The sequence below is a fragment of the Vulcanibacillus modesticaldus genome (assembly GCF_001730235.1).
In the GTDB taxonomy this organism is placed as follows: Bacteria; Bacillota; Bacilli; order Tepidibacillales; family Tepidibacillaceae; genus Vulcanibacillus; species Vulcanibacillus modesticaldus.
Map to the genome: position 1 here is coordinate 1 of NZ_MIJF01000035.1, position 57,671 is coordinate 57,671.

Sequence of the window (57,671 nt, forward strand, 5' to 3'; positions counted from 1 at the left end):
TTTTCTTCAAGTCCCTTCATTCCTTCGTTTTCATAATGATGAACCCATCGACGAACCATAGAATGATCAATACCCAACTTTTTAGCCACAGTTTTGTATCCCATTCCTTCATTCTTATACATATCCACTGCTTTCTTTTTGAATGCTACATCATATGTGTTTCGAATTTTACCCATAGAAAAATCCCCTCCATAATAGACAGACTAATGGTTTTTCTTTTTTCTGTCTACTATAAGGGGATCATATCATTATTTTAAATATTTTCAAAACGGGAAACGTAGAGTACATTATCCTTGATATCAATAACAACTACTCTTGTCCCCGTTATAATCTCTTCATTATCATAACTTGCAGCTATTTGATTGGTATTTCCAGCACCTACCTTGACTAAGATTTCTCCATAACCATCCTTTGGAATCGTTATAATTACCTCTCCCACTTTTCCAATTAAATCATTGATAGAAAACATGGATGAGTTTTCTGCATTTGACATTGGCTTAACATAACCAAAAAATACTATTACTGAAATAAATACAGAGATAATTACCGACAAGAAGAGAATAGGAATGCCTTCCAAGTCTGTATACTCAGTTAATAGAATACCTGCGGCCCCAAAGGAAGTCAGCCCACCAACGATAACCATTGGCTGAAGAAAGCCAACACCATCAATTGAAATTGCACTAATGACACCATCTAAAATACCGTTAAGGATGTCGCCAAAAATCAACACCAAAATCGTGAAAATAACCCCGAAAATCAAACTTCCCCAATATAGTTCAATCATCTTAATCACTCCAAAACAGCTAACTTACATCGTTTCGAGAAATCTAAATTTCGCTGCACATTTTTATATATATTTCCACAATTCGACAATAATTCCTGCAAAAATCATGTATTTATTTTCAATTTTATAAATTTTCAATCATCAGTGCTTCCAAGAGATATTAAATAACCTGAGTCCGTATGAATATAGGCACGCCAAAAACAAAAAATCCGTGTTTGGTTGTGATAACCAATCACGGATCTAGTATTAATATAAGTTTATAATAAATGAGACATGAAGATTGTCGCCATCCCAAAATAAACAGATAGTGAGAAAATATCATTTAAAGTCGTAATTAACGGACCTGATGCAATAGCAGGGTCAATTTTTAAACGATAAAGAAGTAAAGGGATTATCGTTCCGGCCAATGTTCCAATAATTAATGTAGCGAATAAGGAACTACCAACGACTAATCCTAACATCGGGTTACCCTGCCAAAAATAAGCAATAGCTGCAATTAAACTTCCATTTATTACACCGATAATTAATCCTACACCTAATTCACGAAGAACAAGGTTGAAGATAGTTTTACGATCAATATCATGTGAAGCCAATCCTCTAACTACTACAGCTAATGATTGAGTACCGGTATTACCTGACATTCCAGAAATCATCGGCATAAAATAGGTTAATGCAATTACTTTATTAAGAGTACTTTCAAAATTACTTATTATACTTCCTGATATTAGGCCTATAAACAACAAAAAGATTAACCAAGGTAATCGTCTGAATGCAGCAACGTGGGATTTTGTATTAAAATCTATATCTTTACCTGATGCAGATAGCTTTTCTATATCTTCATTTGCTTCTTCAACTACAACATCAATAAGATCATCAACTGTAATAATACCAGCCATTTTATTTTCTTTATCCACCACAGGTATAGCTATAAAATCATATTTACGGATAGTTTTAGCAACTTCTTCTTGGTCCATATCTACAGGTACTGATATAACCCGAGAAAACATAATATCTTCAATTTTATCATCCATATCAGCCAATAATAAGTCCCTGTAAGAAACAACACCAACTAACTTTTTATTCTCATCGAGAACATATAAATAATAAAGGGATTCAGCATATTCAGCAAATAGCTTAAATTTATCAACAGCTTCACGTACGGTATAGTAAATACGAATCCAAACGTAACGATTAGTCATTATTCCCCCAGCAGTGTCTGGTGGGAATCTCATTAAATTTTTTACCGTTTCTGATTCTTCTGTTTTCATTGCTGTCAGATATTCTTGTATTTTATCAACAGACAACTCATTTAACAGGTCAGCTAAATCGTCATTATCCATTAAATCCATTACAGTTGAAGACTTTTCAATTCCTAACTTATGTAAAACATCATGTTGCAATTTAATATCCAACTCTTGAATTAATTCGGCAATTTGTCTTGGATTTAAAAACAATAAAAATTTATATCGATGTTTACTAGGCAGATTCTTATATAGCTTAGCAATATCATAAGGTTGCAATTCCTCGATTATATTTTGAAATTCCTCTTTTTTTAGTTCTTTCAAGTACTTAATAATGAGCAATAATATTTGATCTTCTGTCATTTGTTGTACCATGACTCTCACCTGCCTCCATGCCTACATTACTGATTCCGATTTTACTTCTTCAAATACTAAATCTCTATATCTTATCAACCTTTGAATTGCCTATTTGAATTTTGGAAATCACTCATCAGTGAAGCGAACAGAGATTTTTTCATAATTATTAGGTTTGATAATTGGAACACGAACCTCTAACAGACCTTTATAATATTTTGCATGTATTCTTTTATTATCAACAATAAAAGGTAAAGCTACTTTTTTGGAAAAACGCCCTACTTTACGTTCAAATTTGATAATTTCTTTATCAGAAAGCATATAATTCCTTCTAATCTCACCTGTAATAACCAATGTAGACCCTAATAATTTAATGTCCACATCTTCGGCATTATTTAAGCCAGGTATTTCAAAAATTAAAATGACCTCATGTTTTCTTTGGATCATATCCATAGGGATTGTACGAGCATTCGTTTCCTGGTTAATAGTCTCACTACTGGTCAATATTTTTGGGCTTTGCTTAAAAATGTTATTAAAGAAATGTTCATCAAAAGTATTTTCTCCAAAAAATGACTCTAAAAAATCCTTATTTTTCTCTAAAATCTCCTTTAAATTTTTAATATCATATGGATAAAATTCCATTCAATTCTCTCCTCTAAACAGGCTAATGATATCTACATCATTAATTTATGCATAAATAGAAGGAGAGGTACTAGAAAATTGATTTGATTACCATCCGTAAAGCTATAATTCCAATAATTATTAAAATAATTTTTCCCACAATCGTGAAAGAAAGTATATTATACACAGAGATTCCTTCAATCAAAAGAGCGGGTATTTTCCCAATCGAACTTGACACCGCAAAATTCAATAGCGATACTTTGCCGATCGCTCCCGCCATTGTTACTACACCAGAAGGAATAAAAGGCATTAATCTTAAAGAAATAATCGATACAAAGGCTTCTTTACCTTCAAGCTCTATAATCTTTTTGATTTTCGGATAATCATTTAAAATCTTTACAGAGATATTCCTAAATCCTTTACGATATAAAACAAAAGCAATAATTGCACCCAACGCTTCACCTAAAAAGGATATTAATACTCCTTCCCAAAACCCAAAAAAAACAAGATTAGCCCCTGTAATGAATACTGACGGAATGACACCTAGGATAGCAATAATTACATTAATTAAGAGGCTAATTATAACTGCAAATTCCTTATAATTTTCAAATAAACTAATGATCTCTAACTCCATATCCTCTCGTATCACAACTCCATATATTTTTTAGGACATATTGAAAATCAATATGTTATTTTGCACCTATTGAAACATTTTAGCATATTCTACGGCTAATTTCGAACCAACTTGTGCATTATTTTTCACCAATTCAATATTTGCACTCAAACTTTTACCCTCTGTAATTTGTTTTAACTTATCCAATAAAAATGGAGTGACTGCCTTTCCAGTTATTCCATTCTCCTTTGCTTCCATAAGGGCTGCTTCAATAGATCCATTAATAAACTCATCATTTAAAGCGTATTGTCTAGGAATTGGATTGGCGATAACGATACCACCTTGTAAATCCATTTTCCATTTAAATTCCATTATCTTAGCCATTTCTTCTAGTGAATCTACTCGATAATCAACATCAAACCCACTACTTCTGGTGTAAAATGCTGGGAATTTATCGGTTTGATAGCCTAACACGAGCACACCATGTGTTTCTAAATATTCTAAAGTAAGTCCAATATCTAAAATAGATTTTGCACCTGCACAAACAACAGCCACATTTGTTCGTGCTAATTCCATAAGATCAGCAGAAATATCCATTGTTTCTGTAGCTCCACGATGAACTCCACCTATACCACCGGTTACAAAAATTCTAATTCCTACCATATTAGCTATTAACATTGTTCCTGCAACAGTTGTTGCCCCATATAATTTTTTGGCAAGGATAATAGGAAGGTCCCTCCTACTTGTTTTAATAACATGTTTTTGGGAAGCTAGATCTCTTATTTCCTTTTCAGTTAAACCTACTTTAATGACACCATTCATGATCGCAATGGTTGCTGGAACAGCACCGTTATCCCTGATTATTTTCTCAACTTCTAAAGCTGTTTTTACATTTTCTGGATATGGCATCCCATGGGTAATAATCGTTGATTCTAAAGCTACTACTGGTTTTTTAGCTTCTAAAGCATCTTTCACCTCTTGACTAAGTTCTATGTAATCCTTAAAAAAATGTACATCCATTAACATTAAAATAGCTCCTTCCTCGTATTTTCTAATAAATCTTCTGTTAAATCACTTGCTACCGTTTGTACTCTACTTAAAGTTATAGCAGCCATGGCTGAACCATAATTACAGGCTTCAAAAATATCATTATACTTTTTCAAGCCATATATTAACCCAGCCAAAAAAGCATCTCCTGCACCTGTAGTATCCTTTACTTGCACATTTGGACTAGAAAGTAATTGTTGTTTATTAGGCGTGGCAACATAAACACCTTTTGCTCCTAGTGTAATAACCACTTCTTCTACACCATGTACGAAAAAAAATTCTGCAACTTTAATTAAATCACTTTCTTTCTCTATCTCAATCCCCGATAAAAATTCAGCCTCCTCTTTATTTGGAGTGATTAATCTAATCCCTTTTAATAGGTCCTTCAATTTGGCAGACTTTTTCACAGATACTGGGTCAACAATGATCGGAAGTTTTTTCTCGTTTAGCCCCTCTATTATCAAATTTAGAGATTTTTTAGGCAGATTGGTATCGACAAAAACCATCTTGTGATGAATTAATTTTGGTATTATATCCTGAACAATCTCTTGGTCAAATCGCTCCATAATTTGCATATCTGCAATAGAGCCAATTTGTTCTTTCTTTTCATTAAGGATGGAAAGATATAATCCTGTTTTTTCATCAAAAAATTGTGCCACATGTTGAATATTGACACCAGCCTGGCCAGTAACATCAAGGAGCCATCTACCTTCTTCATCATTGCCAACTACCGTAAATAAAGTGGTCAAAACATTTAACCTTGCAAGATTTTCAGCTACATTTCTAGCAACTCCTCCAGCAGTTTTATGTACAACCCCTGGGTTGCTACTTTGATACTTAAAACCACCTTCAGCAATACCTTTTATATCTACATTTGCTCCTCCAACAACTGCTATACCTTCAAGATTTTCATCTAAAATGTAACCTCTACGTAAAATCCCCTTTTTAATTAACCTAGCTAAATGCCCGGCAACTGACGATCTAGTGATGCCGAGTTGCTTAGCAATTTCTTCTTGTTCTAAAAAGGGATTCTTTTTTATTAACTCAATAACTTCCTTCTCCTTACTCGTTAATTGATTCATCAGCCTCAACCTAACTTTTGTTTTATTATAAAACATTTGTTTTATAATAACATAATTAATCTATGGTTTCCATATCCAAATTGATTATTATAGGAAAAATGCTAACTGTCTTTGATTAGGTATTGTATTTTGTTTAAATAGGGATACCGCTAACTTTTCGAAAATTTTGTACGCTATGCAAATTTTAACCTAAAAAAGCCAGTTTCCTATACGTTAAGGAAACCGACTCTTTTAGAGTGCCTGTTCAAATAAAGATTTATACCTTTTTCTGTCGCTTTTAAATACCTTTTCAAGAGCATTTTTATACTTTTTATATTCTTCTGAGGATACTATTTTATCTTTACTCGTTTCAGTTAAAACTAAGCTTGAGTTAGGACCTGATACTAAAAGTGAACCGTCTGGTTGAGCATAAGCTGCCATGATATAATACTTACCAACTTGAAATAATTCATCATCTTCATACAAAATAATTGATTTTTTATCTTTACTTATTCCTCCTGCTTTTAGAATATCAAATTCCTTATATTTCTTTAATTCACCTTTCATATTATCAATTATCGTAATAGAATATTTAGTATAAGGATCGCTAACTTCTTTGGTTCCATTTTTTGTTTCAATAGTTACTTTATTTTTGTATAAAGCGTGACCAAAATCATGTGTGGTAAATTCTGGCTCAATAATCATGGGAAATTTGGTTCAAATGTTGACAGTACTTCAATTACAAATTTGTAATAGTTGCGAAACTACTTTTTCTAATTTATTCTTATCAGAAAGTTTTTTCAACCACCTTTTTGGTATTGATTGGTAACCATAAAACGTCCCCGCCAAACCACCCGCGATCGCACCAGTCGTATCTGCATCTCCACCAATATTTACTATTTCAATCAAAATTTCTTCAAAATTATCATAAGAGAGAAAAGCAACAATAGCTGCTATCAGAGAATCCACTACATAGCCTGTTGGTTTCACTTGAGATAAGCTCATCTCCAATGCAGAATTAAGTAAAGAGTAAAGTTTTTCGCCTTCATTACCACTAAATAATTGTTCTGAATTTTGAAGAGCTTTAACGAATGACTCCTTCTTATCTTTAGCATTAATTAAATAAGAGGCGTATCTATTATAAAAAATGCAGGAGAGTTCAGCTTTTATATCGTAATGAGTCATCATAGATACTTGCCCAGATATTGTTGACATTTTTTTTAAATCATTTGAATATACAAAGCTGATTGGGAGTGTTCTCATTAAACTCCCATTCCCAGCTGTTCTACCATTTAACTCTTCCCTAGTCTTCATCGCCGCTTTTTCCCAATTATTATATTTAAGATAATTGGAAATGGTAAGTTTAATCGTGTTACCTATACTCTTGGGTTCGGATCTAAACCATTCAACAAATTTTAATCCAATTTCATGAATAGGATTAGTTGGATTAGCAATAATCCCTTCAGCAACAGCGATAGTCATGGCTGTATCATCAGTAGTTTCACCAACATTAAGGGATAACCAACCGCCTCCTATAATTTCTGAATGACGCCCATACTTATCTTTAATCTCTTCTTTCTTCATAAATTCTACAGTGGCACCTAGGGCATCTCCTACAGCTACACCAAAAATTCCACCTCTTATTTTGTCCTCCACCATTTTGTTATGATGACTCATGATATCTCCCCTTGTAATTCTGACGTTTATTTCTGATTCATCATCTTTCCTAGTAATTTATCAAACGTGTTGGGAAACATATGATATAATTTGACTCCAACCCTTGAGAAAAATGGAATTGTTTTATCAGATTTTTTACTGATAATAACATCTAATACCTCATTGGCAACTTGCTCTGGAGTAAGCATGAGCCACTTAATATTCTTAACATAACTACCTGAAGGATCGGCGATATCAAAGAATGGGGTATCGATTGGCCCAGGATTAACTGAAGAAACAAATATTTTAGTGTCAACCAACTCATGCCGTAAACTATTTGCAAAACCAATCATCGCAAATTTAGTTGCTGAATAACCAGCAGATTTTGCTGTTGCTAACTTACCTGCTACTGAAGCGATATTGATAATGTGGCCACTATTTCGCTTTAACATTGAAGGTAATACGGCTTTAGTACATCTAACCATCCCCATATAATTAGTATCCATCATCTCTTCGTAATCTTTAAGTGAAGCGTCAATAAAATAATCAAATACTCCAAAACCAGCATTATTTATTAAAATATCAATCTTTCCATACTTGGATAATACATCATCCATCGTTTGAAAAACCTGTTCAGTTGATGTCACATCCATTTGATATATTTCATGTTTTCCCTCAATCTGTGAAGAAACTTTTTTTAACTTTTCTAATGATCGTGCCATTAATAGTGTGGTAGCCCCTTTTTGTGCTAGTAATTTAGCTATTTCCGCTCCTACTCCACTTGAAGCTCCTGTAATTACAACTACTTTATCCTTTAACATAATTATCCACTCCATTTCATGATTTTATTTGATTATCTTATATATACTGTTACTTTTACGTTTATGCAATAGTTAATTTATTCTGTCAACCATTGATATTTTGAAAATTAATATTTCGCATTTATATTAATTTTCTTATAATTATTAAATATAAAGGGAGGGGTGTTTAAAAATTGAAAAATTCATCTTTTAGAACAGGAATGATTGCTGGTATTCCGATAGCAATTGGATATATACCAATAGCAATAACTTTTGGATTACTAACGAAAACAGTTGAATTACCTAATTATCTGGGGATTGTAATGTCTCTATTGATTTTTGCGGGAGCAAGTCAATTTGTTGGGGTGAACTTAATTGCAATAGGGGCTACATATTGGGAAATCGTTTTAACTACTTTTATCCTAAATTTTCGGCATTTTTTGTTGTCTGCTTCAATCTCCCAACGAATTGAAAGAAATACGTCAAAAAATATTTTGGCAATATTGTCTTTTGGAATTACCGACGAAACTTCCATGGTTGCTTCACTGCGTGAGGAAAATGAAATTTCCCCAAACTTTCTTTTTGGATTAAATTTAACTGCTTTTACCAGTTGGAATATCGGAACGTTGGCTGGGATATTTTTAGGAGCAGGATTACCGGATTCAATTCAGTCAAGTATGGGCATAGCACTTTACTCTATGTTTATCGGCTTACTAATACCTTCTATAAAAAAATCAAATCCCATATTGATTATTTCTTTATTAGCTGCAGTCATAAACTCTATTTTATTTTATACTCCTATGCCTTTTGGTATCTCTACCGGGTGGAGAATAATTATTTCTACAATTTTGGCTTCAATAATTGGTACAGTAATTTTTCCTACGGAGGGTCAACAAAAATGAATTCTTTAATTCTTCTAGTACTTGGAATGGCGATTGTTACATATATTCCCAGAATGGTTCCGATGGTTATATTTCAAAATATCGTATTACCTCCATATTTAAAGCGTTTTTTAGAATTTGTTCCCTATTCAGTCTTAGGTGCACTTATTTTTCCCAGTATACTAAGTTCAACAGACAACATGGGTTCAGCAATATTTGGGGGGATTATTTCGATTATCCTAGCCTTATTTAATACAAATATTATCTTCGTTGTACTAGGTGGTATCTCAGGTGTTTATCTTTGGAATTTATTCATATAAATCAAATAGGGAAATGGGATCCAAAAGATTTTCATAAATTAATAAATTGCTTTTTGGAGAAAATAACTACTGCCTTAAATCAAAAGGAGTAACCTGATCATGTTAAAATTGAAATCAATATTCAAAGCAAAAAAATACCTATCCACAGTTCTTTTAGTTTCAATCTTAACATTTATTCCTAACTGGTTTGTTTATGCTGATGATAATGTATCCTATAACAAAAATGATCATTTTTTTCCCGAAAAGTATGAGGGTGTCTACCTTGAAATAAACAAAACAAGTAACACCTTAAAAGTGTATCTAAACGGTTATGTAGTTTATACATTTAGAATTGCAACTGGCAAAAACGAAGAACTTACACCTGAAGGGTTATTTAGGATTATTACAAAAGTTAAAAATCCCTGGTATTTACCGAAGAATATCCCAGGTGGTGATAAAAAAAATCCACTTGGTACCAGATGGTTAGGATTAAATGTCCCTGGTACAGGTGGATATAAATTTGGCATCCATGGCACAAATAACCCCTATTCCATTGGTCACCATGTAAGCCAAGGTTGTATTAGAATGCATAATAAAGATGTAGAATGGTTATATCGCCATATTCCTTTGCAAACTCCGGTATTAATTACTAAATAATTAATCATTTAATATTAAGCATATTCGAATTTAACCCTAGATCCATTCCCCTTTGAATCAGGAGGAATTACGATAAATCTTCGATTGATACGGATTTGTAATTCCGGTACGTGGGAAATGATACCTATTAACATATGATCAGCGTGTAACTTTTCTAAAGTCATCATCACGGTATCCAATAAGTCTGAATCTAAGCTACCAAATCCTTCATCAAGGAAAAAGAATTCCAACTGTTGACCACCCTTTAATTGGATTTGGGATGATAAAGCCAATGCTAGAGATAAGGATGTTAAAAAGGTTTCTCCGCCAGATAAAGTTTGTACTGGTCTAGATAATCCTCCATTCAACTCGTCAATCAGGCTAAAGCCACCATCCATATCTACTCTAAGACTATAACGATTTCTAGTTAATGATTTCAATTTTTCTGAGGCGATTATCGTGATATTGTGAAGATACTCTTGGGCGATAAAATCAACAAAGGCATTTCCCCGTAATACTTGGTTTAATTCAGAAGCTATATCTAGCTCCTTCTGGATACTTTGACGTTTTTCATCCATTTGTTTCCATTCTTTATATTCTTTTTCTAATTGTTTGTATTGGAAAGTTAATTCTGAAAGTTTTTGTTTTCTATTTTCCAATTCATTTTCCAATTCGTTTTTCTTCTTTTGGAGTTCCTTCCACTCTTCTTCCGTAAGCTTTCCGTTATTTATTTGTTCTAGGTATTGTCTCCTGGTTTCCGATAACAATTTCTTTCTATCATAAAAATCCGTTATCTGTTCATTTATTAAATTAAGTTCCTCACTTGATAATAAGTATTCCTCAATTTGCTCAATCCCTTGCCATTGCTCTAACTCGATAAAATTCTTAAGCTGTTCTAGACTTTTCTCAAATTGAGTATTTAAATTATCTAATATCGCTTGTTCAGAACTTAATTTCTTTTCCAATTGGATCAGCTGGTCATTTTTGCCCTTAAAATCATGTTCACTTTGATTAAGCTCCTTAGAAAGAACTTTTTCTTCCGTTTTTATTCTCTCAATTAATTCTTTAGCTGGAGTACCTGCTGTTAATCTATTACATTTATCATTTAGTTCAGTTAGATAATCCGAGTCCCGCTTTATATCTGCTTCTATTTGGAGCATTTGTCTTTTAGTCTCTTGTAATTGATCAACTAACTTCTTTGCTTTTTCCTCGAATGCTTTATTGTTATTTTCTAACTCATTCAGGTGCTTTTGTAAGTTTTCCCGTTCCTGGTCAAATTCGAATATCTCTTTTCTTCGAACCTCGATCGTATCAAGTTCCCAGTCTCCTCTGGTTGAAAACCACTTTTGATTGACCTGTTCCTCCAGTTTTTTAGTTGCTGATAACGATTGTTCTATTTCTTCTCTTCTCTCTTGCAATAATTTAATTTCATTTAAGGATATCTGGTATTTTTGATTTCTTTTTGTTAATTCGTCTTTCATGGTTTTGAGTTGCTCTTGTAATTTTTGATTCTGGTTATTCCAATTTTCCAACTCTTCTTTTAACTGAAGATGTTGCTCTTTGTCCTGTTCTATTTTCTGAGAAAACTGTTCCAAATCAAGTTCCTGATAATCTTCTGGTAAGGTCGCTAACTGTTCTTTAATATCAGCTTCATTATTTGATATTTCATCAGCCAACTTTGCTAATTGATCATTTAACTTGTCAAGATCACTTTCAATAAGTTTGAGCTCGATTCTAACTGTTTCTAAAGTAGTTCCTTCAGTACTGATTTCCTTGTTTAATAACTCGATCTCTCCATCAACATCTTGATTTATCTCAAGCTTACTTGGTGAAGGATGATGAGTTGAACCACAAACTAAGCAGGGTTTACCTTCTTCAAGTTGTGTTGCCAATTGACTAACTAAATATTTTCGCTTGATATCCTCTAATTCTAATAGCCTATTCTTTTTCTTTTCGATTAAGGATTCAATGGATTTCTCCTTTTTCTTATGTTCTTCCAATTTATTTTTGAACTCTGTTATCGCAGCGATCGTTTGATCATTGTCTTCATATAACTTATTCAATGATACTTGTTGTTTTGTTAAATTACTTATTGATATCTCAAGCTGAATTAATAACTTTTCCCTTTCATACCACTTTTCATCTGATATCGGTTGTTTCTTTTGCAAATCATTTAATTCATTTTCTAGAATCAAACATTTCTTTTCACTTTCTTTTACATTCTTGAAAAGGTCATCAGAAGAATCTTGAGTTTCTCTTATCTTTTCTTTGAGCTTATCGAGTTCGGTCAATTTTTTCTCTTTCTCTTTTAAGACATTCAATAATTCTTGACGAATCTCCCAGGCCTGATCGAGATTCCTTCTTTCTTCAGTAGATACGTAGATTTCTTCAAGTCTATCTTTAGTCTTTACGATATCTTCATTATTTTCTACGATTTTCTGTTGAAAATCGTTATATTCAAGTTCTATTTCTTTCATCTTTTCGACTAGACTATTTTTGGCGTTAATAGACGAAGATATAGTGTTTTCTAAAGTTTTAATTTCCTCTTCCCATTCAACCGCCTCTTGTAATTTCACCTTTTTTTCCGTTAAGATTGGAATTTGTTCTTCATAATGCTTTTTAAGATCCTCATATTCCCTCTTTTTTTTCGATACTTCTTGTTGTAGATTCTCTACAGTTGAACTTAGCTCTATCACTGAATTTTTAGTAGTTTCTCGTTGTTGTTTGATACTTTTATATTGATTTAATGTTGGCTCAATAAACATGGCTTTTTCAGCATTACTTTGTTTTTCAGTTAATTGAATGATATTTTCTTCTTGATTAAGTAATTCTTGTAGTTGTTCTTCTACATCCAATAATTTCTGCTGTATCTCCCAGATTCGGGCCTTATTATTATACTCTTCTAAGAACTGTACCAATTCCCGTTCTATTTCTTCTTTTTTGTCGGTAGCCTCATTCAATGATTTTTTCAAGTTATCAAGATTTTCCCTTGTAGCATCTGCCAATACACTTTGTTTAGCTTCCACTTCATCTCTTTTTCTCTTTAATTCGTTTTCTTTTGCAAGTGCCTTGTCCTTCAAACGCTTTCCGTATTGGTCCAATTGGAAAAGTCGTTCTAACATCGGTCTTCGTTCACTAGGTTTTAGTGTTAGAAATTCTGCAAATTTTCCTTGGGGTAAAACAACTGCCCTAGTAAAATCATCTACGGTTAAGCCAAGAATAGCTTCAACTTCCTTTGTCACATCTTTTTCTTTATCTGCCAATACAATTTCCTTATTATCTTCTAATTTAATCAATCTTGCTAAAGTAGATCTGACTCTTTGTTCTTTGTTTTTAGAATATACTCTCTCAACGTGATATCTTTGGGTATTGTGTCCTGAATTTAATTCGAATACAAATTTAACTTGAATCTTATCTTCTTGTTGATTCAATATTCCAATTCGACTTGCGTCACTCCGTTCAACACGCCCATATAAAGCTAATGTTATGGCATCAAGGATGGTGGATTTACCACTTCCAGTAGGACCAAATATTCCAAAAACCCCGGCATTATCAACTAATGTAAAATCAATGGTTTGTTTTTGTCTGAAACTATGCAATCCTGCAATAGATAAGGAAATGGGTCTCATTAATCTTCCACCTCCACTTCGTCTTCACTATTAAATATTTCATTAAATAGCTCTAGCACCTCTTTACGTGGTTTTGCTCCTGTTTTATGTTCATAAAATTTTTCAAATAATTCGATAGGATGTTTCGAACTGATCTCTATCAACTCCATTGATTTCTCTAACTCTGGAGTGATTACTCGAATATTGACCAATCCTTCATGCATTTTTCTAATTCGACCTATTTCTTCGATAGAAAGTGGATTAGGAAGGTGTAATTCTAAGTCAATCCAAGCAGGATTCTTAGCTTCATTCTCAATCCATTTTTCTAGCTCTTCGATTCCATTTTTGATCTTTTTTTGAATTAATGGTTTGCCACTTTGTAAAAGTATTTCCTTTGTTTGCACAGTTTCATTTGGATTAATCTCAATAATAGTTACTGATTTTTTATGATTAGCCTCTGAAAAACTATAAGCTAACGGCGAACCCGCATATCTAGTCAGTGATCTCGTACCTTTAACATCTTGTGCTCGATGGAGATGTCCTAAAGCTACATAATGATAAAAATCTGGAATATGTTCAGGTACAACTGTATATGCCCCACCTACTTGAATTTCGATTTCCGATTCAGAAGTTATTCCTCCTTGAACAAATAAATGACTGATTGCTAGATTAATGGTTTCCGGTTTAAATAAAGATTGCTGTTTTTCAAACCATTTTTTAATGTATATTGAATAAGCACTACGAATCTCTTTAATATCTAAACTATTACTAAATAATTGACCTAGTCTTGATTCTGATGGGTAAGGCAAAACAGAGATTAGTGTTGATTGTTTAGCCTTTGGCAAAGCTAATTCTAACCAACCACTCCCTGCATTTATGGTATAAACTTTATTATCTAGCTGATATATACTAGGATATATTTGATCTGAAGGTAACCCAATTAAATATATTCCTTGCTTATCCGCTAAAGGGTTTGCTGCCCGAATTCTCTCAGGTTGATCATGATTACCCGAAATTACGACAACGCCACGTTCACCATTATTATTTAAGCGGTGTAATGTCTCATAGAATAGATTTTCTGCCCAAGCTGGTGGGTTAACTGTTTGATAAATATCTCCTGCTATTAAAACTAAATCTATATTTTCTTCATCAGCAATATGACATATTTCATCCATTACCTTGATTTGTTCATCTTTGCGATCTCGACCCTCTAATGACTTACCAAGGTGCCAATCTGAAGTATGTAACAACCTCATATAGACACTCCCTTTATGATTTATGTCTCTATTGTATATGGAAAAGTTGTAAATGTTAACTAAAAGAAAAAAGTCACCTAAGCAATATTACTTAGATGACCATTTTTTTATCCGTTTCACTCCTAAAAGCCGCGCTTTTACAAAATACAATGCTTTTTTAAAGTTTATTGGTATTATTACCATTTTTAAATCTATACTTCCCTCTTAAAAACTGTAGAATTAGTTGGACACCGACCCTTGAAGTCATATTTCTAAAATCTTGCATGGGATCAATACAAACCAGATCAAAACCTTTTACCTTTTTCTCTTGTGCCAGTAATTCCACAGCATCAAATAACGTAAATGTATCCATACCACCTGGTCCAATCGCAACTGCACCAGGAGCAAAGGCTTGATCTAATACATCAATATCTAAGGATACATAAATTGCTTCGGTTCCATTTGAAGCTATTTTAATAGCTTCTTCAATGATTTCTTTAATTGGTCGGGTTCTTACCTCTTTCATTGGATAGACGGTAATCCCTAAGCCTTCAGCCTCTTCTCGATAATGTTCTGCATTGGCATAATTTCTAATCCCAATTTGCACTAAGTTCTTAGGATTTATTGTCCCACTTTCAATCAACGTTCTAAATGGTGTACCATTAGTTGGTCCGCCATCTTCTAAATTACGGATATCATGGTGGGCATCAAATTGAATGATCCCAATCTCACCACCAATTTTCTTTTTAAAGGCTTTAACAGATGGGGCCGTAACCGAATGGTCTCCGCCAATAATTATTGGTTGCATCTTAGGCTGATGTTCATAAAGTAGTGATAGACTATCCTCAATTCGTTGATGGGAACCAATAATATCTGTTGGGTGCATTTGAACATCCCCAATATCTTTCACTTCTAGATCATTTAAGTTAATCCGCTCATCCTCTACATAGGTAGAATAATTTGCAAACAGTTCCCGTATCATTTTTGGTGCTAAAAAAGCACCTGAATGGCTGATGGATGATTTTGACAAAGGCAAGCCGATCAAGCCAATTTTAACCCCTTCCTTTCCATCCCATGGTTTAATCCAGTCTACTATTTTAGTATCATAACGATCTTTAAAGTTTGCTTTGCCGGCAGGAAACAAGAAAAAATTGCTTTTATACAATTAATTCCCCTCCCTTCACTAAAATTTGTCCTTTTTTAATTACCGTGTCTACATGGTTAATGCCATAATGGTAGGGAATATATTCGTAATTATCGGCGTTCCAAATGACTAAATCAGCTTGCCAACCTTCGTCAAGTTGCCCTACTTTTTCCCCTAAACCTATTGCATAGGCAGAATTTACCGTTACCGCATTCCAAATTTCTTCCGGTAACATATCTAAATAAAGGGCAGCCAGTGTTATGATAAATTGTAGAGATTCCGTTGGACTACTTCCGGGATTAAAATCGGTTGATAGAGCAATTGGTAGATTATTTTCGATCATGTAACGTGCTCTAGCATATTTTTTGGAACGTAAATAAAAGCTGGTTCCAGGAAGTAATACAGCTATCGTTCCTGCTTGAGCCAATTGTTTAATACCCTCATCACTAGCACCAACCAAGTGATCTGCCGATAATGCTCCTAACTCCGCTGCTAACTCTGAGCCACCGATTGGATGGATTTCATCTGCATGGATTTTTAGTTGAAATCCGTTATCTTTAGCTTTTTGTAAATAATTCCTCGATTGTTCTACACTAAATACTCCTTCTTCACAGAAAATATCACAATAATCTGCTAGCTCTTCTTTTTTAATAATTTTAAATAAATCTACCATCTTTTCTAAAAAGACTTCAGGTTTATTCTTATAATCCTCTGGTAGAGCGTGTGCCCCAAGGAAAGTAGACCGAATATCCATTGGATGTTCTTTAGCCAATTCCTTAACGATCCGTAATTGTTTTAATTCTGCATCAGCTGAAAGACCGTAACCACTTTTGGCTTCAATTGTTGTTGTGCCATATTTCAACATGGTATTCAAATGTTGAACTGCTTTTTTCTTTAATCGTTTCTTTGACCATTCCCTTGTTTTTTGAACAGTATTTAGGATTCCTCCTCCAAGCCCTAATATTTCTAAATAGGATAAACCTTGGATTTTTAGTTTTAATTCATGTTCTCGCGAACCTCCAAAAACCAAATGAGTATGTGGATCAACTAGTCCCGGAGTCACCAATTTACCACCTACATCTATAACCTTTTTGATCTTTAACTCCTTAGTCTTTGGGAGGAGATCTGCTTCCTTTCCTAGTGTAATAATTTTGCCTTGATGGATTAAAATTGCAGCTTCTTCAATCAGAGCAATCTCTTGCATTTCTTTCCCTTTTCTTGGTCCTTTCGCCCCGCGCATCGTAAGTAATTGAGCAATATTTTTTATTAACAAATCAACTTCTTGAAATTGACTAATGTCTACCACCCAGGCCACCTCTATTCTATGCCTAACATTGGAACTTTAATATGTTTTTCTTTAGCAACATCAATCGCCTCTTCATAACCGGCATCAGCATGGCGGATAACACCCATTCCTGGGTCAGATGTTAAAACACGCTTAATTTTTTCTGCAGCTAGGTCAGTTCCATCAGCAACTACCACCATTCCTGCATGAAGTGAATAACCGATTCCTACTCCTCCACCATGGTGAACAGACACCCAACTTGCACCAGAAGCAGTATTGATTAAGGCATTCAGTATTGCCCAGTCCCCAATCGCATCACTACCATCTTTCATAGCTTCAGTTTCACGGTTAGGTGATGCAACGGATCCACTATCTAAGTGATCTCTTCCAATAACGATCGGTGCTTTTAGCTCACCTTTTCTTACTAAATCATTCATTGCAAGTCCCATTTTTACCCGATCGCCATAACCAAGCCAACAAATTCTTGAAGGTAGTCCTTGAAATGCAACCCTTTCTTGCGCCATAGTTATCCAACGCTTTAATGGTTCGTTGTCGGGGAATAATTCAAGAATTAAACGATCAGTACGGTAAATATCCTCTGGATCACCAGACAACGCTGCCCAGCGAAAAGGACCTTTACCTTCACAGAATAGCGGTCTGATGAATGCTGGAACAAATCCTGGGAAATCAAAGGCATTCTTTAAACCTTGATCATAGGCAACTTGACGAATATTGTTTCCATAATCAAATACAACTGCACCAGCTTTTTGGAAATCAAGCATTGCTTGAACGTGTTTAACCATACTTTCTTTGGAACGACGAAGATATTCATCCGGATTATTATTTCTTAATTCTTCAGCTTCCTTTAAAGTCAATCCTGCAGGTATATAGCCATTTAGCGGATCGTGTGCTGAGGTTTGATCAGTTACATAATTGGGTTTAATACCCCGTCTAACTAATTCAGGGAAAACTTCAGCCGCATTACCCAACAAGCCAATTGATAATGGAACTTGTTTTTCCACTGCTTCTTGAGCCCATTCCAACGCTTGATCAATCGAATCTGTTTTACGATCACAATACTTAGTTTGAATCCTGCGATTAATTCTTTTCTCGTCTATCTCTACTGCAATAACTACTCCTTCATTCATTGTAACAGCTAATGGTTGAGCACCACCCATACCGCCTAAACCGGCCGTTAATACTAATTTTCCTTTTAGGGAATCTAAACCTTGCTGTTTAGCTGCTGCCGCGAATGTTTCATAGGTTCCTTGTAAAATCCCCTGAGTTCCAATATATATCCAACTTCCTGCAGTCATTTGTCCATACATGGTTAGCCCCTTTTTCTCCAACTCTCTAAAATAATCCCAGTTAGCCCATGCTGGAACTATTACCGAGTTGGATAAAAGTACCCTTGGAGCCATCTCGTGAGTTTTGAAAACACCTACCGGTTTCCCAGATTGGATAAGTAAGGTTTCGTCATTCTCTAACTTTTTCAATTGCTCGACAATTTGATCAAAAGCCTCCCAGTTTCTCGCTGCCTTTCCACTACCACCATAAACAACAAGTTCCTCTGGTTTTTCTGCAACTTCTGGATCAAGATTATTCATTAACATTCTTAAAGCAGCTTCTTGTTGCCATCCCTTGCACTCAAGTTCTGTTCCTCTTTTAGCTCTAATTACTCTTTTCATTTTCTTCACTCCTTATAATTTTTCTTTTTTCATTTTTATTGATAATTTTTCAATATCAGTAGATATTACCCTGTCCTCATCTAATGTTGATACTTCTTCCCGTATCCATTTGTACAGTTTAGAAGATTCTGAAGAAAGTTTGTCTACTCCTACCTTTTCTACTGCTAATGCTGCACATAAACCTTCAATCGCTACCACCCGACGAGAATTTTGAACTATTTGATTAGCGTGCCTCGCTGCGATAGTTCCCATGCTTACATGATCTTCTTGGTTAGCTGATGATGGAATTGAATCAACACTAGCAGGATGTGCCAACACTTTATTTTCAGATACTAGTGAAGCTGCCACATATTGGGCAATCATCATCCCAGACTGTAAACCTGGATTTGGACTCAAAAACGCCGGTAAACCACTTAGAGATGAATTAACCAGTCTTTCTATTCTACGCTCTGACATATTAGCCAGTTCTGACATTGCTATACCTAAGAAGTCCATAGCAAAGGCTACGGGCTGTCCGTGGAAATTTCCTCCAGACAATATATCGCCAGTTTCTGGGAAAATCAACGGGTTGTCTGTTGCTGCATTTATTTCAATCTCTAAAACACCCCTTACATAATCTAAGACCTGCTGTATTGCTCCATGAACCTGCGGAATACAACGTATTGTATAGGCATCTTGTACCCTGATCTCTCCTTGTTTCGTAATTAACTGACTACCTTTCAGTTGTTCCCTAAATTTCTTTGCTACCTCAATTTGACCTTGATATGGCCTTGTTTCATGAATTTGCTCATCAAAGGCATCGATTACTCCTCTTAGACCTTCCATAGTCAAACCCGCAAATCTATTCGCTTGATCAATAGTTTTAATCGCTTCAAGATAGGTCAGTACTGCCACAGCCGTCATTGCTTGGGTTCCGTTTATCAATGCCAAACCTTCTTTAGCAGATAACCTTATCGGCTTTAAACCCCTTTTTGCCAGTGCTTCTTTACCACTTAACCTTTCACCATCAACAATTGCTTCTCCTTCCCCAATCAGAACTAATGCCAAATGAGATAATGGAGCTAAATCTCCACTAGCACCAAGTGAACCTTGCTCAGGTATAATTGGATAAATTTGATGATTTAAGAGATTTATTAATTGTTCTAAAGTCTCTTTTCGCACCCCAGAATAGCCCTTTGCAAGTGCGTTAGCTCTAAGTAAAATCATCGCCCGACTAATTTCTTCTGAAAACGGTGCTCCAACTGCTGACGCATGACTACGAATTAAGTAATACTGTAACTGTTCTAGTGCCCCATTATCGATGCTAACGTCACTTAACTTGCCGAAACCAGTATTTACACCATAAATAATTTTTCCTTCTCTAATCGAATCTTCAATTAGTTTTCTGGATTTACTCACCTTTTCCCACGCCGATTCAGATATTTGTACCATTTCCTTACCTAAAACTACTTGTTCAATTTGATCAATTGTTAAACTATTCCCATTTAAAATTACTGTCATCAATCGTTCACCTCTGTTTAAGCTATATTTTTGATAATTTAAGCCTAACTAACGATAAAAAAAAGAAGGCATGTTCAACTTAAGACAATACCAAAGTTGTCTTAAATGTGTTTGCCTTCTAATAACTAATAACTAATGGCTTATGTAGTTTTATAAATGATTAATTCCGAGCCCAATAGCTTCATGCTCCAGTCCTTTAACTGGGGCACCTATCGTGCCATAAAGGGCTACTGCAATCCACTCACCTTCATCTTGGTTAGCATAGGGATAGCCTCTTAATATAGAAAATCTTAATCCGACTGTCCTCTGAACACTTCTCAATTCAACTTGTCCCCTAGTAATCCCATGGAGGGCATCAATGATCGCATGATAAAGTGCATGTTCTTCACGATAAAATTTTTCACTGATAATTCCATTTTTCTTAGCGGCGGTTTCAATGGCTGAAACTACCTTTTGTACTTCCATTGAACCAACTTTTCCAATGGCAATTTTGTAATTGTAAGTCTTTAGTCTGTCATTTAACAATGATATGACCTTTTGATCATTGCCATATAACACTAAAAGCAGTGCATTTTTTCCGATTTCATTTTTTTCAACCTTACAGAATTCCATGTATACTTCCCCTCATTAGTAAGCTAAAATCAAAAAGGGAGTAGCTACAGGTTAAATTGTCCTGTAACTCCCCCCTTTTAAATTTAATGTTGTTATTTACTTAAGACTAAAAACTAATAGCTAATAACTACTTTAATTATATAAGAAGCGAATCTAAATGTCTATATTTTAAAAATATTATGCATTTTTTAAAGAAAAAAGCTCATTATTCTTCGATATATGCAAAAGCAATTGTATTAATACCAGCGTAAGTACCAATAGTGGATCCTATTTTCAAGTAAATTCGTTCCTTAAAGTGAGACAAATCGATTTGTTCGATATCTGCTTCTAAAAGAGCCCGATCTTCATAATTATGAACGATAAACAAGATACTTTTATCAATTAAATTTTTCTTATCATGTAACAGTTCTTTAATTTTTCTAATTCCTTTTTTCCTTCCCCTAAAGCTTTCCAGTGATTTGATAAGTCCATCTTTAACTGTCACAAGAGGCTTTATATTTAATATCTCACCAATGGTGGCCTTTGTTGTAGATATTCTACCACCCTTTTTCAAATTCTCCAGAGTATCCAATAATGCTAAAAAATTAGTTTTAAGCCTGAAAGTCTCCAGCTGCTCAACAACTTCTTCTAACGAATATCCTTTTTCAAGCAAATAATTAGCCTTCATTAACTGCAAAATTATTGGAGCAGAAACATTTTGGGAATCTACAAGGAAGACATTTTTTTGCTCTTCCTCAGAAAGCATATTTTTAGCTATTAAAGCACTTTGATAAGTACCACTTAATTTAGAGGATAAACCTATAAATAATACTTGATTTCCTTTTTCAAGCTCTTCATTAAAAACATCCAAAAATTGTTGGGGAGAAGGTTGGCTCGTTTTAGGAAGATTTTTGGCCTTTCCCATCTCTTGGTAAAATTTTTGTTTGGTAATATCAACTCCATCTAAATACTCTTTCCCGTCAATTATTATATGTAAAGAAACGACTCTTACTGGATAGTTAAAAAAAGTTGATAAAAAAGATTCATAGTCGCTTCCGCTATCCAGTACAAAAGTAATATTCTTCATAATTTCGCCTCCTAATTGAAGATACCAATTAAATGATATCTAATTATACTAGTTAATATTATGACCTAGTATTAATTTTTAGTATACACTTTTTTAAACATCTTGTCATTAAAAAATATGAGCCTCCAATATTATCTCATTGATATTTTTCTGAATTTTATGTACATTTCCATCTTCTTCAATGGTATGATATACCCAAGAGAAAGGAGTGATTGAATGAATAAAAAGGCAGTCTTTGGCTGGACGATGTATGACTTCGCAAATTCAGCATTTGCAACTACTATAATGGCAGCAATTTTGCCGATATTTTTTTCCGATGTGGCAGCAGGTAATTTAAGTAAATCTACGGCAACGGCTTATTGGGGATATATACAAGCTTTAGCAATGTTAATTGTAGCTATCCTCGCACCAGTCTTAGGAGCAATCGCCGATTACTCTCGTTCAAAAAAGAAATTCTTAACTTTCTTTGTTATATTAGGAGCCATTTCGACTAGTTTATTATATTTTGCTAAAAATGGTGACTATTTATTAGTATCTATTCTCTTTATATTGGGAACGATCGGATTTTCAGGTGGAAACGTTTTTTATGATGCTTTTTTGCCAGAAATAGTTCCCAAAAAAGATATGGATTACATATCAGCAAAAGGGTATGCCTTTGGTTACATTGGTGGTGGAATTTTATTATTAATTAACCTAATGATGATCCTAAAACCGGAACTATTTCATATTCCTAGTCCATTGAAGGCTACTCAAATCTCGTTTTTAACTGTGGGAATATGGTGGATAATTTTTACTATACCATTATTAATCTATGTTCACGAAAAAAAAGAGACAGCTATTGAAAAAAATTCAGTTGCTTCCTATGTTTCGATTGGTATCAATCGGGTGACTACTACCTTTAAAGAAATTACAAAATATCGAGAGTTATTAAAGTTTTTAATCGCCTTTTGGTTATATAATGATGGTATAAGTACCATAATTAAGATGGCTACAATTTACGGTAGAGAAATAGGAATTGGAAAAACTGCCCTTATTGCTGCCTTATTAATCACTCAATTCATCGGAATACCTTTTGCATTTATCTTTGGTAAATTAGCAGGTAAAATCGGATCTAAAACAGCATTATACATTACCCTTTGGACTTATGTTGCAATTGTAATGCTTGGATATTTTATGCAAACAGCCACTCATTTTTACATCTTGGCTATCATAGTTGGTTTCGTTCAAGGTGGTTCCCAAGCTATAAGTCGTTCAATTTATGGTAATATGATCCCCATTAACAAAACGGCAGAATTTTATGGTTTCTACGGAATTTCCAGTAAATTTGCTGCGATTTTTGGTCCTTTTTTATTCGGATTAGTGGGATCGCTAACCGGTTCTAGTCGCTTTGGTATTTTTTCCTTGGTTTTATTTTTCTTAATTGGAATCTGGTTATTAACTAAAGTTAACATTGAAAAGGGTCAACTCGAAGCTAATACAGTTGCCTAATAAGAATTAACTTAAGTAGTTAAATACAGTTTTAAAGAGGATACCAGATCAGTCATGGTATCCTCTTTTGATCAAACGATAATATCAAAATATTGATATTTTAATTTTTCTTCACAACTTTCCCCTGTGTCATAAGAAATATTACCAATTAATCCTTGAATAAATTCAAGACTCTTAAACCCTCTTAGATAGTCTTCAATTGCTAGAAAAATGATTCTTCCTTCTTCTTCAGCTTTTTCTAACAATTCATAAAAGCTTTCCCTACTGGTAGCATTTTCATTTGCCGGATGCAACCACAGCTCTTTATTTTGGTTTAGAAAATCTTTATTGGGAATATCTCTCTTGTAGGTATAAGGGGAGACCAATTCACCAAAAATTTTTTGCTTCAATCCGCTTGGATCAAACAAGATTTTTAATGCTGTTATCATATCTTTATAGGAACGATTAATTTTCCGTTCAAAATTAGGTAAATCAATATGATGAACTTTATTTATTAAAAATGCAATCATTGATTGAATAGATGAATCAAGGTTTTTACTAGCATAAATCTCTTTATATACAGGAGTTTTCCATGTTTCTATGTCATAAAAATCTTTTGCTAAGATAGAGTCAATAATGATTTCAAGTTCTTGGTGTTTATGTCCCCCTTCACCAGACTTATAAATTATATAAGGATGTGTATTACGATCCAGTAAATGATGGCTTATAAAACCTAGTACATAATATTTTAGGATTGGTAAATCAGAATGCCTTTTTATATAACTAATCATTTGTATTAAAAACTCACCACAATTTTCTTTGTGAATCTTACTACCGAGGTACTCTAAGGACTTTTTCTTTTTCCATGGCCAAAAATTATGGTAAAAAAACAGGTCAGGACCTTGGGCTCCTAAGTTATAAATTCTTCTAGCCTGTGAAATGTCTATCTTAGCTTTTTCTGCAACCCGTTCTGCAAAAATATTATGAGTCCAAACATTGGGCATCCTTTTTTCTCCCTTCAAAGATAATCAAACCATTCATCCACTGTTCTTATTATATCAAATATATATTTATCTGATTGACAATAATATTAACCCTGCTTATAATTGACTTTGTTAATAGTTAACTAGGTTAATTAATTTTAAAGAGGTGAATATATAGTGACAATTTTCGCTAAACAGAAAAATTACCAAACAACAAATCAAATAACGGGTAGCAGAAAAAAAATTGCTCTTATTGCAGTAATGTTATCAATGTTTTTTTCAGCATTAGATCAAACAATCGTCTCAACAGCTATGCCAACAGTAATTGGTGAATTGCAGGGGCTTGATATATATGCATGGGTATTCACAGCATATATGATGACTTCAGCAATCGGTATTCCTATTTATGGAAAACTTTCAGATATATACGGACGGAAACCTTTCTATGTATTTGGTTTAACGGTATTTATGCTTGGTTCAGTATTATCCGGTATTTCTCAAAGTATGATTCAGCTAGTCTTAGCTAGAGGATTGCAAGGACTTGGTGGCGGGGCTATGATGAGTATGCCACGAGCAACAATTGGCGATATTTTTAATCCAAAAGAACGTGGCAAATGGATGGGACTGATTATGTCAGTATTTGGTATCGCCAGCATAATTGGGCCCTATTTGGGAGGCTGGATTACAGATCATTTAAGTTGGAGATGGATTTTCTTTATTAATCTTCCTATTGGTATGATTGCATTAGCAGCTATGTTCTACGCACTACCCAATGTTCGTACTGAAACAAAACATAAAATCGACTGGATTGGTAGTATTTTGTTAATTTTAACTCTAGTTCCAATCTTACTTGGATTCACTTATGCGGGTACAAAATATCCATGGACATCAGTCCAAATTATTAGTTTATTCACTATTGGCACGATCTTTCTAGTAGCTTTTGTGTTATACGAAAGACAGATTAAAGAACCTATACTAAATCCCGCGTTATTTAAAAATAATATTTTCACTTTATCTATACTTATGGGCTTACTTGTTAATATGAGCCTGTTTGGAAGCACCCTATTTTTACCATTATTCGCACAAGGAGTAATAGGTTTATCAGCTGAATATTCCGGAATGGTTCTCACACCAATGATGTTAAGCTTTATTGTTGGAAGTACAATTGGAGGTTATTTAATTAGTAAGACTGGAAAATATAAAGTTCAGGGTATTATAGGTTCTCTTATTATGCTAGTTGGTGTTTTTTCACTTAGTAGGATGAACATCAATACTACTTGGGAAACTGTTGTAATAAATATGATAATTATTGGAATCGGTGTTGGTTCTATCATGCCTTTAGTCAATGTTGTTATCCAAAATGCTTTTCCTTACAAGATGCTTGGTGTAGTTAACTCGACTCAACAATTTGTTTCGTCATTAGGAGGCATTATCATTACTCCTATTTATGGTACAATATTAGCAAAAACTTTTAATTCAGAATTACCTAAACATCTATCTTCTCAACTGTCTACAGCATTAAGTAGATTGCCAGAAAGCATTCAAAATGTTGTTGCTAATCCTAATTCCTTAATCACAGCACAGGCACAAAATATGTTAAGGTCAATGTTCTTAAAATTTGGTGACAACGGATTAGCTCTTTATGAGCAATTTATTAAAGGAATAAAATTATCTTTAGCTGCTGGTATTTCTAAATTATTTGCTGTTGGTATTATTTTTGCTATACTTTCAATGATAACAGCATTTTTCCTAAAAGAAATCCCTTTAAAGAAAGATGAATTTTATCAAGACGACGAACATGTCGAGGGTTTAGAAGTAGTCGAATCTTAAATGAAAGGTTTTAAAATAGGAGCTGAATACATTGAACGATAAAAATGAAATGCTTGTATCTCTTGCTCACCAAATAAAACAATTCAAAAAAAAATTAGCCATCAGCTTAACTGATAACTTATATGGTGATATTACCTTTGCCCAATTAATGTTACTAAATCAAATTGATCGAGGGGTTGTTACTGTAAGTGAGCTGTCTAAAAATCTTATAATATCACCTCCTGCTGCATCAAAACTTGTTGATCAATTATTCAAATTAAATTTAGTTACCCGTGTTAGGTCAGAAAACGACAGAAGAATTGTTAAAATCCAATTAACAGAAAAAGGCATTGAAATTTTAGAAAAGAATAAACAGATCAAGGAGAAAATCTTTCAAGAAGTTCTTTCACCATTAACACAAGAAGAAATTCAGCAATTTATCAATCTATTGAAAAAAATTAATAAAGATGATTAATCTATAGCCGCACTAATACAAAATACCACTTCCGAATGATCAAGAGAGTTTCCTAAACTATTTAAAGAAGCTATTGAGTTAGATCAATAGCTTCTTTTGTATATATTAGACTCCCTAAAATTAGTAAACCTATCGTAATTATAAAAACTGATACCTGAAACAACCAATAAGCCTAACATGATCAATACCAACGGATTCATTCCTATAAAGTCAAATAGCCAACTTCCTATCAAAAATCCTAACATCCTTCCGCCAGCAGCAGAACTAGAAATTACCCCTTGATAAAAGCCTTTTTTCTCTTTCGGTGCTAAATCTGCCGCTGCTGCAGGAACTGCAGGCCATAACAACATTTCTCCAATGGTCATAACTGCCATCGATATCGCAAATCCTAAATAGATGGTGTTGTTAAGTAGAATAGAAAAGCCCACAATGAAGATAGTAACTCCCACTAATATTTGCTGTTTTGTCGTCTTTAACAAGTTCTTTGTTACAAGGGCAATCAATGGTTGTCCAAGTACGATAAGAGCACCATTAATCGTCCACAATAATGTGTATTTAGAATAAGGAATTCCTAAGCTATTTATATAAACTGAAAAACTTGTCGTCCATTGAGAATAAGGCATCCAGGATAAAATAAAAGCAAAGGATAAGATCATTAGAGCGAAAAAACTGCTTCCCTTCTGGTTTGTCAGATCAGAGTTTTCTATAACAACGTTACTCTTCTTAATAGAGTTTGCTTCTGATAGCTCCCAAATCTCCTTATTAAATCCAAAAAGAATCAAGGTTAAAAATAATAAATACATCAAGGCATTTCCGATAAAAATATAACGAAAAGAAAATTCAAAAATAACCCCGCCTAAAGCGGGACCTAAGGCAACGCCCAAGTTTTGGGCTACATAAATAGTATTAAAAGCCTTCCTACCACCTTCAGGCCATACTGCACCAGCCATCGCATACATGGAGGGAAAAACGAATCCATTACCAAACCCAATTAATAACATTAAAATTACATAAGGAATTAAATTATTAACAAAGGTTAATGAAAAAACGGAACCAATGGATACCAATATCCCAAATATAAGCCCTTTTTTAGCCCCCCAATGATCAAAAATCCAACCACCGATCAAATTTCCAAGGACGCCTGTTCCTTGTTGTAACATTAAGACTAAACCTGCAATGGATACGGATCGTTGTAAAACGGTAGTAATATATATCGTATTTAGCGGCCATAGGAACGAATTCCCCATAACATTTATTGTCATCCCTAATGCTAATAACCAAATGGCTTTAGGATATGAAAATCTACTTATTCGAACATTTAATCCCATAAAAGTCACCTACTCCATCCATTAATCCAAGTGTGATACGTTTATATTTTTAATCATCCATTAACAAAGTTATATCTGATCTATTTTAATTTAATTTAATCAGATTTCCTTCTGTAGTAGTTTGTTTAATTAGTGATGAAATGTGAGGATGACATGTAAACAAAATAATCTGATGATCTGCTGATAATTTTTCTAAAGTTTTAATAGCATTAGCCAATCTATGTGAATCAAAATTCACAAAAATGTCGTCCAAGATGATTGGGAGTACCATTTGTTTAGCAAATTCACCTACTAAAGCAAATCTCATGGCTAAAAACAGTTGTTCAATAGTTCCCCGACTTAAGAACTGTGGTTGAAACCTCACTCCGTCATTTCTTATCACTTCAAGACTATTAGATTCAATTGGAGCTAATACCTTAACATATTGATTATCTGTCATACAAGCAAAATACTCTGACGCCCGTTGTAACACTTGAGGCTGCTTTTCCATCTCATAAACCTTCATCGTTTTTTCTAAAGTATGTTTTGCTAAAGAATAGGCTAGCCATTCCTTAACTTTGTTAGACAATTCTGAGACTAACACCGCATATTTCTGATTTAATTCAGATAATGTAAAGTCTTCTTCCATTTCTCTTAATTGATTTTGTAGTTGTCCCTTTTCTTCAGAAATATTTTTGATTTCTTGCAAACGTTCCCTTAATTCTTGATTTAAATCTTCGATTTTATTTACTAGGTCTCCACGTTCCCATCGTTGTAAATCATTTAATAACTGTTTATACTGACTTTCATTTTTGCAACTGCTCTTTATCGCTAACAGCAACTGTTGTTTTTCAGCAGTTAACATCTGGTATTGTTCGTATAATCTTGCTTGTCGATAAAATTCTTCTTGGTCACTTACATTAGCATATTTTAATAGTGCTTGATATTTTTCTTTCTCTATTTCAAGTCTTTTAGCTATTTTACCAATTTGGCTATTTACTTCTTCTAAACGCTCATGCAAATGTTGCAAATTAATCTTTGCTGTCTCGTTCTTTTTTAATTGGTTAGCCAGTTGATAAATATTCTCTTCAGTTGACATACTTGGATCTATTTCAGCCAATTGATATAAATCCTTAACTTCATCTTCGAAATCTTTAATAAATAGGTTTATCTTTTCAAGTTGACCGATAATATTATCTCTTTCCTTAACCAGATCTTTAGTCGATTGGATAACTGCCATTATATCAAATACAATTAACGAAGAAAGATCATTAGGTAAGTTATGGTTATTCATCCAATCTTCCCATGATTGTTTGAGTGCATTTATTTCTGCTGTTAATGTAGGCTTTTTGACTGCTTCCAATTGTTCTAATTCTATTTCAAGTTGTTCTAATTCCAGATTATATTCTTCTACCCTATTCGTCTTTTCTGAAGTTTGATGTTCATGGTGCATATTTTTAATTCTTAATTCCTCCAATTGCTGAAAAGTTCGTTCATCCAACTTCGCAAAGCCAAACGGTTTAATATGTTCCAAAGCTTTAGTTTGTATCATCTCGATTTCCTGTTGAATATTTGTTAATTGTTGTTCGAGAATAAAAATGTTATATTTTATGGTTTTAATTAAAGATTTTTGAGCATTATTTTTGTTTAATGAAAGGATAATCAACATCAATACACTAAAACCAAAGATTAAACCACCATATGCCCATAACTTAAAGAAAATTAACATCAAACTACTAATGAAAAAGAATCCATTAATCAGATATAGGGATTTTGGAAGATTTGTATTTTTAATAGATTTCAATTGGGATAAATAGACTTGTTTTTGCTGAGAAAGTTGTCTGTATTCTAATTCATTTTCCTTTAAACGCTCCCAATAATTCTTTACTAACGGGAATATTTCATCAATTTGATTATTCCTCTTAATCGAATCTATTTCTTGTTTCAATTTTTGGATAGCTTTTTTTAAATTTAGCTGTCTGTCTCTTTTTAAATCTATTTTTATCTTCAAATCATTTAATTGTTCCTGTTTTATTTGTAGTTGATTGGATATTTCTTGTAAATGTTGTTTGTCATTTAATGAAAATTTTATATCCTTTACCCTGTCTTCTGTAAATGGTGAACCAAGTTCATTTAATTTGGTTTCAATATTTTCTTGAATATTCTTTAATTCTAGCTTCAAAGACTGATATGCTCTTTTTTGATCTTGGTAGTAATTTAATTGCTCTTTTAATTGAATAATTTTTAGTTGATTCTCCTCGTAAAATGGGTCAATTTGTAACTTATTGATTTCAAGTTCAACTTCATCTTTCTTTATTTTAAGCTGTCCAAGTTCAATTTCAAGCTCATTTATCTTTTCAAGGATGCTTTGCAATCGTTCTACTCCATTTTCTGGGAATTGAAAATTTTTGGGATACTCTTTTATTTTACTTTCGATTTCTTTAATTCGTTGAAATGATTCTAAATACTGCTTAATTTTCCTTAACCATTCCAAGACCTCTTTTTTCTTCTCTACCTTACGATCAATCTCTAAAATCTTGATCTCCGATTCTCTGATCCTATTTACAATTGACTGGTGTTGTCCGTGTTTTTCTTTCAATCGTTCAATCCCTTGTTTTGTAGAATCGATTTTAGCCAGAAGTAGATTAATTTCAGGCTTTTTTCCACTACTTTTAAATAATTTTTGTTTGTTTTGTTCTAACTGCTTTTTCATATTTAAAATCTGAATAACTGATCCAGTCCCTGAATGATATAAAAAATCGTTGATCTGTTGGTCTTTTAATGAATCTATCTGTTGCAATTCTGTCAGCCCAAAACAAAATATTTGCTTGAAGACCTTTTCATTGATTTTTCCCAATATATTTGGCAAAAAGCTTTCTCCTACTATTTCTCCATTTGGTAAATAAATCTTAACATCCCCAGATGTCTTTTGATAATAAATCCGTTCTATTTTATAGATCTTTTGTTCTTCATCTATTAATTTAATCGCTCCACCAAACTTCCCGCCATGTATCGGTTCATAGCGTAAATGAGGTTTCTTTTTTCCTTCAAAGCCAAAAAATATTGAGCTAATAAATGCCATGATGGTACTCTTACCTGCTTCATTCAGTCCCTCAATTACATTAATTCCTTTATTTAAAGTAATTTGAAGATCGTTTAATTTACCAAAACCATAAATATCAATGGAGTGAATAATCAAGAATGCTCCTCCTCGAAAAAGAAGTTTAATGTAAGATTTGTAACTTGATCGAATATATCCTCGACATCATCTTTTGATAATTCTGTAAGGTATTTTTTCAGTCCTCGATGATTAAGTAACTCTTCACCAAATTTTTCAAAAATGAGTTTATTATCTACCTCTTGCCGAAATGAATTAAGTTGCCTTAAAAAATCAGCTAAAAAAGTATCCTGTTCCAAAATACTCTCTAGTGAAACAAATGGTTTAGTATTTAATTTAATGGACTCAACCCAAATCCAGTTTTTTTTAGATAAATACGTTTCATTAAGTATTTCTTGTAGTTCTAAAATCCTGATTTTTTCGCTTATCTCCTTATGTACTCGTGTACTGCCAAATAAACTTAAACGTACAATTATAGGAAGACTACGTTCTTCGCTCATCTTTTCTAATTTATCCTGAATTAAGTTTAAAACCTCTTGAACTGTTGTTAACTCTGAAACATCGACCTTGAGTTCTTCCCAAATTATTTGTGATGTTGGTAAGAATCTTACTGATTCAATTTTATTTTCGGAAACTTCCGTCAGGTAACATCCTTTAATACCGGTCTCTTTCAGATGCCTACCCTGGGGATTACCTGAATAGATAATAGCCGGTGAATTTTTTGAAAGGACTTCATTTTTATGAATATGGCCTAAAGCCCAATAATCGATATCAGTGTTCAATAATTCCTGCAACGAACACGGTGAATATGGGTCATGGTCAGGATTTCCATCTATATTTGTATGTAGTAATCCAATATTAAACTCACCGTTATTCTTACCGACCCGAAATGCACTTACAATATTTTCTTTAAATGCTCTTGTTGGATAACTCCTACCAAAAATATTGGCAATCAACTTATTTTCCTTGATATGTGAAATTTTTTCTACTTTTTCTGAGGAAAAAAAATGAACAGTTTCTGGCCATTGGAAACCAGCTTTATTCTGATCTAAAGCATCATGATTGCCGTGAATAATATAGGCATGTATTCCATGGGAAGCTAGTTTTTCAAGCCCCCTTAATAAATAAACTTGAGCTTTTAAACTCCTATCATCTAGATCAAAGACGTCGCCAGAAATAAGTAAGAAATCCACACCATATTCAATACAGTACTCAACTATTTGGTCATATGCTAAAAAAGTTGATTGCCTAATTTGCTTGTGAAGATGATTTGGAATATTACTTAGCCCTTTAAAGGGGCTATCTAGATGTAAGTCAGCAGTGTGAATAAACTTAAATTTGGGCATTAGTTTCCTCCTCACTCGGGCGTTCCTTAATCCATTTCCCCAGCTCCTCTAGAGCTTTCCTACGATATGAATATTTTAATTTTTCATCTTTTGACATTTCTGCAAAAACCTTATCTGCCCCGTCAGGCATAAAAATCGGATCAAATGGAAAATACGATGATTGTACTCCTTTAGGCATCTTTTCAATAATCCTTCCATAGGTTTTTCCATAAAAAAACTTAACATCTTTTTTCCATTTCAAAGCAATCACACCTTGAAAGTATGCCCTTCGATCCTCATTCTGTAAAAGTTTATCAATCCCTCGATAACCTATCATCCTAAATACCCTTCCACTCAATATTCCTGGAAAATCTGTATACGCTTGGAAGAATATCCCGGAATCATCTACAATAAATGGGGTATCAGGATCAATACTATCTATCTGTGATAACTTCACCAGAGCTATCTCTTCCATCTTCCCTTCAGATGGCTCATTAAAAGGAAAATGCTTACCTTCTACATCTAAACCAAATGGAGCTAATGCCAGTCTTGCTTCATTTAACTTTTCCAGATTTGAAGTAAAGAAAATTATCTTCATCGAATGGCCTCCTGTTCTAGCTTGTCTAAACATAAATTCTAGTTACTTCTTCGTCAAATAAGCTTCAGTTCTAAACAAAATATTAAGATCATTGATAATGCTCGCCAATTCGATTATTTTTTTGTGTATTTCACAGTATTCCTCGTAATCAATATCAAACATCAAATTTTGTTTCTCAATAATCATTTGTTCCATTATTTTAATTTGGTTGGGAATTTTTGCCCTCTCTTGTTCCCAAATCTTAATAATGTCCAGTTGTTCTTGTTCTGTGTAGCCATCCCATTCTTTTTTTAAGATTGGAGTTTTAATACCTAGCCTTTCATCAAAGACAAAGAAATATTCTCTATCTTGCCCCATAACTCTCTCTCCCTAATAGCATATTCATTAAAATTTTAACACATCTACGATAATTTTTTTTAACAAACTACTCATAATGTTTAATAAGTTTTAAGGAAATAATAATTTAGGGACAAACAAACTCTTATTAGGAGTGATTTTTATGGCTAATCAAGAATTCAAAGCAAATGTTAAGCTAGAGGAAGGTTTATTTGTTGAAGCTGACGTAAGAGGATTTAAGGTGAATATGGATGAACCTGAACAATTAGGTGGTACTAATAAAGCAATGAATCCCGTGGAGCTATTATTATGCTCCTTAGGTGGTTGTTTACTAATTTCCATTACCGCTTTTAGTAAAGAATTACAAATTGAACTTAAGGATTGCCAAGTTGAAGTAACCGGAGATTTAGATCCAGATGGATTCTTTGGCAAAAACAAAGATGTTCGTGTGGGGTTTAGTCAAATTAGATATAATTTAGAAATCGTAACCGATGCTCCTGACGAAAAAATAGAAAAATTATTTCAATTATTAAAAGAAAGATGTCCAGTTTCTGACACCTTAAAAGGAGTAGAAGTTGTGCAAAATTACAAAGTTACTAAGTAATTGTATGATGATATTTTATCAGCCTAGGAATTATCCTAGGCTGAACTTATACAAAATACAACCAATTGCTATGCCCTATGCCATTGTTAATATCAAATGGATATGATAAATTATTATACAGTTATTATAGCTATATTTACAAGAACATTAATTAACTTGACGAGGTGTAAAACGTGAATACTTCTTTTTCTCCAGAATTTGTCTTCATTCAAAGAAATATCCTTTATATTTCAAGTGATGCATTATCGCAATATTTACAATCTATCCTAAAAAATGAAGACAAAATGATAAGTATCGATTGTCCAACTTTATGGGAATTTAATATTGATCAAGATCATAATACAAAAAAGCTTTATCTTCATGTCGATTTGCCACAATTTAACGATTTAATTACCATTAGTTTTAACGATGAAATCACAGAATATCTATTGGATAACGATTCTTTTGAAACCTTAGGGATCCTAATTGGATACAACTCTGTAAAAGACGATGCAAAAGCTGTAATCTTTATCATCAATATTAATGAAGGATTGGAATTAATAAATAAGAATGAGTAGAGTTACTCATTCTCTTCTAACCAATTATAAAATTCAAAGGTATAATTCTCAACGTTTGGTTTGCTATCTTTTGAAGCATTTTTATTTAATCTAAAGTTTTTTACATGTTCCTTTATCTGCTGTATCGTTTTTATATTCTTTCTTTGCCACTCAAACAAAATTTTATCAATATAACGAAAGTTTAATTTGTTAGAAAAAACAGCTTCCTTCAAAGCATAAACAATGATCTCCTCAGAATATTTATCTTTATCAATCCATGTCGAAATCATTTCTAACTCCATTGGAGATAAAGGCCTTCCGAATTCTTGTTCAAATACTTTAAATATGTTTTGTGCCTTCATTTCTTCTTCTTTCTTCTCCGCCTCAATTGTGCTAACTTCAATCTCCCTCTCAATTTCTTTGAATATTCGATAATATAGCGGATTCAAATTATATGCCTCAAATAGAACACCGGTTTCTTGATCTTTATGCTCTTCAATATAAATATATCCTTGTCTTACGAGTCTTTGTAGAACTCTCATTAATTCTTCAGTGCTTAAAGACATTCTTGCTTCTAATTCTGACACACTAGGGAATTTATTACCTTTACTAATAAAATGAATCAAATGAATGATTACCATCATATCTTGATCGGTTAGCCCGATTTTTTTGTAGTATCCTAACAAAAGATTAGATATTGACGTCGAACCATCTTGTAAAATTTTAATAATTAATTGATCATTTGAGTACAATGTAAACACCTCTAAATTAGTATACCAAAAAAGAGCACCTAAAAGTGCTCTTAATTTAAGTATCCTCAATTTAGTTTATTTTATCCCTGACGTTCCATCAAGAATTTAATAACACTTGTTTTTTTAACTGAACATATTGAATCATGTACACAATAGCTAAAACAGCTAAACCAACTATGTCAGAATATGTTCCCGGATAGATTAACATTAACCCTGCTGCTAAGCTTATCAATCTTTCAAGCCAGTTCATATGTCGCAACCAATAGCCCATCAATCCAGCGCCTAATCCCAACATTCCAAGTAATGATGTAACAATTACAAATATTGCACTAGTAAATCCAGTATCCACTAATAACATCTCTGGAGATAATACGAATAAATATGGAATCAAAAAGGCAGCAATCGCTAATCTTGAAGCTTCTACTCCGGTTTTTATCGGATTACCACCAGAAATTCCAGTTGCTGCAAAAGCTGCTAAAGCAACCGGAGGTGTAATATCAGCAACAATACCAAAATAGAATGCAAACATATGAGCAGATAATACTACTACCTTGCTAATTTCACCTGTAGCTGGATCCGCTAATAAAGCAATGATCGCTGGAGCAGCTATTGTAGAAGTAATGATATAGTTTGCAGTTGTCGGTGAACCCATTCCCAAAATAATTGATGCAATCATTGTAAAGAATAGTGTCAGTAAAACAACACCACCAGACAGTTCAATTAGACCGTTAGCGAATTTCAATCCAAGACCTGTTAGGGTCACAACACCAACAATCATCCCTGCTGCCGCAGTCGCCGCCGCTACACTTAAAGCGGTTCTTGCTCCTGATTCCAGAGCTTTAATAATGTCTTTTAGGGACATTCTTGTTTCTTTTCTTACGGCACCAACTAAAATTACACTCACAATACCCCAAAGCGCAGCTCGGATCGGTGTATATCCAGCCATTAAAAATCCAATAATCACAAATAACGGTAATAGTAAATATATCTTTTTTAATGTCTCTTTTTTATCAGGTAATTCATCATCAGTCAATCCACGAAGTCCAATTCGTTTTGCTTCAAAATGAACCATGATCCATATTCCCGTGAAGTATAGAACCGCAGGAATAATTGCTGCTTTAGCTATATCCCAATAGGGTATATCAGTAAATTCAGCCATTAAAAATGCTGCAGCTCCCATAATCGGTGGCATAAGCTGTCCGCCCGTTGATGCAGCTGCTTCAACAGCTCCAGCAAATTCTGAACGATAACCCGTCTTCTTCATCATCGGAATTGTATAAGAACCAGAGGTAACTACATTGGCAACAGAACTACCACTTATCGTTCCTTGGAGTGCACTAGCAAAAACAGCAACCTTTGCAGGTCCTCCGGCTTGTTTACCAGCCACTAACAAAGCTAAATCATTGAAATATTGACCGACTCCTGTTTTTTCAAGAAAAGCACCAAATAATAGAAATAAGAAAATAAATGTAGCTGACACACCCAAAGGTGTTCCCAAAATTCCATCCAAGGTGTAATACATATGACTAATTAATCGCTCTAAGCTTACACCACGGTGTTGTAAAAATCCTGGCAAATATTGTCCATAAAGTGCATATAGTAAAAATGCAATTGAAATAATTGTGATCGGAAGTCCAACTACCCTTCTTGCTGCTTCAAGTACAAGTAAAATAGCTATAGCACCAACAATGTAATCCGTGAGGGTGTACATTCCTGCCCTGTATACCAATTCCTTATACTCAAAAACCCAGTAAAGACCTACTCCAATCCCTAAAATAGATAATAAAGCATCATAAAGTGGTAATTTATTCTTTTTTGCTTTACCATTCATAGGGTAAAGTAAAAAGATCAATCCCAAAGCGAATGTTAAATGAATAGAACGTTGTAATTGAGACGCCAAAGAACCTGTAATAGCTGTGTATAATTGAAATAACGAAAAGGCCACTGCTCCAAGAGTAGCTATTTTTCCTAGTACTCCAGTATATTTACGATATCGTGCTTCTTTATCGTATTTACTCAGTAATTCTTGAACCTGCTCTTCCGTCATGTTATTCATTTCATTCATTTAATTAACCTCCCCCAAAAAAGTTCTAAGATGCTTAACTTATTGATCTGTATACGAACCCATGTGCCTGGTGGGGTTATATCAGATAATTTTATAGTCTGTTCATTTATTGTCAGACTATGATTTGCAATTACTTGTCCAACTCTTAAATCTATATATGGAAAAACCCTGCGCATGTTTTTAATAATAATTTTTCCATCTTTAAGTTCAATTTGTTCGCCTTCATTTAATTCTGACGGCATTCCAACGCTGTAAGTATCAAAATGCAACTCATTAAGTACTATGTTCATATCCTCGCTTACAGAATAAAATTCTTCAACTGGCGTTAAATGAATAGAATGGATAAATCTAATTTTAAAGACGGAACCAATAGAAACTGGATAATTACTTAACATGATATTAGATTCACCATCTAAAATCACTAAACGAGGACTCAATGGAAACATTATTATTAAAACAAATAAACCCAAAAAAAATAATAACAATAATATATTTTTTTCAAATAAATTCCGAGGGGCAATTTTTGATTGCAACCTCGGAAAAAAATTTGTAAATCTTGACATTCCTAATTACTTAAGACCTTTCTCTTGATAATATTTCAAAGCACCAGGATGAATCTCTAAACTCATTCCTTCTAAAGCATTATCAAGGCTAATATTCTTAGCTTTTGCATTGATAGTTACCAACTTATCAGTATTCTCGAATATTGATTTTGTAATATCATATACAAGATCTTCTGGAAGTCCTTTACGAACTACTAACATAGCCTTTACAGCAACTGTATCAACATCTTTATCTAAACCAGAATAAGTATTTGCAGGAATAGTTTGTTTAACGTAGAATGGATATTTACTTACTAATTCTGCAATCTTGTCACTATCTAGTGAAACTAGCTTAACACCTTTTGTAGCTGATAATTCAGTTACAGCAGAAGTTGGAGCACCAGCAGTAACGAAAGCTGCATCAAGATTACCATCTTTAATCTTACTAGATGAATCACCAAAAGACAAATATTCAGCTTTCAAGTCATCAAAGGTAAGGCCATAGATTTCTAAAATTTGTCTAGCATTTGCTTCAACACCACTTCCAGGAGCACCTACAGAAACACGCTTACCTTTTAAATCAGCTACACTTTTAATATCACTATTAGCAGGTACTACTAATTGTACAGTTTCATAATAAAGAGATGCAATACCTTGAAGATTATCAACTTTTCCACTTTCAAACATTAACTTACCGTTATTTGCATAATCAGCAATATCTGTTTGAGTAAACGCTAAATCAACCTCTTTATTTTGTAATAAACGCATATTTTCTACAGAAGCACCAGTGCTTTGAGCTGTAGCGCTTACATTAGTGTTGTCAGTGATAATTTGTGCAATTCCTCCACCTAATGGATAATAAGTACCAGATGTTCCACCTGTTGCTATAATAAGTTGGCTAGGAGCTTTCTCTCCTTCTTCATTGCCAGTTGAGCAAGCTGCTAACGCAAATACTGTTACTAAAGCTAAAGCTAAAAGAAACATTTTTTTCTTCATAAAAAACCTTCCCCCTTTTAATTTTTTCCATTTCTTTATCATTTCTAAAAATTTTAATCTTTTCGAAAATAATTATAAATTCCAAGTAACAGTTTCCTACACAAAACTACCGAAAAATACTTTTTTACTTATATTTCTTGTTCTAACTTCCCTATCATTTCAGTATATAGGGCATGAACAAATTTTTTAATGTTAACTCTTGCTACTTTATTACCATTATTTTCGGTAAGCTCTCGCATTTTTAATCGTATTTCATTAAAATCAAAAAATTTTGTAGCATAATGTTCAAACTTGGGATGAGCGTAGTCTGTAAGTCCTAAGGAGGCAAGATTATTCATAGCTTGATTAACAGTCCGTCTTATCCTCTGTTCAAAGGCTTTAGTTTCCTTTTCACCAAACCCAAAGCCAATGTCTTTAAGTACCGCTATATACAAATCTTTTAAAGAAGTGTTTTCAGCATACAGATTTTGATGTTTATTAGACTTATATAGATATTCCATTATTCGAATCAAATCCTTACTACCACTCTCACCTAAAATCCCTAAATCACCTAAAATATTTTGTAAGATCGTATGAATATTCCTTAATGACGCTCGTTTTTTCTCATTAACAGGTTTTTGAATAAATTCAAGACTCTCCCTTATCTTATATAAAGATTGTTCCATCTTTATTTGCTTAATAACTTTTTGGATAACCGCGGTAACTTCAATTGAGTTAATCGGCTTGTGAATAAAAAACTCGATCCCTTCTTCGTATGCTTTAGCAATCATTTCTTTATTCTCTACTTGAGAAATCATAATAAATTTCCCATGATAATTCCTTTTTTTTAAGTTTTGTACTGTTTCAATTCCATCTTGATTGGGCATTAAGAGATCAATGATTACAATGTCAGTTTCATTACAAATGATATCCATTTCTAAATCACTTGCATCAGTCGATTCACCTACAACTTCACCTAGAAATTGATCAGTAATTAAACGACTCAATATTTTTAAACTAGCTCGATCATCATCAATAATATAAAATCTCAATTTGATTTCTCCCCCTTATAATTTATCATTCGGGATACAGACCTTAAATTTAGTTTTCATCGAGTCAATTTCTACGCTTATATCTCCACCCAATTTCCTTACCAAAGATTTAACATGGGACAATCCGATTCCGGTTGATGGCTGACCAGATTTATCAAATTTTGTGGTATAGCCTGGTTCAAAGATGATCTCTTCATCACCCGGTCTAATCCCCACCCCATCGTCTATCACTTCAACTAAGATGTTATTTCCCGTTCGTTCTACTTTAACTTCAATTGTTCCAGTTTTTTCAATCGCTTCAGTACTATTAGCCACTAAATTATTAATTATTGCTACAAACAGATAAACATTTTTAATTGATAAATCAAGCTTTAAATCTTGTATATATCTAATATTTTTTTGCAACATAATGGCGTAATTTCGATTTGAATTTATAATTAATTTAATTATTTCCGAAATTTGCATCTTATTAACTGCATTTTCTTGCGAAATAATTTTTTCTAATCCAGCAATCACCCTTTGATGGTCTTTTTTAACCTCGTGGATTTCTTGTGCAACAGATAATGCAATTGAATTAATTTCTTTGGGAATTTGTTCGTGTTTTTTTAAATATGAATATAATTTATAACTTTTTCCAGTAACTTCTTCAATTTGATTAATCAACTTCTTTAAGTAAAATTCTTCTACATATAGATTTGATGTAATCATTTGAATTTGCTCAAACCTTCTTTTTTGCTCCTGATAAATTGCATTCATCTGCTCCACACGAAACATATTAAACAGTCCAACAACAAAATAGCTTCTTAATACAGCAACAACAACCACAAACTTTAAACTAGTCGGTGTCAATAAAAATTGATCAAAAATTACTGTCCTAATTACTAGTTCGATTATATTAGCAATTCCATCACTAAAAGCACCCAACACCCCTAAATAATAAGGCTTGTCTCTAAATTTTCCCATCTGTCCCAGATATAAAAGCAATCCAAAGACAAAATAATAACCGGTGATTGGACTATGAGTTAATACTGAATTATATAAACCAAAATTGTCATTAAAAAGATAATCCAAACCTATTCTGTAAAAAGTAATGATAATCCCTGTGATAATACCTGTAATTGGAGGAATAAATTTATTATAAAATAGTAATAGAAAGAAAAAAGCCGCACTTCCTAACGCAAAGCGAAACGAACTGTTAAAGACAGTAATTTTAAATTCTCCTAAAAAAGCAGTGATCACAGCTATCAAAAAAACATCCAAAGTATACCTATGTGATAAACGCAAATTTAACACCTCAAGTTACTCCTATTTTTTCCACATATTTATTAGACAAAAAGAGCACCACGTGGTGCCCTTTTTATATGATAATAATCAAAATTTATGAAAAAAATATCAAGGATATAAGCGATTTAATAAACGTGGAAATGGAATGGTTTCGCGAACATGTTCAATACCACAAATCCATGCTACAGTACGCTCTAAACCTAATCCAAAACCCGAATGCGGAACAGAACCGTACTTACGCAAATCTAAATACCACTTATAAGCTTCCATCGATAAATTATGATCTTTAAAACGTTGTTCCAGTAATTCTGGATCATCGATTCTTTGACTGCCTCCAATTATCTCTCCATACCCTTCCGGAGCGATCAAGTCAGCTGCCAAAACTACCTCAGGGCGATTTGGATCAGGTTTCATATAAAATGCTTTTAATTCTGTAGGAAAATGAGTAATGAACACTGGCTTATCAAATTTTTCTGCAAGGGCAGTCTCATGTGGAGCACCAAAATCCTCGCCCCATTTGATATCGAAACCTTCCTGTTGTAAAAATTCTATGGCGTTGTCATAAGTAATTCGTGGAAAAGGAGCAACCACTTTTTCTAATTTTGATACATCCCTACCTAAGGTTTCTAATTCTCTTTTACAATTTTTTAATACAGATCGGACTATATGACTAACAAATTCTTCTTGAATTTGCAAATTCTCCTCGTGTTCAACAAAAGCCATTTCAGGTTCAATCATCCAAAATTCGATTAAATGGCGTCTTGTTTTAGATTTTTCGGCTCTAAACGTTGGACCAAAAGAATACACACGACCGAGAGCTAAAGCTGCTGCTTCCATATACAATTGACCACTTTGAGAAAGATAGGCATCTTCTTCAAAGTATTTAGTATGGAATAAATTAGTTGTTCCCTCCGCTGAAGTAGGTGTTAATATCGGTGGATCTACTAATGTAAAACCATTTTGATTAAGATATTCTTGTATTGCACGAATAATTTCACCACGGATAGCTAAAATCGCTCTCTGTCTTGGGGATCTTATCCAAAGATGACGGTGGTCCATCAGAAAGTCCGTGCCGTGCTCTTTTTTGGTAATCGGATACTCCTGAGCTATTTGAATTATCTCAATCCCGGTAACATTCAATTCATAACCAATCTTAGAACGTTCATCTTTACGAACGATTCCTGTAACATATAGAGAACTCTCTTGAGTTAAACTCTTACTTGCATTCCAAGTTTCTTCAGACACCTCACTTTTTACAACTACTCCCTGAATAAATCCAGTTCCATCTCTTAATTGTAAAAAATGAATTTTCCCACTTGAACGCTTAATATGTAACCATACGCCAAGTCTTACTTCTTGTCCTACAAATTCCGAAATGTTTTTTATTGTAGCTAGCAAAGAAATTCCCCTCCAACCTCTTTATGGAATAGCTTGTCTCATTATACTATTGCCTATTATAGAAATCAATAAGGTCAAGCAGTAACAAAGTTTTTTATTCTTCTCATACCTTCTTGTATTTGTTCTAATGAAGTTGCAAAAGAGATCCGAATAAAGTTAGGAAGTCCAAAACCAGAACCTGGGATAACAGCTACCTTTGCCTCATCAAGTAAAATTTCCGCCCATTTATCAGCGTTATCATATTTTCCCTGAATAGCTTCCGAAATGTCAATAAATACATAAAAAGCTCCAAAAGGCTTAATAGGTTTAAAACCAGGAATATCCCTTACTAACTCTAGTACGGTGTTTCTTCTTTTTTCAAATTCATTCCTCATTCTAAGAAGTTCATCCTGAGGTCCATTTAATGCCTCAACGGCACCAAATTGGGCAAATGAAACAGGGTTTGAAGTACTATGACTAGCAATACCAGTAATCGCTTTAATGATAGAAGTATTTCCAGCAGCATAACCAATTCTCCAACCAGTCATTGAATATGGTTTAGAAACCCCATTAATGACTACAGTACGTTCATAAGCGTCCTCACTTATGCTGGCAATGCTAACATGCTCTTTCTCATCGTAAATGAGTTTTTCATATATCTCATCAGAAACGATGTAAAGATCATGCTTTTTACAAACTTCAGCTATTTCGGCTAACTCATCACGACTGTAAATTACTCCGGTAGGATTACTTGGAGAATTGATGATTATCGCCTTAGTCTTATCGGTTAAAACACTTTCGATTTGGGAAGCGGTGATTTTATAATCATTTTCTTTCTTCCCTTCAAGGAAAACTGGTACGGCTTGAGCTAATTTAACTTGTTCAGGATAACTCACCCAGTATGGCACAGGTACAATCACTTCATCACCTGGATTACACACAACCTGAAAAAAATTATATAAAGCGTGTTTAGCACCCATTGTTACGATTACTTGATCCATCTTATACTCTAAGTTGTTATCCCTTTTAAATTTCTCTATTATTGCTTGCTTTAGTTCAGGGATTCCAGCAGCAGCTGTATACTTGGTAAATCCTTTTCTCATTGAATCAACTGCTGTTTCAATAATATTGTCAGGAGTATTAAAATCAGGTTCTCCAGCCCCTAAACTAATCACATCTACACCCTTACTTTTTAATTCCTTTGCTTTTGCACTGATTGCTAATGTTGGTGAAGGTGTTAATTCTAATACACGTTTTGCAAGTTGCAAAAGAGTCCCCCCCTAAATAATAGTTTATTTATTTGATTTTACTATTCTTAGGGTGTCCCTTGCAATCATTAGTTCCTCATTTGTTGGAACGACTAATACTTCTACTTTTGAATTAGATGTGCTTATTCTCCTTACTTTCTTAGAACGTACTCGATTTATTTCTTGATCGATTTCTATACCTAAGTATGTCAGATTCTCAGTAATTGCTTTACGTAGGATATCTGAATTCTCACCTACACCAGCAGTGAAGATAATGACATCAACTCCATCCATCGCAGCTACATATGCACCAATATATTTACGAATTCGATATTCATACATATCAAAGGCTAATTTTGCTCCTTCATCTGTAACCATCTTTTCTTCAATATCTCTCATATCACTACCATACCCAGATATTCCTGTTAAACCACTATGTTTATTTAACATGGAATTGACTTCGTTAAGAGTTAGATCTTCCTTGCCCATCACAAAAGGTATAATAGCTGGGTCTAAATCTCCGCTTCTTGTTCCCATCATTAGACCTTCTAACGGAGTCATCCCCATGCTTGTATCCACTGATTTCCCACGATCAATAGCTGTTATACTTGCACCATTTCCAATATGACAAGATACTATTTTCAGTTCTTCAATTGGCTTTCCTAAGAACTCTGCTGCCTTAGCACTCACATATTTATGGGATGTTCCATGAAATCCATATCTTCTTATCTTGTGTTTCTTATATAAAATCTTTGGTATTGGATACATAAACGCCTTCTTTGGCATCGTTTGATGAAAAGCAGTATCAAAAACTGCAACATTAGGAACTCCCGGAAGAACACTTTCAACAGCTTCTATCCCCACTAAATTAGCAGGGTTATGTAATGGTGCTAAATCAAACACACCTTTAATAGCTGCTTTTACTTGCTCATTTACCATAACTGAATCAGAGAAAACTTCTCCACCGTGAACGACACGATGTCCAACAGCTTGAATTTCGCGGATATCAGACAGGACACCAGATTCTGGATGCACTAAATATTCGAATACTTTTTCAATTGCTGTTGTATGTTCAAGGATTTCAGTTACAATTTTAACTTCTTCTTTTCCAGTAGGTTCATGGGTTAGAATTGCATCATCCATCCCAATACGTTCTACTTTTCCCGATGCAATCACTATTTCATCTGTCATATCATATAATTGATACTTTAAAGAAGAACTTCCACAATTCAAAACGAATATTTTCATCTATCATTAACTCCCTTCCGTAAAGGTTAGTTTATTCTCTCTCCAACTTCATTATATTTGAAAAATCCTTCTCCGGTTTTTTCTCCTAAATGACCTGCACGAACTAATTTTCTTAAAATTAATGCTGGACGGTACTTTACATCACCGTACTCTTTATAGAGACCTTCTGTAACGCGTAGTACAGCATCTAACCCCATACGATCAGCCATTTCTAATGGTCCATATGGGAAGTCAAATCCTAATTTCATCGCTTTATCAACATCCTCTGCTGAGGCAACTCCCTCGACAACAAGATTCATCGCATCATTTAGAAGAGGTAATATTAAACGAACTGTAACATATCCAGGTGCTTCATATACTTGGATGCCTGTTTTACCAATTTTTTCAACAAATTTTTTGGATATATTATAGGTATCATCAGATGTTTTTAAGCCTCTAATAATTTGAACTAGTTGTCTTTCAACTACAGGATGGGTAAAATTCAACCCAATGAACTTACTAGCTCGATTTGTCGCCGCAGCAATTTCAGTTATACTCAATGTAGAAGTATTAGTTGCAAAAATAACATCAGGACGACAAATATTATCTAGTTCACTAAATAACGTCTTCTTAACTTCCAAGATCTCATCCACGGTTTCAAAAATAAAATCAACATCACTTAGTAAAGATTTGTCTGTAGTAAAAATAATTTTTGAAAGGATAATTTTCTTTTCTACCTCGGTTATCCCCCATTTTTGAATTTTTTTATCTAACAAGTGGATTAAATGTTGTTTTGCTTTCTCAATGTTTGTTTCATCTTTATCCACTAATACTACTTCAAAACCTCTTTCTGCAAGCACTTGGGTAATACCAAGACCCATAACGCCTGCACCTATCACTCCAACTTTTCGTATAGGCATAATAACTCCTCCTATTATACTATGCATTATTAACCCAACATAAATATTATCATAAATCTAGGCTCGTGTTATAAAAAATTTATTACATTTTATATAACAGATTAAAAAAATAAGCCAAACAATTTTAATTTGGCTTATTTTTTCCCATTATAGTTATTTTATAAATCTCTAATCACCAATACCATAAAAGGTTTTACCTTTTATGTAAAAAGGCATTTATTTTTGGTATTTCAAATTTCACAATATTAAAACAGATGCATCTACTTTCTAATAACAGATCTAATTTTTACCTAAACGATACATCTTTAAATACTCCCCATTTTCTAAATTGAAATAAATATATCCCAATCTTCCTTGATCATCCTCATATAAAACTTCGTAAATTAAAATTTTATCAGGGGTGATACCGGCAGTTATTCTTTTTATCGATATATCTTCAACCATCGCTACAACCTTTTCTTTTATTCGCTCTTTAGTCACCCAATTAAACAAATATTTATAATTTACCTCATCATCGTTTAACCAAATAAGAAGTGGATTACCCATTTCACTCTTGCCAAAGATAAAATAATATTGATCTTTTCCAGAGAATAAGTCTATGTCCTCAACTTTTTTAAGAATAGGTACTTCATGATAAGCCCTTTTTATCATTTGTTGTTCGATTTGTTTACCGTTTGACCAAATCAGATAAATATAAGAAAAACTGATGATGACAATTAATAATAACATACCAAGAGGTAAGAATATGTATTTTTTCATTTTATCTCCTACCCATTCCGTTTTTAAAAATATAAAAATCTTTTAAGTACGATAAATGCTGAACACCATCTTTTCTGGATCCTTATCGTCCTTTGCCAATCCAAACATCAAGTCATCATATTTTAAAGTTTTATTCAAAATATCGACAATTTTATAGAGGTCGGAAGAAGCTGTGATTTTAACTGAAGCAATTAATTCAATTCCCATTCGTAACCATCCTTTTTTATATTTATTACCTTAACATTATACAATAAATTTGGATACAAAAAACAGACCCACAAAAAAATGTGAGTCTGTCTTGAATTAGGATTAAATAAGCTAATGATTTAAGGAAATAATAAGTTTACACCGAAAGGAGTGATTGACATCTTATCTCCAACCAAAATGATTACACTTGAAGTGGAAACATGGCTTTGTTTAAAAGACCAATTTATTCAACAAGATGAAAAAGACTTTTTGCCAGAATTCCGAATAAAGGACAATTTATTCAATATCTAATACTTTTAGCTAATCTTAGTATGAATAACTTCTCACTATCTTATACCTCTAAATTTTAGCCTGTGGAAAAGCAGGCTTTTTTCATGCCCATTCATTAGCTAACCGCTTCACTTCATAAATAACCCTTTCTTCATCTATTGTTTGTACCTGACCTTTCTTTACAAGCTGTTTTCCATTTACAAAAACATCAACTACATCTTTACCAGCTGCAGAATATACTAGGTGAGTTATTGGATTATACATTGGATGGAAATGAGGTTGATTTACATCGACAATGATAAAATCTGCCTTTTTTCCTACTTCCAAAGAACCCGTGTAGTGACCAATAAATAAGGAGTGTGCACCGTATATTGTAGCCATTTTAATAGCGATATCAGCTGGAATAGCTAAAGGATCTTGACCATAACCTTTATGAATTAAAGCTGCTAACCTCATCTCCTCAAACAAATCTAAATTATTGTTACTTGCTGCACTATCTGTACCCAAAGAAACATAAATCCCCTGATCCAACATTTTTGGGATTGGTGCGATACCACTACCTAATTTTAGATTACTACCTGGATTATGAGATACATTAACTTGATAATTTTTAATAATTTCGATTTCTTCTTCTGTAACATGTACAGCATGGGCTATCAGTGTAGGATGCTCAAATACGCCTAATTGTTGAAGATGTTTAACTGGAGTCACTCCATACTGCTTCAGATTTTGCTCGACTTCAAATGCTGTTTCTGACAAATGTATCTGGATCGGAACCTGAATCATTGTAGCACTTTCCACTATTTTACTGATAAAGTTCGGTGAACAGGTATAAAGAGCATGAGGTGACATCATGGTAGTTATCCTGCCATCAGCTTTATTATTCCAATTTTTTGCAAAATTTTCCGCTTCACTAAGTTTTAGTTGCTTTTCTTCAGAAGAAGCACCGATTCCAATAATCCCTCTTGATAGATTAGCTCTAATTCCCACTCCTTCTATGACATCAGCCACAACATCCATATGGATATAAAAATCAGAATAAGTTGTGGTTCCCGTCTTTAACATCTCAAGAATTGCTAATAGGGTTCCCCATTTAACATGCTCCTTCGTAAACCTACCTTCAATCGGCCACATTTTCTTTTCTAACCACTCCTGAAGTGGTAAGTCATCTCCATAGCCCCGTAACAAGGACATCGCTCCATGACCATGAGTATTGATTAGGCCTGGCATAACGATATTTCCCCGTGCATCTATAACCTGATCAAACTTTGAGAGATCTTCTGGTGATTCACCGATGAAGGTAATAACATCATCCTCAAATATCATGCTACCATCCGTAATAATTTCATTATCTTGATTAACAGTTACAAAAATACCATTAATGACTATTGATCGCATAAATTTTCTCCCCATTTGTATCTTTTGAACTTATTCAAAAGAATTTGTTGCCATTTATTCCCATTATTATCGTATCATATTTTTTTATTAATCGCAATAAAACTTTTAAAGCAAGTCATATTACACATTTTCCAGCTTTAAATGTGTAATTATCGGATCTAAATTTTGAATATACCTTTCATCTATCATTGGAGCAAATAAATCCCCCTTATTCGATAGTCGCTCAAAAACATTTAATAAGTGAAAATCCTCTGGTTTAATACCTTTTTTTAACTCCTCCCACTCTATCGGCATTGATACTGTTGCTCCTTTGGTTGCTCTAGGTGAATAAACTGTTACAATCGTTTTTCCGTGCCACATTTGCAAATAGTCAAAATAAATTTTGTTTTCCCTTTTATGAACCATTCTTTCCATGGAAATTTTATCGGGATATTTTTGACTAAAATAACTGGCAAAAAAGTGATTTATTTTCCTTGCCAGTTCATAATCATATTTCTCACCAATCGGAATATATATTTGCAATCCTGTTGCTCCAGAGGTTTTAACCCAACTCTTAATCTTAAGTGATTGTAAGGTTTCATATATGATCAAAGCAACTTCAGTCACTTGATCAAATGTTTGCCCTTCAGACGGATCTAAATCAAAAACTAAAGCTGAAGGAAATCCATCTTTTTGTCGTTTATTAAAAGTAGTATGAAACTCTAATGCTGCTTGATTACCTAACCAAGCTAATTCGGCACTAGAATTTAAAAGCATGTAGCATACATCTTTTTTCCGGTATTTATGTACCCATTCTGGAGCATAATCTGGTACGTTTTTTTGGAAAAAGTATTTACCATTTACTCCATTTGGAAAACGGATCGTAGTTAATAGACGATCCTTGGAATGAGGAATGATATAAGGAGTAAGTTTGATCAGTATTTCAATATAATCGAGTTTTCGAATACCTACTTCTGGCCACATTAACTTAAAAGGATTAGTTATCCGTACTGAATATCCATCAATTGTTATTTCTTCAATTATAGGACCCATTCCGTACCATCTGCCTTTTGAGGTTTTAGTGTGCTAAATCCGAGAATTTTAGGGTGTCTCAACTTAAAATCGCTAGTCCATTCCATAAACTGAACCCAACAGGTTAAAATCGGTTTAAGCCATATTACTCCTTTATTATCTACATTATCAACAAAAGGGCTGTGTTTCTGTTGAAGATGGACTAGATAATCGTTTAATAATACCAAATCACCTTCTTTAAACACAGCATTAACTTTTCCTACATAAGATAACTTTTGATTGCGAAAAACTCCGAGTAGGAGTGAACTTGGAACACCATTTTTCCATCGGATTCCACCTACAACCGTTAAAATCTTTTTATATATTTTCGTTTTTATCCAATCATGATGTGATTTACCTGGGGAATAATAACTATTAATTTTTTTAGAAACAATACCTTCCCAACCTCTATCTTTCATTAATGCCATTAATTTATTTCCATCTTTAAAATCATCAGTAATAGCAATAGTATCATCCTGTTCTAATTGGTTAACTAATAGCTCTTTTCTCACATTTAATGGTTGTTTACGGATGTCGTTTCCATTTAACGCTAGAAGATCAAAAACAACGTATTTTATTGGGTATTTTGTGGTATAATACTTTAGATTTTTATCTGTTTTGATCCTTTCACGTTTCAAAATATCTTCAAAGGATGGTTTATCACTTTCATCTAACACAATTAATTCACCATCTAAAATTGCTTGGTCTCCCTTGAACAAATTCTTTAAACTTTCAAGTTCAGGATAATAAGCCGTTCGCTCACGTCCTTTTTTAGTGAACAAATGGATCTTTCCGGCTTCAATATATGTGATTCCTCTAATACCATCCCATTTTATTTGATGAATCCATTCATCACCAGTAACAATTCTATCTTCCAGAATTGGTTCCATCGGCTGTATCAAATCCATTCTTATCAATCCATCCATTCAAATATTCACTTATATAGTTTTTCTATGATAATATTCGTATTTATTAACTAGCTGTGGTTTTCTTTTTCCTGCCCCTATTAGTTCCTTTTTTTGTTTTCTTCGGCGGTTCTGTTTGATCAATACTGGCTTGTAAAGCTTGCATAAGATCAATAATGTTTTTCTTTGGAACTTCTTTTTGTACTTCTATTTCTTCACCTTCAATTTTTCTTTGAATCAATTCCTTCAGAGCCTGACGATAATCATCAGTATATTTTTCTGGTTCAAATTTTGCAGTTAAATTGTCAATTAAATGTTTTGCCATTTCTAATTCTTTTTGGTCAAAGGATATGTCTTGAGAAACCCCCGGTACTAAGTCAATAGCTCTAACTTCATCTGGGTAAAAAATTGTTTCTAAAACAAGAATATTTTTGTAAACTCTAAGGACAGCAAGCGATTGTTTAGATCGAATCGTTATTTTAGCGATACCAATCTTTCCCGTTTCAATCATCGCTTGTCTCAACAAATTATAGGCTTTTCCTCCCGTTTCTTGTGGTGACAAGTAATATGATTTATTGAAATATATTGGGTCGATTTCAGATAGCTTAACAAAATCAAGTATTTCAATCGATTTATTAATATTGGGTTTCAGTGATTCTAAATCTTCGTCTTCGATTAATACAAACCTTCCAGGTTCAAATTCATAGCCTTTGACGATTTCTTCCGGCTTCACTTCTCTATTACAAGTTGGACAAGTTTTAACGTATTTTATCGGAGTACGACACTCACGATGAAGATATCTAAATTTGATATCTTTTTCTTCAGTAGAGGCGTACATTTTGATAGGGATATTCACCAATCCAAAGCTGATCGAACCTTTCCACATCGTATGCATAAGAATACCTCCTTCTTAAGATAGTGTTTGGAAAATAAAAATCTTCATACTCAGTTTCTTTTTATTTTTTGATTATTTTCTTTATTGGAACTATTATGCATTTTATTTTGTGAGTATTTATCTGTATACATCTAATTTAAAATTTGCTAATATACAAACTAAATAAGTGTACTATAAAATTATTTACGGAAATTATAACAGTTTACACCTTGAGGAGGAAGGGATTATGAATTCTGTACTATCGAAAGCGTGGAATGGATTTAAACAAGGGAAGTGGGTGGAACAAGTTAACGTCAGGGACTTTATTCAAACTAACTACGTTCCCTATGACGGTGATGAAAGCTTTTTGGCAGGTCCGACTGAGCGAACAAAAAAAATAATAGATCAAATATTTGACTTAATTAAACATGAAAAAATAAACGGTGGTATATTGGATGTTGACGTTAGTACCCCATCTTCAATTACTTCTCACGGACCAGGTTATATCGATAAAGATTTAGAAGTGATTGTTGGTTTGCAAACTGACGAACCTTTCAAACGCTCAATTCATCCTACGGGCGGTATTCGTATGGTTGAAGCAGCTTGTAAAGCATATGGATATGAAATGGATGAAAAAGTAAGTGAGATTTATCATAAATATCGTAAAACACATAATCAAGGTGTATTTGATGCCTATACTGATGAAATGAAAAGAGCTAGAAAAACAGGGATTATTACCGGATTACCTGATGCTTATGGAAGAGGGAGAATAATTGGTGATTATCGCCGAGTAGCCCTCTATGGTGTTGATTTCTTAATTGAACAAAAGATTAAAGAGAAAAATGCTACTATTGAAGAATTTATGTCTGAAGATTTAATTCGCTTACGTGAAGAATTAACAGAACAAATCAACGCATTAAACGAATTAAAAGAAATGGCATTATCTTATGGATACGATATTTCTAAACCTGCAACGAATGCAAAGGAAGCCGTTCAATGGTTATATTTTGCTTATCTTGCTGCAGTAAAAGAACAAAATGGTGCTGCAATGAGTATTGGAAGAATTTCTACCTTCCTTGATATATATATTGAAAGAGACCTTAATACCGGCATCTTAACAGAAGAAGAAGCTCAAGAATTGATCGACCAGCTAGTGATTAAGCTTCGAATTGTTAAATTCTTCCGAACACCTGATTATAATGAATTATTCAGTGGAGACCCTACTTGGGTTACTGAATCAATCGGTGGAATTGGTGAAGACGGAAGACATTTGGTAACAAAGAATTCCTTTAGAATTCTACACACTTTATATAATCTAGGTCCTGCTCCTGAACCAAATTTAACTGTTTTATGGTCTACAAAGCTTCCTGAAAACTTTAAAAAGTTCTGTGCTCAGGTATCAATTGATACAAGCTCTATTCAATATGAAAATGATGATATCATGCGACCAGAATATGGTGACGATTATGCTATTGCATGCTGTGTATCTGCTATGAGAATCGGTAAGCAAATGCAATTCTTCGGAGCAAGAGCAAACTTAGCAAAAGCTTTATTATATGCAATTAATGGTGGTGTTGACGAAAAAACTGGTATTTTAGTAGGCCCACGTTTTGAACCAATCACCGACGAAGTACTTGATTATGATACAGTGATGGAAAGATATGACAAGGTATTAGATTGGTTAGCGAACCTTTATATTAATACATTAAATGTTATTCACTACATGCATGATAAATATTCTTATGAAAGAATTCAAATGGCCCTACATGATCGTGATGTTTTTCGTACTATGGCCTGTGGGGTTGCCGGATTATCTGTTGTAGCTGATTCATTATCTGCTATAAAATATGCTAAAGTAACTACAGTACGCAATGAAGATGGATTAGTAGTATCTTATAACATTGAAGGCGATTATCCGAAATACGGAAACGACGATGACCGAGTTGATAGTATCGCTTCAGATTTGGTAAACAGATTTATGAATAAATTACGAAAAAACAAAACTTATCGTAATTCATTACCAACAATGTCAATTTTAACTATTACATCAAATGTAGTATATGGTAAGAAAACAGGGGATACACCTGATGGTAGAAAAGCAGGTGAGCCGTTTGCTCCTGGGGCAAATCCAATGCACGGCAGAGATACTAATGGTGCAATCGCATCATTTAACTCAGTATCTAAGCTACCATATGAAGATTCTCAAGACGGAATATCTTATACATTCTCAATTGTTCCAAAAGCTTTAGGAAAAGATGAAGAATCACGTAATTCAAACTTGGTATCTTTATTAGATGCATACTCATATCAAGAAGGACATCATGTAAATGTCAATGTTTTTGATCGTGAATTGTTGTTAGATGCGATGGAGCATCCAGAAAAATATCCTCAATTAACTATTCGTGTGTCAGGATATGCAGTTAATTTTACAAAGCTAACAAGAGAACAACAATTAGATGTAATTAATAGAACATTCCATGAAAGTATGTGATAAGCTTTGAAGGGAAAAATTCATTCAGTAGAAACCTGTGGCACAGTTGATGGACCCGGAATACGTTTTGTAGTCTTCATGCAAGGTTGTCCTTTACGTTGCCAATATTGTCATAATCCTGATACTTGGCATTTGAAGGATGGTAAAGAGATAGATGTTGAAGAACTGATAATTCGAATAAAAAAAGTTAGACCTTATATGAAATTTTCAGGTGGTGGCGTAACAATTTCTGGCGGAGAAGCAACTATGCAAAAAAAGTTCGTTATAGAGCTTCTAAAACGTTGTAAAGAAGAAGGAATTCATACTGCCATCGATACCTCAGGATTTATTAGTTTAGACGACGCTAAAGAAATACTCACATATACAGACTTAGTTCTACTTGATATTAAGCATATTTCAGCTCAAAAACATAAACAACTAACAGGTGTTACGAATGAATTAACCTTACAATTAGCAAAATATTTGCATCACCATAAAATTCCATTTTGGATCCGATATGTCCTTGTACCTGGATTAACAGATGATATAGAAGACCTGTACGCATTACGAGCCTTTATAAATACAATTCCATCAGTGGAGAAAATAGAAGTATTACCATATCACACAATGGGCAAATATAAATGGTTAGAGCTGGGTTTAGAAGAACCTTTAAAAGGGGTTAAACCACCAACAGATAAACAAATTAAACTAGCTGAAGATATCTTGATAGCTGATCATTAACGAAATTAATAAACTTTGTAAATTAACATATTAAGGGGGAATTTATCCCCCTTACTTTTCTATTTTTATTACTTCAACTTGATAATAGTCTCCATCACTTAGTATTTGTATTTCCCCCTGTCTTTTTAGTACATAGACATCGATCCAAGATTCATTTAACCTTTCTAATACATCATCACTAATTTTATACAAATTGGGATCATTAGAAAAAATAATACCTACTTGTGCATCAACTTCTTCAAGAAATTCAGGGTTGGAGCCTATATTACTTCCAAAATCGCTTACCTTCAATATTTCTGATTTTAGTTGATATTTATCAATAAGCTTTAATTCTATTTCTTCGTTAATATCACTTGTGAAGAGAAATTTTACATTTTTATGAATTAATTGAAATACTAATGAATTTGCTTGTGGAGATAAAGATAATGGGTCACTTGGTGCCATTACAACAATTTTTACATTCGGGTATAACTTAATAACATCATCTTCTTTTAACATTTTGATCTCAAATTTCTGATTCTCTGGCAGCTTAAATTCTGAAGCAATCAATTCAGGAATATAAATGAAATCAACTGCATATTTATCGAGCACTGCATTTAATCCACCAATATGCTCTTCGCTGAAATTAGTTAAAATTATCCCCCGCAGCTTTGTTATTCCATGCATATTCATTAAAAGAATTAATTGTTCTGCGGATTCTATAGAACCTGTGTCAATTAAATAAAAATCATTTGTTGGGAGTTGTACAATAGTTGCCTCACCAATCGATAATGGCAAAAAACTAACTAGAAGTTCATTGTACTCTATGTTTTGTTGATTAGATTGAATATAATCAACATTGATATTGGGTACTTTTGATAAAGTAAAACTATGATAAAAGTTAAGAATTATAAAAAAGAGGATAATTAGCAAGACCAACTTAATGAGTTTCACTTGATCACCCTTTTGTCTTGTAATCTCATCCTCTTATATATATGAAAAATAATCCGTAATATTCTACTTAATTTATCCAATCATTAATGTTTTGGAGGAGCTTAGTAAATTGCTGATACTTAATATCTACATCTGGCAAAGAATTGATAAATGCTTTTCCATATCTAGATTCAACAATTCTTTTGTCAAAAACAATCACTACTCCTTTGTCTTTTTGCGTTCTAATTAATCTTCCAAAACCCTGTTTAAAACGAACTACTGCTTGGGGAACAGATAATTCCATAAACGGATTTTTTCGTTTTGCTCTTAAGCGTTCCGTCTTAGCCTCATGAATGGGGTGATTTGGGGGAGTAAATGGCAGACGTACAATCACTAGAGCACTCAGACTTTCTCCGGGTACATCTACACCTTCCCAAAAACTATTAGTACCAAGTAGTATCGTCTGTTTATCTGAAATAAAACGCTTGGTTAATTTGGAACGACTGTTACTATCTATTCCATGACCAAGTACTTTAATCTGATAAGGTTCTAAGATGATTTTCAATAAGTCATAAGTTTTTTGTAACATTTGATGAGATGTGAAAAGAACTAGGGTCCTTCCATTTAAAGAGATAGCTATATCTGCAATATTTTTTGCAAGATGTTCAATATATCTCTCCTCTGATACCTCTTGAATATTAGGAATATCTTTAGGAATACAAACTAATGCTTGTTCCTTATAATTGAATGGAGATGGAAGTTTAATCTTTCGTAGTTCCTCATCCTTAGAATCAAAACCAAACCAATTGCTTGCATAATTAAAAGAACCATTAACACTCAATGTAGCTGATGTTAATATAACACTATCCAATTTATCAAATAAAAACTCTTTTACAAATGAACCTACTTCTATCGGAGCAGCAAACAGATAAGAAAAAATCTTCTTTCTTTTAATAACTGTTTCAACCCAAAATACCATATTTAAATCATTAGCATGGTTCCACTCGGAAAAAGTTAGGCTTACTTCCCTTATCTCCTTTAAATATCCAGTAAAATCTACCAGTAAACTCTCCTCTACTTCAAGGTTTCTTAACTGTTGAATGATATCTTCCATTAAGTTCGCCCATTCAGTTAGATCAATAATGATATTTTCAGCTTGTTCTTGAATCTTTTCCCACTCTTTCCTCTGTTTTACCCTTTCAACTATTCTCAATGTTTTTCGGTTTGAATCTTGATTTTTTACAAACTGATCAACAAATTCTCCCAATAAATTAAAATAGTCTTGAATATTTGACTCTACTTTTGAAATTAAAGGAATAACATTATTCTTAATTTTATTTGCAATCACAAATTGATCAGGATCTTGAGATTGATAAAAATCATTCATCGCTTTTACTAAAAAGCCAGTTTTTCCATCTTTATAGTATTTTTGTATAAAATAGCTAAATTGATATTGGTTTAATTCAAATCCCAAATGTTTAGTAGCAACCTCTTCAAATTGATGTGCCTCATCAATAACCAAGTAATTAAATCCCGGTAATATCCGATTATCCGCTTTTAGGTTTGTTAATAAAAGTGAATGGTTAGTAATAATTAAATCAGCTGTTTGCGCTCTTTGTCTGGCTCGATGGTAAAAACAGCTTCTAAACCATGGACACATATGATTTAAACAGGAGTCTGGATCACTACTTATCTCATTCCACAGACTTCGCCCAGTTTGGGAGAGATTAATTTCTTCGACGTCACCAGTTTTAGTCAATGTCACCCAAGTTAACACCTGTCCTAAATCGGTCATACCATCAATGCTAAGATTGATTTGGTTGACCTGCATAAGGTGTTGTTCAAATTTTCTTAAACATAGGTAATTGCTTCTTCCCTTAAGAATGGTAGCTGAAAAATCAAAGGGAAGTATTTTTTTTAATAAAGGTATATCCCTTTGAAATAATTGTTCCTGT

General features: G+C 33.4%; 52 protein-coding genes (1 of these 52 running past the window's edge). 10 read left to right on the top strand and 42 right to left on the bottom strand.

Translation table 11 applies throughout. The annotated features are described in order from the left end of the window. From BHF71_RS12490 to BHF71_RS07315, 10 genes are all read right to left on the bottom strand, one after another. Window positions 1-176 (bottom strand): helix-turn-helix domain-containing protein (locus BHF71_RS12490; RefSeq protein WP_141705318.1); only part of this gene is annotated, 176 nt, incomplete at its 3' end. A gap of 77 nt (window positions 177-253) precedes the next feature. Continuing rightward, window positions 254-784 carry an NfeD family membrane protein gene (locus tag BHF71_RS07275; RefSeq protein WP_069657007.1) on the bottom strand — a complete coding sequence of 177 codons (531 nt, stop codon included), beginning with the start codon at window positions 782-784 and terminating at the stop codon, window positions 254-256. Between the two features lie 257 nt (window positions 785-1,041). Beyond that, the gene (mgtE, locus tag BHF71_RS07280; RefSeq protein WP_069657008.1) at window positions 1,042-2,400 is read right to left on the bottom strand and encodes a magnesium transporter; all 1,359 of its coding nucleotides are present in this window, start codon (window positions 2,398-2,400) and stop codon (window positions 1,042-1,044) included. A gap of 108 nt (window positions 2,401-2,508) precedes the next feature. Further along, entirely contained in the window at window positions 2,509-3,021 is a 513-nt protein-coding gene (locus BHF71_RS07285; RefSeq protein ID WP_069657009.1) for an Hsp20/alpha crystallin family protein, read from the bottom strand. A 70-nt stretch (window positions 3,022-3,091) separates the two neighbouring features. After that, window positions 3,092-3,649 (bottom strand): TVP38/TMEM64 family protein, encoded by a 558-nt coding sequence (locus BHF71_RS07290; RefSeq protein ID WP_342668084.1) that lies wholly within the window; start codon window positions 3,647-3,649, stop codon window positions 3,092-3,094. Window positions 3,650-3,700: 51 nt separating this feature from the next. Continuing rightward, a complete protein-coding gene (locus BHF71_RS07295) occupies window positions 3,701-4,639 on the bottom strand; it encodes a pseudouridine-5'-phosphate glycosidase (protein WP_281179273.1) in 939 nt (312 codons plus the stop codon). Continuing rightward, the gene (locus BHF71_RS07300; RefSeq protein ID WP_069657011.1) at window positions 4,639-5,742 is read right to left on the bottom strand and encodes a carbohydrate kinase; all 1,104 of its coding nucleotides are present in this window, start codon (window positions 5,740-5,742) and stop codon (window positions 4,639-4,641) included. Before BHF71_RS07300 ends, BHF71_RS07295 begins: the two co-directional genes overlap by 1 nt. 231 nt (window positions 5,743-5,973) lie before the next feature. Continuing rightward, window positions 5,974-6,426: a hypothetical protein gene (locus BHF71_RS07305; RefSeq protein ID WP_069657012.1), complete on the bottom strand. Its 453-nt coding sequence runs from the start codon at window positions 6,424-6,426 to the stop codon at window positions 5,974-5,976. A 30-nt stretch (window positions 6,427-6,456) separates the two neighbouring features. Further along, window positions 6,457-7,398, bottom strand: coding sequence for an ADP-ribosylglycohydrolase family protein (locus tag BHF71_RS07310; RefSeq protein ID WP_084024382.1), 942 nt, complete (start codon window positions 7,396-7,398; stop codon window positions 6,457-6,459). A gap of 26 nt (window positions 7,399-7,424) precedes the next feature. Next, a complete protein-coding gene (locus BHF71_RS07315) occupies window positions 7,425-8,198 on the bottom strand; it encodes an SDR family NAD(P)-dependent oxidoreductase (protein ID WP_176717326.1) in 774 nt (257 codons plus the stop codon). Window positions 8,199-8,371: 173 nt separating this feature from the next. On the opposite strand from BHF71_RS07315, the gene BHF71_RS07320 reads away from it, so the two are divergent. The 3 genes from BHF71_RS07320 (at window position 8,372) to BHF71_RS07330 (ending at window position 10,014) form a co-directional block, all read left to right on the top strand. Further along, window positions 8,372-9,079: an AzlC family ABC transporter permease gene (locus BHF71_RS07320; RefSeq protein WP_245683842.1), complete on the top strand. Its 708-nt coding sequence runs from the start codon at window positions 8,372-8,374 to the stop codon at window positions 9,077-9,079. Beyond that, window positions 9,076-9,378, top strand: coding sequence for an AzlD domain-containing protein (locus BHF71_RS07325; RefSeq protein WP_069657014.1), 303 nt, complete (start codon window positions 9,076-9,078; stop codon window positions 9,376-9,378). The genes BHF71_RS07320 and BHF71_RS07325 overlap by 4 nt, the downstream gene beginning before the upstream one ends. A 99-nt stretch (window positions 9,379-9,477) precedes the next feature. Then, a complete protein-coding gene (locus BHF71_RS07330) occupies window positions 9,478-10,014 on the top strand; it encodes a L,D-transpeptidase (protein ID WP_084024384.1) in 537 nt (178 codons plus the stop codon). 14 nt (window positions 10,015-10,028) lie between these two features. On the opposite strand, the gene BHF71_RS07335 is transcribed toward BHF71_RS07330, so the two are convergent. The 8 genes from BHF71_RS07335 to BHF71_RS07370 all read right to left on the bottom strand — a co-directional run bounded on the left by BHF71_RS07335 (window position 10,029) and on the right by BHF71_RS07370 (window position 22,131). Continuing rightward, a complete protein-coding gene (locus BHF71_RS07335; RefSeq protein ID WP_069657015.1) occupies window positions 10,029-13,622 on the bottom strand; it encodes an AAA family ATPase in 3,594 nt (1,197 codons plus the stop codon). Further along, window positions 13,622-14,857: an exonuclease SbcCD subunit D gene (locus BHF71_RS07340; RefSeq protein ID WP_069657016.1), complete on the bottom strand. Its 1,236-nt coding sequence runs from the start codon at window positions 14,855-14,857 to the stop codon at window positions 13,622-13,624. The genes BHF71_RS07335 and BHF71_RS07340 overlap by 1 nt, the downstream gene beginning before the upstream one ends. Before the next feature lie 157 nt (window positions 14,858-15,014). Then, window positions 15,015-16,001, bottom strand: a complete 987-nt coding sequence (gene hutG, locus BHF71_RS07345; RefSeq protein ID WP_245683843.1) for a formimidoylglutamase — start codon at window positions 15,999-16,001, stop codon at window positions 15,015-15,017. Then, window positions 15,994-17,220 (bottom strand): imidazolonepropionase, encoded by a 1,227-nt coding sequence (hutI, locus tag BHF71_RS07350; RefSeq protein ID WP_069657092.1) that lies wholly within the window; start codon window positions 17,218-17,220, stop codon window positions 15,994-15,996. The genes hutG and hutI overlap by 8 nt, the downstream gene beginning before the upstream one ends. 77 nt (window positions 17,221-17,297) lie before the next feature. Beyond that, entirely contained in the window at window positions 17,298-18,953 is a 1,656-nt protein-coding gene (hutU, locus tag BHF71_RS12110) for a urocanate hydratase (protein WP_069657017.1), read from the bottom strand. 12 nt (window positions 18,954-18,965) lie between these two features. Then, window positions 18,966-20,453: a histidine ammonia-lyase gene (hutH, locus tag BHF71_RS12115; protein ID WP_069657018.1), complete on the bottom strand. Its 1,488-nt coding sequence runs from the start codon at window positions 20,451-20,453 to the stop codon at window positions 18,966-18,968. 150 nt (window positions 20,454-20,603) lie between these two features. Next, entirely contained in the window at window positions 20,604-21,065 is a 462-nt protein-coding gene (gene hutP, locus BHF71_RS07365) for a histidine utilization transcription antiterminator HutP (protein ID WP_069657019.1), read from the bottom strand. Between the two features lie 205 nt (window positions 21,066-21,270). Next, window positions 21,271-22,131 carry a DegV family protein gene (locus BHF71_RS07370; RefSeq protein ID WP_084024386.1) on the bottom strand — a complete coding sequence of 287 codons (861 nt, stop codon included), beginning with the start codon at window positions 22,129-22,131 and terminating at the stop codon, window positions 21,271-21,273. A gap of 216 nt (window positions 22,132-22,347) precedes the next feature. Between BHF71_RS07370 and BHF71_RS07375 the strand changes: the two genes are divergently transcribed. Next, window positions 22,348-23,619 carry an MFS transporter gene (locus BHF71_RS07375; RefSeq protein ID WP_069657020.1) on the top strand — a complete coding sequence of 424 codons (1,272 nt, stop codon included), beginning with the start codon at window positions 22,348-22,350 and terminating at the stop codon, window positions 23,617-23,619. 71 nt (window positions 23,620-23,690) lie between these two features. On the opposite strand, the gene BHF71_RS07380 is transcribed toward BHF71_RS07375, so the two are convergent. Continuing rightward, window positions 23,691-24,602 (bottom strand): zinc dependent phospholipase C family protein, encoded by a 912-nt coding sequence (locus tag BHF71_RS07380; protein ID WP_069657021.1) that lies wholly within the window; start codon window positions 24,600-24,602, stop codon window positions 23,691-23,693. Window positions 24,603-24,758: 156 nt separating this feature from the next. On the opposite strand from BHF71_RS07380, the gene BHF71_RS07385 reads away from it, so the two are divergent. Together BHF71_RS07385 and BHF71_RS07390 are read left to right on the top strand one after the other, a co-directional pair. Beyond that, window positions 24,759-26,411: an MDR family MFS transporter gene (locus BHF71_RS07385; protein WP_245683844.1), complete on the top strand. Its 1,653-nt coding sequence runs from the start codon at window positions 24,759-24,761 to the stop codon at window positions 26,409-26,411. 31 nt (window positions 26,412-26,442) lie between these two features. Further along, a complete protein-coding gene (locus tag BHF71_RS07390; protein WP_069657022.1) occupies window positions 26,443-26,865 on the top strand; it encodes a MarR family winged helix-turn-helix transcriptional regulator in 423 nt (140 codons plus the stop codon). Between the two features lie 83 nt (window positions 26,866-26,948). Here BHF71_RS07390 and BHF71_RS07395 read toward each other — a convergent pair whose 3' ends face one another. The 5 genes from BHF71_RS07395 to BHF71_RS07415 all read right to left on the bottom strand — a co-directional run bounded on the left by BHF71_RS07395 (window position 26,949) and on the right by BHF71_RS07415 (window position 33,570). After that, the gene (locus BHF71_RS07395) at window positions 26,949-28,193 is read right to left on the bottom strand and encodes an MDR family MFS transporter (protein ID WP_069657023.1); all 1,245 of its coding nucleotides are present in this window, start codon (window positions 28,191-28,193) and stop codon (window positions 26,949-26,951) included. 85 nt (window positions 28,194-28,278) lie between these two features. Beyond that, the gene (locus BHF71_RS07400) at window positions 28,279-31,371 is read right to left on the bottom strand and encodes an AAA family ATPase (protein ID WP_069657024.1); all 3,093 of its coding nucleotides are present in this window, start codon (window positions 31,369-31,371) and stop codon (window positions 28,279-28,281) included. Then, window positions 31,368-32,636 carry a DNA repair exonuclease gene (locus BHF71_RS07405; RefSeq protein WP_069657025.1) on the bottom strand — a complete coding sequence of 423 codons (1,269 nt, stop codon included), beginning with the start codon at window positions 32,634-32,636 and terminating at the stop codon, window positions 31,368-31,370. The genes BHF71_RS07400 and BHF71_RS07405 overlap by 4 nt, the downstream gene beginning before the upstream one ends. Next, on the bottom strand, window positions 32,623-33,213 hold the full coding sequence (locus BHF71_RS07410; protein WP_069657026.1) for a non-canonical purine NTP pyrophosphatase: 591 nt from the start codon (window positions 33,211-33,213) through the stop codon (window positions 32,623-32,625). The genes BHF71_RS07405 and BHF71_RS07410 overlap by 14 nt, the downstream gene beginning before the upstream one ends. A gap of 42 nt (window positions 33,214-33,255) precedes the next feature. Continuing rightward, window positions 33,256-33,570 (bottom strand): hypothetical protein, encoded by a 315-nt coding sequence (locus tag BHF71_RS07415; RefSeq protein ID WP_069657027.1) that lies wholly within the window; start codon window positions 33,568-33,570, stop codon window positions 33,256-33,258. 142 nt (window positions 33,571-33,712) lie between these two features. Here BHF71_RS07415 and BHF71_RS07420 point away from each other — a divergent pair, with 142 nt between their 5' ends. Then, a complete protein-coding gene (locus tag BHF71_RS07420) occupies window positions 33,713-34,153 on the top strand; it encodes an OsmC family protein (protein ID WP_069657028.1) in 441 nt (146 codons plus the stop codon). Window positions 34,154-34,326: 173 nt separating this feature from the next. Next, window positions 34,327-34,710, top strand: coding sequence for a hypothetical protein (locus tag BHF71_RS07425; protein WP_069657029.1), 384 nt, complete (start codon window positions 34,327-34,329; stop codon window positions 34,708-34,710). Between the two features lie 2 nt (window positions 34,711-34,712). Here the strand turns inward: BHF71_RS07425 and BHF71_RS07430 are convergent, their stop codons facing one another. The 16 genes from BHF71_RS07430 to ku all read right to left on the bottom strand — a co-directional run bounded on the left by BHF71_RS07430 (window position 34,713) and on the right by ku (window position 51,614). After that, window positions 34,713-35,441: a DnaD domain-containing protein gene (locus BHF71_RS07430; RefSeq protein ID WP_069657030.1), complete on the bottom strand. Its 729-nt coding sequence runs from the start codon at window positions 35,439-35,441 to the stop codon at window positions 34,713-34,715. 97 nt (window positions 35,442-35,538) lie between these two features. Then, window positions 35,539-37,506 (bottom strand): TRAP transporter permease, encoded by a 1,968-nt coding sequence (locus tag BHF71_RS07435; protein ID WP_141705352.1) that lies wholly within the window; start codon window positions 37,504-37,506, stop codon window positions 35,539-35,541. Beyond that, entirely contained in the window at window positions 37,503-37,901 is a 399-nt protein-coding gene (locus BHF71_RS07440) for a DUF1850 domain-containing protein (protein ID WP_176717328.1), read from the bottom strand. Before BHF71_RS07440 ends, BHF71_RS07435 begins: the two co-directional genes overlap by 4 nt. 174 nt (window positions 37,902-38,075) lie before the next feature. Next, window positions 38,076-39,044 carry a TAXI family TRAP transporter solute-binding subunit gene (locus BHF71_RS07445; protein ID WP_069657031.1) on the bottom strand — a complete coding sequence of 323 codons (969 nt, stop codon included), beginning with the start codon at window positions 39,042-39,044 and terminating at the stop codon, window positions 38,076-38,078. A 128-nt stretch (window positions 39,045-39,172) separates the two neighbouring features. Beyond that, complete coding sequence (locus tag BHF71_RS07450) at window positions 39,173-40,075, bottom strand: response regulator (protein WP_069657032.1); 903 nt, start codon at window positions 40,073-40,075, stop codon at window positions 39,173-39,175. A gap of 15 nt (window positions 40,076-40,090) precedes the next feature. Continuing rightward, the gene (locus BHF71_RS07455) at window positions 40,091-41,368 is read right to left on the bottom strand and encodes an ATP-binding protein (protein ID WP_084024394.1); all 1,278 of its coding nucleotides are present in this window, start codon (window positions 41,366-41,368) and stop codon (window positions 40,091-40,093) included. 99 nt (window positions 41,369-41,467) lie between these two features. Beyond that, a complete protein-coding gene (gene asnS / locus BHF71_RS07460) occupies window positions 41,468-42,757 on the bottom strand; it encodes an asparagine--tRNA ligase (RefSeq protein WP_425425400.1) in 1,290 nt (429 codons plus the stop codon). A 74-nt stretch (window positions 42,758-42,831) separates the two neighbouring features. After that, a complete protein-coding gene (locus tag BHF71_RS07465; RefSeq protein WP_069657034.1) occupies window positions 42,832-44,004 on the bottom strand; it encodes a pyridoxal phosphate-dependent aminotransferase in 1,173 nt (390 codons plus the stop codon). A gap of 24 nt (window positions 44,005-44,028) precedes the next feature. Continuing rightward, entirely contained in the window at window positions 44,029-45,231 is a 1,203-nt protein-coding gene (locus tag BHF71_RS07470; protein WP_069657035.1) for an acetate/propionate family kinase, read from the bottom strand. Window positions 45,232-45,257: 26 nt separating this feature from the next. Further along, entirely contained in the window at window positions 45,258-46,130 is an 873-nt protein-coding gene (locus BHF71_RS07475) for a 3-hydroxyacyl-CoA dehydrogenase family protein (RefSeq protein ID WP_069657036.1), read from the bottom strand. Window positions 46,131-46,409: 279 nt separating this feature from the next. Next, entirely contained in the window at window positions 46,410-46,889 is a 480-nt protein-coding gene (locus tag BHF71_RS07480) for a DUF5590 domain-containing protein (RefSeq protein ID WP_069657037.1), read from the bottom strand. A 42-nt stretch (window positions 46,890-46,931) separates the two neighbouring features. Continuing rightward, the gene (locus BHF71_RS07485) at window positions 46,932-47,096 is read right to left on the bottom strand and encodes a YpmA family protein (RefSeq protein WP_069657038.1); all 165 of its coding nucleotides are present in this window, start codon (window positions 47,094-47,096) and stop codon (window positions 46,932-46,934) included. Between the two features lie 372 nt (window positions 47,097-47,468). After that, window positions 47,469-48,764 carry an amidohydrolase family protein gene (locus tag BHF71_RS07490; RefSeq protein WP_069657039.1) on the bottom strand — a complete coding sequence of 432 codons (1,296 nt, stop codon included), beginning with the start codon at window positions 48,762-48,764 and terminating at the stop codon, window positions 47,469-47,471. 120 nt (window positions 48,765-48,884) lie between these two features. Further along, window positions 48,885-49,796, bottom strand: a complete 912-nt coding sequence (gene ligD, locus BHF71_RS07495) for a non-homologous end-joining DNA ligase (RefSeq protein ID WP_069657040.1) — start codon at window positions 49,794-49,796, stop codon at window positions 48,885-48,887. Beyond that, window positions 49,784-50,722 carry a non-homologous end-joining DNA ligase gene (gene ligD / locus BHF71_RS07500; protein WP_069657098.1) on the bottom strand — a complete coding sequence of 313 codons (939 nt, stop codon included), beginning with the start codon at window positions 50,720-50,722 and terminating at the stop codon, window positions 49,784-49,786. The genes ligD (BHF71_RS07495) and ligD (BHF71_RS07500) overlap by 13 nt, the downstream gene beginning before the upstream one ends. Window positions 50,723-50,786: 64 nt before the next feature. Further along, complete coding sequence (gene ku / locus BHF71_RS07505; protein ID WP_069657041.1) at window positions 50,787-51,614, bottom strand: non-homologous end joining protein Ku; 828 nt, start codon at window positions 51,612-51,614, stop codon at window positions 50,787-50,789. 226 nt (window positions 51,615-51,840) lie between these two features. On the opposite strand from ku, the gene pflB reads away from it, so the two are divergent. Both pflB and pflA read left to right on the top strand, forming a co-directional pair. Further along, window positions 51,841-54,084, top strand: a complete 2,244-nt coding sequence (pflB, locus tag BHF71_RS07510) for a formate C-acetyltransferase (protein WP_069657042.1) — start codon at window positions 51,841-51,843, stop codon at window positions 54,082-54,084. A 6-nt stretch (window positions 54,085-54,090) separates the two neighbouring features. Further along, a complete protein-coding gene (pflA, locus tag BHF71_RS07515; RefSeq protein WP_069657043.1) occupies window positions 54,091-54,804 on the top strand; it encodes a pyruvate formate-lyase-activating protein in 714 nt (237 codons plus the stop codon). A 51-nt stretch (window positions 54,805-54,855) separates the two neighbouring features. On the opposite strand, the gene BHF71_RS07520 is transcribed toward pflA, so the two are convergent. Then, window positions 54,856-55,737: a ComEC/Rec2 family competence protein gene (locus tag BHF71_RS07520; protein ID WP_069657044.1), complete on the bottom strand. Its 882-nt coding sequence runs from the start codon at window positions 55,735-55,737 to the stop codon at window positions 54,856-54,858. Window positions 55,738-55,804: 67 nt separating this feature from the next. Beyond that, on the bottom strand, window positions 55,805-57,671 hold the 3' portion of the coding sequence (dinG, locus tag BHF71_RS07525; RefSeq protein WP_176717329.1) for an ATP-dependent DNA helicase DinG. Its footprint extends 950 nt past the window's final position; only the last 1,867 of its 2,817 coding nucleotides appear in the window; the start codon falls outside the window, past its right edge; its stop codon occupies window positions 55,805-55,807.

Coding starts and splice junctions, on each gene's coding strand:
- hutI (WP_069657092.1), bottom strand. CDS start 17,220: ATGCGCGGGGCGAAAGGACCAAGAAAAGGGAAAGAAATGCAAGAGATT.
- hutP (WP_069657019.1), bottom strand. CDS start 21,065: ATGGAATTCTGTAAGGTTGAAAAAAATGAAATCGGAAAAAATGCACTG.
- BHF71_RS07435 (WP_141705352.1), bottom strand. CDS start 37,506: ATGAATGAAATGAATAACATGACGGAAGAGCAGGTTCAAGAATTACTG.
- BHF71_RS07315 (WP_176717326.1), bottom strand. CDS start 8,198: ATGTTAAAGGATAAAGTAGTTGTAATTACAGGAGCTTCAAGTGGAGTA.
- BHF71_RS07305 (WP_069657012.1), bottom strand. CDS start 6,426: ATGATTATTGAGCCAGAATTTACCACACATGATTTTGGTCACGCTTTA.
- hutH (WP_069657018.1), bottom strand. CDS start 20,453: ATGACAGTAATTTTAAATGGGAATAGTTTAACAATTGATCAAATTGAA.
- BHF71_RS07490 (WP_069657039.1), bottom strand. CDS start 48,764: ATGCGATCAATAGTCATTAATGGTATTTTTGTAACTGTTAATCAAGAT.
- BHF71_RS07310 (WP_084024382.1), bottom strand. CDS start 7,398: ATGAGTCATCATAACAAAATGGTGGAGGACAAAATAAGAGGTGGAATT.
- BHF71_RS07285 (WP_069657009.1), bottom strand. CDS start 3,021: ATGGAATTTTATCCATATGATATTAAAAATTTAAAGGAGATTTTAGAG.
- mgtE (WP_069657008.1), bottom strand. CDS start 2,400: ATGGTACAACAAATGACAGAAGATCAAATATTATTGCTCATTATTAAG.
- ligD (WP_069657098.1), bottom strand. CDS start 50,722: ATGGATTTGATACAGCCGATGGAACCAATTCTGGAAGATAGAATTGTT.
- hutU (WP_069657017.1), bottom strand. CDS start 18,953: ATGAAAAGAGTAATTAGAGCTAAAAGAGGAACAGAACTTGAGTGCAAG.
- BHF71_RS07275 (WP_069657007.1), bottom strand. CDS start 784: ATGATTGAACTATATTGGGGAAGTTTGATTTTCGGGGTTATTTTCACG.
- BHF71_RS07480 (WP_069657037.1), bottom strand. CDS start 46,889: ATGAAAAAATACATATTCTTACCTCTTGGTATGTTATTATTAATTGTC.
- BHF71_RS07405 (WP_069657025.1), bottom strand. CDS start 32,636: ATGCCCAAATTTAAGTTTATTCACACTGCTGACTTACATCTAGATAGC.
- BHF71_RS07485 (WP_069657038.1), bottom strand. CDS start 47,096: ATGGGAATTGAATTAATTGCTTCAGTTAAAATCACAGCTTCTTCCGAC.
- BHF71_RS07415 (WP_069657027.1), bottom strand. CDS start 33,570: ATGGGGCAAGATAGAGAATATTTCTTTGTCTTTGATGAAAGGCTAGGT.
- BHF71_RS07295 (WP_281179273.1), bottom strand. CDS start 4,639: ATGTTAATGGATGTACATTTTTTTAAGGATTACATAGAACTTAGTCAA.
- BHF71_RS07380 (WP_069657021.1), bottom strand. CDS start 24,602: ATGCCCAATGTTTGGACTCATAATATTTTTGCAGAACGGGTTGCAGAA.
- BHF71_RS07440 (WP_176717328.1), bottom strand. CDS start 37,901: ATGTTAAGTAATTATCCAGTTTCTATTGGTTCCGTCTTTAAAATTAGA.
- ku (WP_069657041.1), bottom strand. CDS start 51,614: ATGCATACGATGTGGAAAGGTTCGATCAGCTTTGGATTGGTGAATATC.
- pflB (WP_069657042.1), top strand. CDS start 51,841: ATGAATTCTGTACTATCGAAAGCGTGGAATGGATTTAAACAAGGGAAG.
- BHF71_RS07445 (WP_069657031.1), bottom strand. CDS start 39,044: ATGAAGAAAAAAATGTTTCTTTTAGCTTTAGCTTTAGTAACAGTATTT.
- BHF71_RS07325 (WP_069657014.1), top strand. CDS start 9,076: ATGAATTCTTTAATTCTTCTAGTACTTGGAATGGCGATTGTTACATAT.
- BHF71_RS07335 (WP_069657015.1), bottom strand. CDS start 13,622: ATGAGACCCATTTCCTTATCTATTGCAGGATTGCATAGTTTCAGACAA.
- BHF71_RS07470 (WP_069657035.1), bottom strand. CDS start 45,231: ATGAAAATATTCGTTTTGAATTGTGGAAGTTCTTCTTTAAAGTATCAA.
- BHF71_RS07395 (WP_069657023.1), bottom strand. CDS start 28,193: ATGGGATTAAATGTTCGAATAAGTAGATTTTCATATCCTAAAGCCATT.
- ligD (WP_069657040.1), bottom strand. CDS start 49,796: ATGGGTCCTATAATTGAAGAAATAACAATTGATGGATATTCAGTACGG.
- BHF71_RS07410 (WP_069657026.1), bottom strand. CDS start 33,213: ATGAAGATAATTTTCTTTACTTCAAATCTGGAAAAGTTAAATGAAGCA.
- BHF71_RS07330 (WP_084024384.1), top strand. CDS start 9,478: ATGTTAAAATTGAAATCAATATTCAAAGCAAAAAAATACCTATCCACA.
- BHF71_RS07340 (WP_069657016.1), bottom strand. CDS start 14,857: ATGAGGTTGTTACATACTTCAGATTGGCACCTTGGTAAGTCATTAGAG.
- BHF71_RS07375 (WP_069657020.1), top strand. CDS start 22,348: ATGAATAAAAAGGCAGTCTTTGGCTGGACGATGTATGACTTCGCAAAT.
- BHF71_RS07475 (WP_069657036.1), bottom strand. CDS start 46,130: ATGCCTATACGAAAAGTTGGAGTGATAGGTGCAGGCGTTATGGGTCTT.
- BHF71_RS07420 (WP_069657028.1), top strand. CDS start 33,713: ATGGCTAATCAAGAATTCAAAGCAAATGTTAAGCTAGAGGAAGGTTTA.
- BHF71_RS07370 (WP_084024386.1), bottom strand. CDS start 22,131: ATGAAGAATATTACTTTTGTACTGGATAGCGGAAGCGACTATGAATCT.
- BHF71_RS07300 (WP_069657011.1), bottom strand. CDS start 5,742: ATGAATCAATTAACGAGTAAGGAGAAGGAAGTTATTGAGTTAATAAAA.